Origin of the sequence: Pseudomonas sp. Pseu.R1 (assembly GCF_045764065.1) — a bacterium.
Lineage (GTDB): Bacteria > Pseudomonadota > Gammaproteobacteria > Pseudomonadales > Pseudomonadaceae > Aquipseudomonas.
Genome location: NZ_JBJGEE020000001.1, coordinates 2512067 through 2569737, shown reverse-complemented (window position 1 = coordinate 2569737; position 57671 = coordinate 2512067). Strand labels below are relative to the sequence as shown.

General features: G+C 59.5%; 49 protein-coding genes and 2 pseudogenes. 27 read left to right on the top strand and 24 right to left on the bottom strand.

The features are described from left to right. Window positions 1-767: 767 nt before the first annotated feature. Window positions 768-1547 carry a peroxide stress protein YaaA gene (gene yaaA, locus ACI5GA_RS11825; RefSeq protein WP_404633747.1) on the bottom strand — a complete coding sequence of 260 codons (780 nt, stop codon included), beginning with the start codon at window positions 1545-1547 and terminating at the stop codon, window positions 768-770. A 290-nt stretch (window positions 1548-1837) separates the two neighbouring features. On the opposite strand from yaaA, the pseudogene ACI5GA_RS11820 reads away from it, so the two are divergent. The 5 genes and pseudogenes from ACI5GA_RS11820 to moaE form a co-directional block, all read left to right on the top strand. Then, window positions 1838-2944, top strand: a pseudogene (locus tag ACI5GA_RS11820) (polysaccharide deacetylase family protein); the annotation flags it as partial. 469 nt (window positions 2945-3413) lie between these two features. Then, window positions 3414-4808 (top strand): PhoH family protein, encoded by a 1395-nt coding sequence (locus ACI5GA_RS11815; RefSeq protein ID WP_404633745.1) that lies wholly within the window; start codon window positions 3414-3416, stop codon window positions 4806-4808. Between the two features lie 183 nt (window positions 4809-4991). Further along, the gene (moaC, locus tag ACI5GA_RS11810) at window positions 4992-5474 is read left to right on the top strand and encodes a cyclic pyranopterin monophosphate synthase MoaC (protein ID WP_421422841.1); all 483 of its coding nucleotides are present in this window, start codon (window positions 4992-4994) and stop codon (window positions 5472-5474) included. 5 nt (window positions 5475-5479) lie between these two features. Next, on the top strand, window positions 5480-5725 hold the full coding sequence (locus tag ACI5GA_RS11805) for a MoaD/ThiS family protein (RefSeq protein ID WP_404634343.1): 246 nt from the start codon (window positions 5480-5482) through the stop codon (window positions 5723-5725). Between the two features lie 2 nt (window positions 5726-5727). Beyond that, window positions 5728-6177 (top strand): molybdopterin synthase catalytic subunit MoaE, encoded by a 450-nt coding sequence (gene moaE, locus ACI5GA_RS11800; RefSeq protein WP_404633741.1) that lies wholly within the window; start codon window positions 5728-5730, stop codon window positions 6175-6177. Window positions 6178-6314: 137 nt separating this feature from the next. Here moaE and rhlB read toward each other — a convergent pair whose 3' ends face one another. Further along, window positions 6315-7784, bottom strand: coding sequence for an ATP-dependent RNA helicase RhlB (gene rhlB / locus ACI5GA_RS11795; protein ID WP_421422840.1), 1470 nt, complete (start codon window positions 7782-7784; stop codon window positions 6315-6317). Between the two features lie 108 nt (window positions 7785-7892). Next, window positions 7893-8549 carry an alpha/beta hydrolase gene (locus ACI5GA_RS11790; RefSeq protein WP_404633737.1) on the bottom strand — a complete coding sequence of 219 codons (657 nt, stop codon included), beginning with the start codon at window positions 8547-8549 and terminating at the stop codon, window positions 7893-7895. 486 nt (window positions 8550-9035) lie between these two features. On the opposite strand from ACI5GA_RS11790, the gene ACI5GA_RS11785 reads away from it, so the two are divergent. The 8 genes from ACI5GA_RS11785 to ACI5GA_RS11750 all read left to right on the top strand — a co-directional run bounded on the left by ACI5GA_RS11785 (window position 9036) and on the right by ACI5GA_RS11750 (window position 16715). Then, on the top strand, window positions 9036-10067 hold the full coding sequence (locus tag ACI5GA_RS11785; RefSeq protein ID WP_404633735.1) for an amino acid ABC transporter substrate-binding protein: 1032 nt from the start codon (window positions 9036-9038) through the stop codon (window positions 10065-10067). Window positions 10068-10133: 66 nt separating this feature from the next. Next, the gene (locus ACI5GA_RS11780) at window positions 10134-11315 is read left to right on the top strand and encodes an amino acid ABC transporter permease (RefSeq protein ID WP_404633733.1); all 1182 of its coding nucleotides are present in this window, start codon (window positions 10134-10136) and stop codon (window positions 11313-11315) included. 10 nt (window positions 11316-11325) lie between these two features. After that, a complete protein-coding gene (locus tag ACI5GA_RS11775; protein WP_421422839.1) occupies window positions 11326-12423 on the top strand; it encodes an amino acid ABC transporter permease in 1098 nt (365 codons plus the stop codon). 10 nt (window positions 12424-12433) lie between these two features. Further along, window positions 12434-13198 (top strand): amino acid ABC transporter ATP-binding protein, encoded by a 765-nt coding sequence (locus ACI5GA_RS11770; RefSeq protein ID WP_404633729.1) that lies wholly within the window; start codon window positions 12434-12436, stop codon window positions 13196-13198. A 271-nt stretch (window positions 13199-13469) separates the two neighbouring features. Then, complete coding sequence (locus tag ACI5GA_RS11765; RefSeq protein WP_421422838.1) at window positions 13470-14777, top strand: CynX/NimT family MFS transporter; 1308 nt, start codon at window positions 13470-13472, stop codon at window positions 14775-14777. Between the two features lie 87 nt (window positions 14778-14864). After that, window positions 14865-15350, top strand: a complete 486-nt coding sequence (locus ACI5GA_RS11760; RefSeq protein ID WP_421422837.1) for a nuclear transport factor 2 family protein — start codon at window positions 14865-14867, stop codon at window positions 15348-15350. Between the two features lie 47 nt (window positions 15351-15397). Then, the gene (locus ACI5GA_RS11755; RefSeq protein ID WP_404633723.1) at window positions 15398-15718 is read left to right on the top strand and encodes a GIY-YIG nuclease family protein; all 321 of its coding nucleotides are present in this window, start codon (window positions 15398-15400) and stop codon (window positions 15716-15718) included. 64 nt (window positions 15719-15782) lie between these two features. Continuing rightward, window positions 15783-16715, top strand: a complete 933-nt coding sequence (locus ACI5GA_RS11750; RefSeq protein ID WP_421422836.1) for a glutathione S-transferase N-terminal domain-containing protein — start codon at window positions 15783-15785, stop codon at window positions 16713-16715. A gap of 1 nt (window position 16716) precedes the next feature. Here the strand turns inward: ACI5GA_RS11750 and ACI5GA_RS11745 are convergent, their stop codons facing one another. After that, window positions 16717-17067, bottom strand: a complete 351-nt coding sequence (locus ACI5GA_RS11745) for a glutaredoxin family protein (RefSeq protein WP_404633719.1) — start codon at window positions 17065-17067, stop codon at window positions 16717-16719. A 5-nt stretch (window positions 17068-17072) separates the two neighbouring features. Beyond that, a complete protein-coding gene (gene yejK / locus ACI5GA_RS11740; RefSeq protein WP_404633717.1) occupies window positions 17073-18074 on the bottom strand; it encodes a nucleoid-associated protein YejK in 1002 nt (333 codons plus the stop codon). Window positions 18075-18428: 354 nt separating this feature from the next. Here yejK and ACI5GA_RS11735 point away from each other — a divergent pair, with 354 nt between their 5' ends. Beyond that, a complete protein-coding gene (locus ACI5GA_RS11735) occupies window positions 18429-18710 on the top strand; it encodes an HU family DNA-binding protein (protein ID WP_404633715.1) in 282 nt (93 codons plus the stop codon). A gap of 208 nt (window positions 18711-18918) precedes the next feature. Here the strand turns inward: ACI5GA_RS11735 and rlmF are convergent, their stop codons facing one another. The 5 genes from rlmF to ACI5GA_RS11710 all read right to left on the bottom strand — a co-directional run bounded on the left by rlmF (window position 18919) and on the right by ACI5GA_RS11710 (window position 25633). After that, complete coding sequence (gene rlmF / locus ACI5GA_RS11730) at window positions 18919-19941, bottom strand: 23S rRNA (adenine(1618)-N(6))-methyltransferase RlmF (protein WP_421422835.1); 1023 nt, start codon at window positions 19939-19941, stop codon at window positions 18919-18921. Between the two features lie 170 nt (window positions 19942-20111). Next, a complete protein-coding gene (locus tag ACI5GA_RS11725) occupies window positions 20112-22958 on the bottom strand; it encodes a valine--tRNA ligase (RefSeq protein ID WP_421422834.1) in 2847 nt (948 codons plus the stop codon). 235 nt (window positions 22959-23193) lie between these two features. Beyond that, window positions 23194-23637, bottom strand: coding sequence for a DNA polymerase III subunit chi (locus ACI5GA_RS11720; RefSeq protein ID WP_404633709.1), 444 nt, complete (start codon window positions 23635-23637; stop codon window positions 23194-23196). A 7-nt stretch (window positions 23638-23644) separates the two neighbouring features. Then, window positions 23645-24073: a DNA polymerase III subunit chi gene (locus ACI5GA_RS11715; protein WP_404633707.1), complete on the bottom strand. Its 429-nt coding sequence runs from the start codon at window positions 24071-24073 to the stop codon at window positions 23645-23647. A 69-nt stretch (window positions 24074-24142) separates the two neighbouring features. After that, complete coding sequence (locus ACI5GA_RS11710) at window positions 24143-25633, bottom strand: leucyl aminopeptidase (protein ID WP_404633705.1); 1491 nt, start codon at window positions 25631-25633, stop codon at window positions 24143-24145. 307 nt (window positions 25634-25940) lie between these two features. Here ACI5GA_RS11710 and lptF point away from each other — a divergent pair, with 307 nt between their 5' ends. Then, the gene (gene lptF, locus ACI5GA_RS11705; protein WP_404634341.1) at window positions 25941-27059 is read left to right on the top strand and encodes an LPS export ABC transporter permease LptF; all 1119 of its coding nucleotides are present in this window, start codon (window positions 25941-25943) and stop codon (window positions 27057-27059) included. Then, complete coding sequence (gene lptG / locus ACI5GA_RS11700; protein WP_404633703.1) at window positions 27052-28113, top strand: LPS export ABC transporter permease LptG; 1062 nt, start codon at window positions 27052-27054, stop codon at window positions 28111-28113. The genes lptF and lptG overlap by 8 nt, the downstream gene beginning before the upstream one ends. 170 nt (window positions 28114-28283) lie before the next feature. On the opposite strand, the gene ACI5GA_RS11695 is transcribed toward lptG, so the two are convergent. The 14 genes from ACI5GA_RS11695 to gap form a co-directional block, all read right to left on the bottom strand. Beyond that, window positions 28284-28775 carry an RDD family protein gene (locus tag ACI5GA_RS11695; RefSeq protein ID WP_421422833.1) on the bottom strand — a complete coding sequence of 164 codons (492 nt, stop codon included), beginning with the start codon at window positions 28773-28775 and terminating at the stop codon, window positions 28284-28286. A 97-nt stretch (window positions 28776-28872) separates the two neighbouring features. Beyond that, window positions 28873-29085 (bottom strand): cold-shock protein, encoded by a 213-nt coding sequence (locus ACI5GA_RS11690; RefSeq protein ID WP_010220199.1) that lies wholly within the window; start codon window positions 29083-29085, stop codon window positions 28873-28875. 392 nt (window positions 29086-29477) lie between these two features. Beyond that, window positions 29478-30599, bottom strand: coding sequence for a glycine cleavage system aminomethyltransferase GcvT (gcvT, locus tag ACI5GA_RS11685; RefSeq protein ID WP_421422831.1), 1122 nt, complete (start codon window positions 30597-30599; stop codon window positions 29478-29480). A 64-nt stretch (window positions 30600-30663) separates the two neighbouring features. Beyond that, window positions 30664-32040 carry an L-serine ammonia-lyase gene (locus tag ACI5GA_RS11680; protein WP_421422830.1) on the bottom strand — a complete coding sequence of 459 codons (1377 nt, stop codon included), beginning with the start codon at window positions 32038-32040 and terminating at the stop codon, window positions 30664-30666. A gap of 121 nt (window positions 32041-32161) precedes the next feature. Then, window positions 32162-35020, bottom strand: coding sequence for an aminomethyl-transferring glycine dehydrogenase (gene gcvP, locus ACI5GA_RS11675; RefSeq protein WP_421422829.1), 2859 nt, complete (start codon window positions 35018-35020; stop codon window positions 32162-32164). A gap of 10 nt (window positions 35021-35030) precedes the next feature. Then, a complete protein-coding gene (gcvH, locus tag ACI5GA_RS11670) occupies window positions 35031-35414 on the bottom strand; it encodes a glycine cleavage system protein GcvH (RefSeq protein WP_404633693.1) in 384 nt (127 codons plus the stop codon). A gap of 499 nt (window positions 35415-35913) precedes the next feature. After that, window positions 35914-37422: a sigma-54-dependent transcriptional regulator gene (locus ACI5GA_RS11665; protein WP_421422828.1), complete on the bottom strand. Its 1509-nt coding sequence runs from the start codon at window positions 37420-37422 to the stop codon at window positions 35914-35916. A 191-nt stretch (window positions 37423-37613) separates the two neighbouring features. Beyond that, the gene (locus tag ACI5GA_RS11660) at window positions 37614-37964 is read right to left on the bottom strand and encodes a DUF5064 family protein (protein WP_421422827.1); all 351 of its coding nucleotides are present in this window, start codon (window positions 37962-37964) and stop codon (window positions 37614-37616) included. Window positions 37965-38038: 74 nt separating this feature from the next. Continuing rightward, entirely contained in the window at window positions 38039-38464 is a 426-nt protein-coding gene (locus tag ACI5GA_RS11655; RefSeq protein WP_404633687.1) for a YbaN family protein, read from the bottom strand. 92 nt (window positions 38465-38556) lie between these two features. Further along, window positions 38557-39156 (bottom strand): biliverdin-producing heme oxygenase, encoded by a 600-nt coding sequence (locus ACI5GA_RS11650; RefSeq protein ID WP_421422826.1) that lies wholly within the window; start codon window positions 39154-39156, stop codon window positions 38557-38559. A gap of 195 nt (window positions 39157-39351) precedes the next feature. Then, window positions 39352-41940 carry a TonB-dependent receptor gene (locus ACI5GA_RS11645; protein ID WP_421422825.1) on the bottom strand — a complete coding sequence of 863 codons (2589 nt, stop codon included), beginning with the start codon at window positions 41938-41940 and terminating at the stop codon, window positions 39352-39354. Between the two features lie 121 nt (window positions 41941-42061). Then, window positions 42062-42967, bottom strand: coding sequence for a FecR family protein (locus tag ACI5GA_RS11640; protein ID WP_404634339.1), 906 nt, complete (start codon window positions 42965-42967; stop codon window positions 42062-42064). A gap of 158 nt (window positions 42968-43125) precedes the next feature. Further along, window positions 43126-43641, bottom strand: coding sequence for an RNA polymerase sigma factor (locus ACI5GA_RS11635; RefSeq protein ID WP_421422824.1), 516 nt, complete (start codon window positions 43639-43641; stop codon window positions 43126-43128). A 226-nt stretch (window positions 43642-43867) separates the two neighbouring features. Next, window positions 43868-44869: a type I glyceraldehyde-3-phosphate dehydrogenase gene (gap, locus tag ACI5GA_RS11630; RefSeq protein WP_404633679.1), complete on the bottom strand. Its 1002-nt coding sequence runs from the start codon at window positions 44867-44869 to the stop codon at window positions 43868-43870. Between the two features lie 236 nt (window positions 44870-45105). Between gap and edd the strand changes: the two genes are divergently transcribed. The 11 genes and pseudogenes from edd (at window position 45106) to ACI5GA_RS11575 (ending at window position 57433) form a co-directional block, all read left to right on the top strand. Continuing rightward, the gene (gene edd, locus ACI5GA_RS11625; protein ID WP_404633677.1) at window positions 45106-46932 is read left to right on the top strand and encodes a phosphogluconate dehydratase; all 1827 of its coding nucleotides are present in this window, start codon (window positions 45106-45108) and stop codon (window positions 46930-46932) included. A gap of 8 nt (window positions 46933-46940) precedes the next feature. Further along, complete coding sequence (locus ACI5GA_RS11620) at window positions 46941-47894, top strand: glucokinase (RefSeq protein ID WP_404634338.1); 954 nt, start codon at window positions 46941-46943, stop codon at window positions 47892-47894. A 166-nt stretch (window positions 47895-48060) separates the two neighbouring features. Then, the gene (locus ACI5GA_RS11615; RefSeq protein WP_421422823.1) at window positions 48061-48798 is read left to right on the top strand and encodes a response regulator; all 738 of its coding nucleotides are present in this window, start codon (window positions 48061-48063) and stop codon (window positions 48796-48798) included. Window positions 48799-48804: 6 nt separating this feature from the next. Then, a pseudogene (locus ACI5GA_RS11610) lies at window positions 48805-49725 on the top strand (HAMP domain-containing protein); the annotation flags it as partial. Window positions 49726-49923: 198 nt separating this feature from the next. Continuing rightward, complete coding sequence (locus ACI5GA_RS11605) at window positions 49924-50265, top strand: sensor histidine kinase (RefSeq protein WP_421425471.1); 342 nt, start codon at window positions 49924-49926, stop codon at window positions 50263-50265. 236 nt (window positions 50266-50501) lie between these two features. Then, window positions 50502-51788 carry an ABC transporter substrate-binding protein gene (locus tag ACI5GA_RS11600; protein WP_404633671.1) on the top strand — a complete coding sequence of 429 codons (1287 nt, stop codon included), beginning with the start codon at window positions 50502-50504 and terminating at the stop codon, window positions 51786-51788. Between the two features lie 153 nt (window positions 51789-51941). Further along, a complete protein-coding gene (locus ACI5GA_RS11595; RefSeq protein WP_274135696.1) occupies window positions 51942-52850 on the top strand; it encodes a carbohydrate ABC transporter permease in 909 nt (302 codons plus the stop codon). Beyond that, a complete protein-coding gene (locus ACI5GA_RS11590) occupies window positions 52843-53688 on the top strand; it encodes a carbohydrate ABC transporter permease (RefSeq protein WP_404633667.1) in 846 nt (281 codons plus the stop codon). The genes ACI5GA_RS11595 and ACI5GA_RS11590 overlap by 8 nt, the downstream gene beginning before the upstream one ends. Window positions 53689-53690: 2 nt before the next feature. Further along, window positions 53691-54851: an ABC transporter ATP-binding protein gene (locus ACI5GA_RS11585; RefSeq protein ID WP_421422822.1), complete on the top strand. Its 1161-nt coding sequence runs from the start codon at window positions 53691-53693 to the stop codon at window positions 54849-54851. Between the two features lie 148 nt (window positions 54852-54999). Beyond that, a complete protein-coding gene (locus ACI5GA_RS11580; protein WP_404633663.1) occupies window positions 55000-56355 on the top strand; it encodes a carbohydrate porin in 1356 nt (451 codons plus the stop codon). A 298-nt stretch (window positions 56356-56653) separates the two neighbouring features. Beyond that, a complete protein-coding gene (locus ACI5GA_RS11575; RefSeq protein WP_404633661.1) occupies window positions 56654-57433 on the top strand; it encodes a D-hexose-6-phosphate mutarotase in 780 nt (259 codons plus the stop codon). Window positions 57434-57671 lie beyond the last annotated feature (238 nt).

The following is a 57671-nucleotide window of genomic DNA, read 5'->3' as shown; positions in this document are numbered from 1 at the left end:
TTACACGCGTCGGGTAACCCATACATATTTGTATACGTTCCCGATCTGGGATATGGCATAACACTCCCGCGGGTGGTTGCGAGTCGCTGCCGCGCCTCTGGCTCAAGGCTTGTGGCCATGATTCAGTGCTGTCCTGCTCGTCAGTGGCTGTAGGCACCCGTTTGGTGCTTGCTCATTCAACTCAACTAGTTTGGTGCGTTCTCTCCTTGCACGTACCACTCAGACCGAGGGGCCTAACTACGTTGAAGCGTAACTTCCAGATCTATCGTTATTCCTTGTAAGAGATGTCTCACAAGGTGGACGAGAATTGTTACGGGATGTAGGAGCGTGAGGTTTCCCCAGAAGTTCCTGGCCGCCTGTCCTCTTTTTGAGATTTTTTGAAATATTCTTCATCTTCGTAGTGGTTGCACTATGATGGCACTTTTCGTTTTGCCCTTTGTATTAAGGGGTTTGGCGCTAGTTCATGTAACTGTGCCACTAGTGAAAAAAGGTGAAGTGCCACCACTCAAAAATCTTGTTAATTTTTTGAGAAAAAAGCGCGGAACTTTTTGGTCGACTAATTATTGGCGTCATTCATTTGTCAGTTGCGCCGTTCGTCTGCCGAAATCGCCGAAACGGAACTTCAGTGCGGTGTGATTCTGATGAGTGAAGGGGGGATTTTTGAGGGCGAGTAGGTCCGCTCGGTAGCGTCGACCGGGTGACATTAGAAAGAAAAAAAGAGAGCAAGAGGTGCGTTCAGTGGGCTTGAATGCACCTCTCGGGGGCGATCACGCGTCGACTTCATCCCGCAAAAACACCAGCTTGTCGGCCTTCGACAGCTCTTTGGCGAACCGATAACCCTGCACAGCGAACTGCTTGAGGTGCTCCGGGTTGTCGATGCGCTCGGAAATCACGAACCGGCTCATCATGCCCCGCGCCTTTTTGGCGTAGAAGCTGATGATTTTGTACTGGCCGTGCTTCTGGTCGCGGAATTCGGTGTCGATGACACGGGCCTTGAGGGCTGGGCGTTTGACAGCCGAGAAGTATTCATTTGATGCCAGGTTCAGCAGTACGTCGTCGCCTTGCTCGGCCAGGGCTTCGTTCAACCATTCACTGATACGGTTGCCCCAAAACGCGTAGAGGTCTTTGCCGCGGGCGTTGGCCAGTTTGGTGCCCATTTCCAGACGATAAGGCTGCATCAGGTCGAGCGGGCGCAACAGGCCATAAAGACCAGACAGCATGCGCAGGTGCTGCTGCGCGTAGTCCAGGTCGTTTTCGCTGAGGGTTTCAGCGTTCAGGCCGGTGTACACGTCGCCCTTGAAGGCCAGCAGCGCCTGTTTGGCGTTTTCCGGGGTGAACGCGGGCGTCCAACTGCCGAAGCGCGCAGCATTGAGGCCGGAAAGTTTGTCGGACAGGTGCATCAGTTCGCCGATCTGCGCCGGGCTCAGTTCGCGCAATTGGGTGATCAGCTCTTGAGAGTGATCCAAGTATTGCGGCTGGGTAAAACGTTCGGTGGTCGGCGGTGTATCGAAATCGAGGGTTTTGGCTGGGGAAATCACCATCAGCATGCGGTCGTCTCCTTTAATCGTGGGGGCGATTCTAGGGGTTGTGGGTGGCTGACTCCAGCTATGGTGGTGATAGAGCGACGGCTGCGTGATGTTTGGGTACATACCAGATCCTGTGGGAGTGAGCTTGCTCACGATGGCGTTGTCTCAGTCACCGTTGTTGTGACGGTTGCTCTGCATTCGTGAGCAAGCTCACTCCCACAGTGGGGCCTGCCGCTGGGCATGCGTAAATCCGCTATAGTGCCTCGCCGGTCTTTTTCGGCCTCTTCATTCAAGGATTGGGAGCACGTCGTTTGCGCAAGCTGTTATTGATCGGTGCCTGTCTGCTGGGCTTCAACGCTCACGCCGCGACCGGCGATATCGCGACCATTGATCGCGGTGTCTGGCCGGAGGTGCTGGAAACCCCGCAACTGTTCGACGTGGCCTCTCGCGCCGAAATCATGAGCTTTGCCCATCAACTGCTGGAAAGCGAAGGACTGAGTGATGTCCAGCTCGCTGATCGGCTGGGACTGCGACAAATCAATATCCAGACCATCAACCTGATCCGCACCCGGCTGTGGACCCGTCTGTTTGAAAACTGGAAGGCCGCCGAGCGCTCCTGCGAAGCGGATGCGTCATTTTGCGTGCTGGTGGATGACGTGCCGATGCTGCGTCAGCGGGCGAGCGAATACAAAATCGCAGACGACTCCTTTTATGCGCGCTGGGCGGCACCTGCCGATGCCTTCAACCAGCGTTATCTGAATGAGTTGCTGCGCATGGCGGCCCTGTTTCCGCAAACCAGCAGTGAAATCGAGCGCTACAACTCGGATGAATTGAGCGGCGAAGAGATGCCGGATCGCACCTTCCTGCTCAATTTCGAGAGCGGTCCTACCGTCGCTGATGGTGCAACGGATTGGCTGGCCGACTTCATGCGCCAGCAGAAGATCAACGCTACTTTTTTCGTGCTTGGCAAGAATCTGCAGAGCCGCGTGGAAGGCAGCACGCCAGAAGCGCTGAAAACGCTGTATCGCCAACAATGCGTGGGTTTGCAGGGCTGGGAATACCGCTCTCATGCTCACTGGAATGACTGGCAGGACTCCATCGGGCGCAGCGCCGCGCTGGTGCAACAGATGCTGCCGGACAACTTCGTGCCGTTGTTTCGCCCCCCTTATGGCCATCGTCGGGCCGACAGTGCGCCGTTTTTCCGCGAGCAGGAATTGCGTGTGTCACTGTGGAACATCGATTCTCAAGACGCCACCGGGCGCATCACCGCCGAGCAAGCGGCGCATCGCGTGTTGACCCTGATGTTGCTCTGGCGTCGTGGCAACATCGTTTTCCATGACAGCACCGACAAGGCACAGCAGGCCGTGCCGTGGCTGATGGCGAACACTGCCCAAAGCGGAATCCAGTGGGAAGACTGTCATATTTATCCACAGCAGTTGTCGGATGAGGCTGATCAGGATGAGCCAGACGACGAAGATGCGGATGAGCCCGCAGATGAACAGCCGGAGGATGAGGCGCCCGCCGCCGATGACCAGGCTGAAAAGCCCGTAAATAAAGGGGACTAGGGGGGATTGAGAGAGAAACGGTCGAAATTTTGCGGGTATTTCCTGTCGACCGGACTTCCGACTGTAAACGCGTGGGAGGGATCCGCCAAGGGCTATTCGTCATGCTGTGAAATAAACTTCAAAATCCTCTCAAAACGCTTTTTTATGTCATCGGTTTTGCGGTATTACGACAACAGACCGCCGAACCCTGCAACACAGGTGGCGTCACCCAGACCCCACTTTGCGCATTTCTCACCTGCCTTAAGGTGAGAGCCTCGGCGGCCTTCAGGCGCAGCAGCACATCGTGTACTGCGTTATCTGGCGACTACAAAGGTGAGCGAGTATGGATGACCACGGACGCACCCCTTCCTCTAACCAGCCGATCCTCTATGTGCTCGATACCAATGTATTGATTCACGATCCAAACGCACTGCTGAACTTCGAAGAACACCACGTTGCACTCCCGATGACTGTCCTCGAAGAACTGGACAAGCTCAAGGCGGGCAAGCACTCGGTCGCCGCTGAATGCCGTCAGGCGATTCGGTTGATCGACAAGACACTGGGCGAAGCGACCCCGGAGGAGGTCGAACGAGGCGTACCGATCGATCGCGGTACAGGCGTTTTCAAGGGTTACCTGTCCATCCTGATGAGCAAGCGTGAAGAGCCCAACAGCCTTCTGCCTGAACACCTGAACGACAACATCATCATCAACCAGTTGATCGACCTGCATGCGCGCAAAAAGGACATGCGCATCGTTCTGGTCACCAAAGACATCAACATGCGTCTCAAGGCGCGCGCCTGCGGGATTGCGGCGGAGGACTACAGCACCGACCAACTGGTCGACGATGTATCCTTGCTGTCCCGTGGCTACCACACTTTGACCGGCTCCTTTTGGGACCGTGTGAGCAAAGTCGATACCCGTCAGGATCATGGCCGCACCTGGCACAAAGTGCAGATGAACGAGCAGATTCCGGCTGTGCACATCAATGAGTTCATCATCGATGAGCAAGGTTTCGTGGGTTGGGTCAAAGGCGTCAAGGCCGATGAAATCGTGTTGCTGGACATGCACCAGGAGCCGCTGCTGCACCAGGAGGCCTGGGGCCTGAAACCTCGTGACATCTATCAGGGCCTGGCGTTGTTCGCCTTGCTGGACCCGGACATTCACCTGGTCAACCTGTCCGGCGCAGCAGGCTCGGGCAAGACCATTCTGGCGCTGGCCGCTGCCATCGAGCAGACCATGGTCAGCAAGCGTTATCGTCGCATCATCGCGACCCGCAGTGTGCAGGGTCTTGATCAGGAAATCGGCTTCTTGCCAGGCACCGAAGCGGAAAAAATGGAGCCGTGGCTGGGGGCGATTACCGATAACCTGGAAGCGCTGCACATGGATGACGAAAACACCCATGGCAGTGTCGATTACATCCTGAGCAAAGTGCCGTTGCAGTTCAAATCCCTCAACTACATTCGAGGTCGTAGTTTCCAGCAAAGCCTGATTCTGATCGACGAATGCCAGAACCTGACTCCGCACCAGATGAAAACCATCATCACCCGTGCGGGCGCCGGTTCCAAAGTGGTCTGCCTGGGGAACCTGGCGCAGATCGACACCCCCTACCTGTCGGCCACCAGTTCCGGTCTGACCTACCTGACGGAGCGCTTCAAGGATTTCCCCAACGGCGTGCACATCACCCTGCAAGGGGTGCCACGCTCCATTCTGGCTGAGTATGCGGAGAGTCATTTGTAACGCTTGGCCGTCAGAGGCGCCGATCTCTCGGCGCCTCTCGCTTACACCTGTAGCAGTCCGGCTTGTCGACGTCAGCGTCTTTGAAACCGCCACCGCCGGCAAACCGGACTGCTACAGATTATGGTGTCCGCTCACTACTGCATTCATTGTGTACAATTGCCGCTCCTGTCCAGGAGTCATCCCGTGCTTACTCATCTCGATTCACAAGGTCGCGCCAACATGGTCGACGTCACTGAAAAAGCCGTGACATCCCGTGAGGCCGTGGCCGAAGCGCGCGTGCGCATGTTGCCCGAAACTCTGCAAATGATCGTCGATGGCGACCACCCCAAAGGGGACGTGTTCGCTGTGGCGCGTATCGCGGGTATTCAGGCGGCCAAGAAAACCAGCGATCTGATTCCGTTGTGCCACCCGTTGATGCTCACCAGCGTCAAGGTGGAGCTGAATGCTGAGGGTGCCGACACCGTTCATATCGTCGCCCGCTGCAAGCTGTCCGGCCAGACCGGCGTGGAAATGGAGGCGCTGACCGCTGCCAGTGTTGCGGCATTAACGATCTATGACATGTGCAAGGCGGTGGATCGCGGCATGGTCATCGAGCATGTCCGTTTGTTGGAAAAGCTGGGCGGAAAAAGTGGCCATTTCGTGGCCGATGAAACGGTGGGGGCGTGATGAGTATTCATGTTCAGGTTCAATACTTCGCCCGCTTTCGTGAAACCCTGGGCGTTGAAAGCGAAACCCTGGAAGGTGTTTTTACGACCGTGGACGCAGTGCGTCAGCATTTGCTGCAACGCGGCGGGGTGTGGGAAGTCTTGAGCGAGCAAAGCATCATGTGCGCGCGCAATCAGGAACTGTGCTCGCTGAACGAACCGGTCGAGCAGGGCGATGAGGTGGCGTTCTTTCCGACCGTGACCGGAGGTTGATCATGGCCATTCGTGTACAGGCCACAGCATTCGATCCGGGCGCTGAAGTCAATGCGATGCATGACGCCAATGTTGGCGTCGGTGCAGTGGTCAGCTTTGTCGGTTACGTGCGGGATTTCAACGATGGTCGGGAAGTGGCGGGGATGTTTCTTGAACACTATCCGGGCATGACCGAAAAAGCCCTGGCCAAGATCGCCGATGAGGCTCAGCAGCGCTGGCCGCTGTTGAAAATCGAGGTATTACATCGCGTGGGCGCGCTTGAGCCGGGAGAGCCGATCGTGTTCGTCGGCGTGGCGAGCGCTCATCGCCAGGCCGCGTTCGAGGCCTGTGATTTCGTGATGGATTACCTGAAAACCCGCGCGCCGTTCTGGAAGAAGGAGAACACCTCAGAAGGCCCGCGCTGGGTGGAAGGGCGGGACAGCGATCACCAAGCGGCGCAGCGCTGGAAATAAGTCTGAGCCCACATTGGGGTTGCACCACGCGCCTTGTGGGAGTCGGCTTGCTGGCGAATGCGTCGTTTCAGTCGCAATAATATTGGCTGATATGACGCCTTCGCCAGCAAGCCGGCTCCCACAGGTTTAGCCCCGCGCTATTCCGCTGTCGGAGCAGCCTTCTGCTTACGCACCACCGCTCGGAGCAACTCCGTCGGCGGCATTTCGCAGCTGATCTTGCGACCGAGTTTTTCCTCGATGGCGGGCAACTGATACGAGTCGTCTTCACCGGCAAAACTGATCGACACCCCTTCGGCGCCCGCCCGACCGGTTCGGCCAATGCGGTGCACGTAGTCGTCCGGCACTTCCGGCAGGGTGAAGTTGATCACGTGGCTGATGCCGTCAATGTGAATCCCGCGTCCTGCGACGTCGGTGGCCACCAGTACGCGAATCTTGCCTTCGCGGAAGCCTTCCAGGGTCTTGATGCGCTTGTGCTGCGGGACATCGCCTGACAGTTGCGCTGCATTCACGCCATCACGCACCAGCCGTTCTTCGATGCGCCGCACTTCGTCCTTGCGGTTGGCGAAGACCATCACCCGCTCCCAGCCGTTGTCGTTGACCAGGTTGTACAGCAGCTTGTACTTGTCCGCTGCCGCCACGGCATAGACGTGCTGTTCAACGTTATCGCTGGCAACGTTTTCGGCTTCGATTTCGACGATGGCCGGATTCGTGGTCCATTGCTTGGCCAGGTTCATGACGTCGTCAGTGAACGTGGCGGAGAACAGCAAGGTCTGGCGTTCGCTTTTCGGTGGGGTCTGGCGAATGATCTGACGCACCTGCGGGATGAAACCCATGTCCAGCATGCGATCGGCTTCGTCCAGTACCATCACTTCGACCATGTCCAGGTGCACTTCACCGCGCTGGTTGAAGTCCAGCAGACGGCCGGGAGTGGCCACCAGAATGTCGCAATGTCGGGCTTCAAGCTGCTTGAGTTGTTTGTCGAAGTCCATGCCACCGACGAACGTCATGACGTTCAGCCTGGTGTATTTGGTCAGCGCGGCGGCGTCCTTGGCGATCTGTACAACCAATTCGCGGGTCGGCGCGATGATCAGTGCACGGGGTTCTCCCATATAGCGCTCTTTGGGCGGCGGCGTCTGGATCAACTGGGTGATGATCGACACCAGGAACGCGGCGGTTTTGCCGGTGCCGGTTTGCGCCCGGCCGATAGCGTCCTGGCCCTTGAGGGTAAAGCCCAGCACGCCCGCCTGAATCGGCGTGCAGTACGGGAAGCCCAGATCCTGAATGGCATGCATCAGTTCGGGGGCGAGGGGGAAGTCATGGAAGCGGGTCTTGCCTTCCTGTGGCTCCACCACGAAGTCTTCGAGTTTCCACGGTTCGACGACGGGCTTGGGCGCGCGTTCACGGCGTGGTCGTTCGGCCTTCTGGCGTGAACGGGCTGGCTCGGCAGGCGCTTCGGATTTCGCAGGCTGGGTGACGGGTGTCGCGGTTTCCCGATAAGCGGCTTCAGTCGGAATTGGCGCGGCGGATACGGGGGTGGGCGCTGCGGGCGCGAGCGGCTCAGCCTCGCTTTTGCCGAACATTTTTTTAAGTGCTTTGAGCACGGTCATCTCGTCGATTGGTTAAGGAGTGTACGCCGGGCAGTGTAAAGCAAGAACCCGGCGCGGCGTAGTGCCATACCAAATCCGCACGGCAAAAGAAAGTGAAAACTCAGTCTTTCAGCGCAGCCGATCCGCGAGCCAGACGCCTATATCGTTGATTTCCTGCGGTAACACTTCATGGCCCATTGGGTATTCCTGCCATGTTGCGGTGACGCCTTGAGCCTTCAATTGCTCGTAGGCGGTCCGGCCCATCGCGTTTTGAACCACTTCATCGTAATGCCCATGCAAGCAATACACCGGAATCCGCTGCTGGCTTGCCGACAGGCTCATGTCGTCGCTGAAGGTCGGTGCGTAGGTAGACAGCGCAAGCACGCCGCCCAGCGGGCCTTCCCAGCGCAGAAATGCGGTGTGCAGCACTACGGCGCCGCCTTGCGAGAAGCCTGCGAGGAAAATCCGCGCCGGGTCGATGCCGCTGTCCCGTTGCTGTTCGATCAGGGAAAGAATGCGCTGGGCCGAGCCTTCCAGTTGATCGCGGTCGATGGCGCGGGCCGGACTCATGGCCTTGATGTCATACCAGCTCGGCATTTCATAGCCGCCGTTGACGGTAACAGCGCGGGTGGGCGCTTGAGGCAGCACGAAGCGGGTCGTGAGCAGCGACTGCTGCAACGCTTCGGCCACGGGCATGAAGTCGTAACGATCGGCCCCCAGGCCGTGCAGCCAGATAACACAGGCGTCAGCGGGTTTTTCAGGCTCGATAATCAGGGGTTCGCTCATGCGTGCTCCATTTGTGTGCGATGGCTCTGGCGCGATGCTTTAAGGCAGTGCGCAGGCTGAAATATAAATGACAGAAGATGTCGCAAGGTTACAAGTTTTGATCTTGACCTGTCGCTAATTTGACTTTGCCACCATGGTGGTACGGGCTTTGCTATAAAACCGTTGGAGTGAAGGCGCTCACCTCGGGCGGTAACACTACTAGGCTATACCTCGTGCAGCCTAGTGTTACGACGGGGCAGCATGGAGTCCATCAACAGGATTCCCGGCACGATTCGCCCGCAACCCTCGGGTTTCGGGACATCAGGGGGCTTCAGTCCGTTTGACCACATCGAATCTGACCAGCACTGAGCACGATGCCAGTGGCATGAGCGGATCCGGGTCTTACGTCGCATGACCCAAAAACAAGCCAGCACGGGTCATTAATGCCTCACAAGGGTGCGACGGGGCTAAAGCTCCTACACAACAAAGGGCAAACTGGAGGTTTGAATGAAGATGTTGAAATCCACCCTGGCTGTAGTGGCCGCCGCAGCAGCACTTGGTGTCAGCAGTTTCGCTCAGGCGGGTGCGACACTGGACGCCATTCAAAAGAAAGGCTTCATTCAGTGCGGCGTGAGCGATGGTCTGCCGGGTTTCTCGGTGCCTGACAAGAGTGGCACCATCGTTGGTATCGACGCCGACGTTTGCCGTGCTGTAGCTGCTGCCGTGTTTGGCGATGCCAAGAAAGTCAAATTCAGCCAATTGAACGCCAAAGAGCGTTTCACCGCGCTGCAATCCGGCGAGATCGACATCCTGTCCCGTAACACCACCTGGACCAGCTCCCGCGATGCGAGCATGGGTCTGGTATTCCCAGGCTTCGTGACCTACTACGACGGCGTTGGCTTCCTGGCCAACAGCAAGCTGGGCGTGAAGAGCGCGAAGGAGCTGGACGGTGCGACCATCTGTATTCAAGCCGGTACCACTACCGAGCTGAACGTGTCGGACTACTTCCGTTCCAACGGCTTGAAATACACCCCGATCACCTTCGACACCTCCGACGAAAGCGCCAAGTCGCTGGAATCCGGTCGTTGCGACGTGCTGACCTCCGACAAATCGCAGCTGTACGCACAACGCTCCAAGCTGGCTTCTCCGAAAGACTACGTCGTTCTGCCTGAAACCATCTCCAAGGAACCTCTGGCCCCTGTGGTTCGCCGCGGCGACGAAGAGTGGACCGAGATCGTTCGCTGGGTTGGCTACGCACTGCTGAACACTGAAGAAGCAGGCGTGACCTCCAAGAACGTCGAAGCCGAAGCCAAATCGACCAAGAACCCTGACGTTGCTCGCCTGCTGGGTGCTGACGGCGAATACGGTCCTCAGTTGAAACTGCCGAAGGACTGGGTCGTCAAGGTCGTTTCGCAAGTCGGTAACTACGGCGAAATCTTCGAGAAGAACCTGGGTAAAACCACTCCTCTGGAAATCGACCGTGGCATGAACGCTCTGTGGACCAACGGCGGCATTCAATACGCGCCACCAGTGCGTTGATTGACCTGCGCCCGGCTACGCGAACCGTAGCCGGGCGCTTCGTTGCATTTCTTCCGGGGCACTCCCATGCAAAATCAGATCAGCGCACCCAAGCAGAGGCTATCCCTCAGCGACCCCAAAGTGCGTGCGTGGCTATTCCAGATAATCACGGTTATCGCGGTAGTCGCGATGGGTTGGTATCTGTTCGATAACACCCAGACCAACCTGCAACACCGGGGCATCACCTCCGGTTTCGGTTTCCTTGAAAACAGTGCCGGTTTCGGCATCGCGCAGCACCTGATTCCCTTCAAGGAGTCGGACTCGTACGCGCGGGTTTTCCTCATCGGTTTGCTCAACACGCTGTTGGTGACGTTCATCGGCGTGATCCTCGCGACCCTGCTCGGCTTTGTCGTCGGCGTGGCGCGACTGTCCAACAACTGGATCATCAACAAGCTGGCGACGGTTTACGTCGAAGTCTTCCGTAACATCCCGCCACTTTTGCAGATCCTGTTCTGGTACTTCGCCGTGTTCCTGACACTGCCAGGACCGCGCGCAGCGCACGGCTTTTTCGGTTCGTTCTTCGTCAGCAGCCGTGGCCTGAACATGCCCGCTGCAATCACTAACGACGCCACTTGGCCGTTCGTGATCAGCATTGTGCTGGCCATCGTCGCCATCGTGTTCATGGCGAAGTGGGCGAACAAGCGCTTCGACGAAACCGGCGTGCCGTTCCATAAGTTCTGGGCGGGCCTGGCCCTGTTCATCGTGATCCCTGCGCTGTGCGCGCTGATCTTCGGTGCGCCGGTGCATTGGGAAGTCCCCGAACTCAAAGGCTTCAACTTCGTTGGCGGCTGGGTACTGATCCCTGAACTGCTGGCGCTGACCCTGGCCCTGACCGTGTACACCGCAGCGTTCATCGCTGAAATCGTGCGTTCCGGTATCAAGTCCGTCAGCCACGGCCAGACTGAAGCTGCCCGCTCGCTGGGGCTGCGCCCAGGTCCGACGCTGCGCAAGGTCATCATCCCGCAAGCCCTGCGGGTGATCATTCCGCCGCTGACCAGCCAATACCTGAACCTGGCGAAAAACTCTTCGCTGGCGGCCGGCATCGGTTACCCGGAAATGGTTTCGCTGTTCGCTGGTACCGTTCTTAACCAGACCGGTCAGGCCATCGAAGTCATTGCCATCACCATGAGTGTTTACCTGGCGATCAGCATCAGCATTTCCCTGCTGATGAACTGGTACAACAAGCGCATTGCGCTGATCGAGCGGTGAGGACTCGCGCATGACATCCCATACTTTCAAACCTGACATGCCGCCGCCGAGCAAAGTCTTCGGCCCGGTGGCATGGATGCGCCAGAATCTGTTCTCGAACTGGATCAACACCCTGTTGACCCTGTTCGCGATCTACCTGATCTGGCTCGTCGTTCCTCCGCTGCTGAGCTGGGCGATTTTCGACGCCAACTGGGTCGGCAGCACCCGCGCCGACTGCACCAAGGCGGGCGCCTGTTGGGTGTTCATCGAACAGCGCTTCGGCCAGTTCATGTACGGCTACTACCCTCAGGAATTGCGCTGGAGGGTCGATCTGACCGTGTGGCTTGCGATCATCGGCGCTGCGCCGCTGTTCATCAAAGCCACGCCGCGCAAGGCGATTTATGGCCTGAGCTTCCTGGTGATCTACCCGATCATCGCGTACTTCCTGCTGCATGGCGGCCTGTTCGGCATGGCCGAAGTGGCGACCAGCCAGTGGGGCGGCCTGATGCTGACGCTGGTGATCGCCACGGTCGGTATCGCCGGTGCGCTGCCGTTGGGCGTGATCCTGGCCCTTGGCCGTCGCTCCGATCTTCCGGCGATTCGCGTGATTTGCGTGACGTTTATCGAGTTCTGGCGCGGCGTTCCGCTGATCACCGTGCTGTTCATGTCGTCGGTGATGTTGCCGCTGTTCCTGCCGGAAGGCATGAACTTCGACAAACTGCTCCGCGCTCTGATCGGCGTGATCATGTTCCAGTCGGCTTATGTGGCCGAGGTGGTGCGTGGTGGCATGCAGGCCATCCCGAAGGGCCAGTACGAAGCTGCTGCGGCCATGGGCCTGGGCTATTGGCGTCGCATGGGCCTGGTGATTCTGCCGCAAGCCCTGAAGCTGGTAATTCCGGGTCTGGTGAACACCGTGATCGCGCTGTTCAAGGACACCAGTCTGGTGATCATCATCGGCCTGTTCGACCTGCTCAACAGCGTCAAGCAGGCTGCCGCCGACCCGAACTGGCTCGGCATGGCGACCGAGGGCTACGTGTTCGCAGCCCTGGTGTTCTGGATCTTCTGTTTCGGTATGTCCCGCTACTCCATGCACTTGGAGCGTAAGTTGGACACAGGCCACAAGCGTTAGGAGTCAAATGATGAGCGAAGTTATCAAAAAGCCTCTGGGCGCCGAAGGCATGATCCGTATGGAAGGCGTACACAAATGGTACGGCCAGTTCCATGTACTCAAAGACATCAACCTGAACGTGCGTCAGGGCGAGCGTATCGTTTTGTGCGGCCCTTCGGGTTCGGGCAAGTCGACCACCATTCGCTGCCTGAACCGTCTGGAAGAACACCAGCAAGGCCGCATCATCGTGGACGGCACCGAGCTGACGTCTGACCTGAAGCAGATCGAAACCATCCGCCGCGAAGTCGGCATGGTGTTCCAGCACTTCAACCTCTTCCCGCACCTGACCATCCTGCAGAACTGCACGCTGGCACCGATGTGGGTGCGCAAGATGCCGAAGAAAAAAGCCGAAGAAATCGCCATGCACTACCTGGAGCGCGTGCGCATTCCAGAGCAGGCGCACAAGTACCCGGGCCAACTCTCCGGCGGTCAGCAACAGCGCGTGGCCATCGCTCGTGCGTTGTGCATGAAGCCGAAAATCATGCTGTTCGACGAGCCAACCTCGGCCCTCGACCCGGAAATGGTGAAAGAGGTGCTGGACACCATGGTCGGCCTGGCGGAAGAAGGCATGACCATGCTCTGCGTAACCCACGAAATGGGCTTCGCCCGCACCGTGGCCAACCGCGTGATCTTCATGGACAAAGGCGAAATCGTCGAACAGGCCGCCCCCAACGACTTCTTCGACAACCCCCAAAGCGACCGAACGAAGCTGTTCCTCAGCCAGATTCTTCATTGAGTTAATAGCCGTACCCAAAAACCCGGGCCTTGTGTCCGGGTTTTTGTTTAATCACGCTGAGTTGTGATTGGGTTGAGCTCCTGTAGCAGTCCGGCTTTTCGGCGGCAGCGATTTCAAAGGCGCAACCGCCGGCAAGCCGGGCTGCTACGGGGTGATCAGTACGCCTTTTTTGTATTCAATCCACGCAAAACTTGTGTTCTCTCGTGATCTCCAACAGGATTACGTCTTTGCGCAATGCGCTGTTACACAATCCTGCCCCCACGAGAATCCCATGACGACCAAGGCGCCGACGGCGAGCGACACGCTATCCCATTCCCGAAAACATCATGAACTCAATGAGCTGCTGATCGATGCGGAAGCCGACGATGAGCAGGTTCAGCAGCATCGTCCAGTGTTAAGGCGCCCGTGGTTTTTGCTGTTGGGGCTGGTGTTGGTGGCGCTGAATCTGCGTCCGGCGTTGTCGAGCATGGCGCCGTTGCTCAGCGAAGTGTCGAAGAGCCTCGGGTTGTCCGCTGTCACCGCGGGCCTGCTGACGACGTTGCCTGTGTTGTGCCTGGGCTTGTTCGCACCATTGGCCCCTGTGCTGGCAAGGCGATTTGGCAGCGAGCGAGTCGTGTTCGGGATTCTCCTGACGCTGACCTGCGGGATTTTGCTACGCAGTTCGTTTGGCGTGGCGGGGCTCTTCGCGGGAAGCATTTTGTCGGGTGCGAGCATCGGCATCATCGGCGTATTGCTGCCTGGCATCGTTAAGCGTGATTTCGCCAAACAGGCGGGCACCATGACCGGCGTTTACACCATGGCGCTGTGTCTGGGCGCGGCAGTCGCTGCGGGTTCAACGGTCCCGTTGAGTCAGGCGTTCGGCACTGATAGCGGTGGCAGTTGGACGCTGGGCCTGGGTTTCTGGATCGTTCCGGCGCTGCTCGCGGCGATTTTCTGGTGGCCCCAGACGCGGCAAAGCCATGGCCAGCATCAGGTTGCCTACCGCGTGCGCGGTTTGTTTCGCGACCGGCTGGCGCGGCAAGTGACGCTGTACATGGGCCTGCAATCTTCGCTGGCGTACATCGTTTTTGGATGGCTGCCGTCGATTCTGATCGCCCGCGGCCTCACGCCGACAGAGAGCGGGTTGCTGCTTTCGGGTTCAATCATGGTTCAGTTGCTCAGTTCGTTAGCGGCACCTTGGCTGGCGACGCGAGGCAAGGATCAGCGGTTGGCGATTCTGCTGGTGATGCTGTTGACCCTTGGTGGCCTGTACGGCTGCCTCTACGCGCCGGTCAACCAGTTGTGGTTTTGGGCCGTGGTGCTCGGATTGGGGCAGGGTGGCACGTTCAGTCTGGCGTTGACCTTGATTGTGTTGCGCTCGCGGGATTCGCACGTCGCCGCCAATTTATCGAGCATGGCCCAGGGCGTCGGTTACACGCTCGCATCGCTGGGGCCGTTTGCCGTGGGTGTGGTGCACGACTGGACCGGCAGTTGGAGCGCAGTGGGCTGGATTTTCGGTCTGATTGGCGTCGGCGCGATCCTCGCGGGGATGGGCGCAGGCCGAGCACTGTATGTGGACGTGACCAGCGAGAAAGTCTGAGTCCGGGTATTTGTCGCGCGAATGTCCGTGGCAAAACCCGTCGAGGCCGCTTATCGTGCAGGCATCTTTTTCAGGGATGTCCTGCGCATGAGCGATATCAACCAAAGCGAGCAAAACAGCGCGCTGATCACCCGTTTCTACGAAGCGTTCAACCGACTCGATGCCGAGACCATGGCCGCGTGCTACTCCGACGATGTCCTGTTCAGTGATCCGGTGTTCGGCGAGCTGCGTGGCCGTCAGGCGGGGGACATGTGGCGCATGCTCACCTCGCGGGCCAAAGAATTCTCTGTACGCTTTGACAACGTGCGCGCCGATGAGCGTACCGGCGCTGCGCACTGGGTCGCCACCTACCTGTTCAGCCAGACCGGGCGCACGGTGGTCAACGACATTCAGGCGCGCTTTGTGTTTCGTGATGGCAAGATTTGCGAACATCACGACCAGTTCGACCTTTGGCGCTGGTCCCGTCAGGCGTTGGGCGCGAAAGGCGCTCTGCTGGGCTGGACGCCTCTGGTGCAGAATGCGATTCGCGCTCAGGCGCAAAAGGGGCTGAAGGCGTTTCAGGCGGGACGTTGAGGCTCTGTTAGAATCGGCGCCCCTGCTCCCCAGACCTCACATGCACGATGACCGATGCCCTCGCTGATCCCGCACCTGAACCGGCCACCAGCAAGCCATGGTTTGTCTATCTGGTGCGCGCGGCGAACGGTTCGCTGTATTGCGGTATCAGTGACGATCCCCACAAGCGTTTCGCCAAGCACCAGAGCGGAAAGGGGGCGCGCTTCTTCTACTCCAGCCCCGCTGTTGCGCTGGTGTACATCGAGGCGTGTGCCGACAAGCGCGAAGCGTTGCGTCAGGAGCGATTGATCAAAAAGCTGCGAAAAAGCGCGAAGGAAGCGCTGGCTACCAGCTTCATCCATGAGCGTGATTCGGTGCCATTAACGTGAGCGGGTAGGCTGCCAGGCCGGTCGCCGCTATGCTGGTGCTTCATACCTGCTGATGGGCCGAACCATGTCAGACCTGATCCTGCATCACTACCCCACGTCCCTGTTCTCTGAAAAGGCCCGTTTGATGCTCGGTTTCAAAGGACTGTCATGGCGTTCGGTGATCATTCCGCCGATCATGCCAAAGCCCGATGTGGTCGCGTTGACGGGCGGTTATCGCAAGACGCCGGTGCTGCAGGTGGGCGCGGATATTTACTGTGACACCGCCCTGATGGCCCGTCGCCTCGAAGCGCAAAAGGCTTCACCCACGTTCTATCCTGAGGGGCAGTCGTTCATTGCGGACAGCCTGGCGAGTTGGGCCGACTCGGTGTTGTTCCTGCATTCGGTGAGCCTGGTCTTCCAGCCCGCTTCACTAGCGCTGCGTTTCGCCAAGCTGCCGCCTGAGGCCGTTAAAGCCTTTGTTGCGGACCGGGCTTCGTTCTTCGAAGGAGGAAGTGCGACACGGGTGCCACTGGAACAGGCTCAGCACCAATGGCCCACGTTGATGAGCCGTTTGGAGACTCAGTTGGAGCGCAACGGCGATTTTCTGTTGGGTGATCCGTCGATTGCCGATTTTTCGGTCGCCCATACCCTGTGGTTTTTGAAGCAAACCCCTGTGACCGCACCACTGGTCGATGACTATCCGGCGGTGCTCGCCTGGTATCAGCGCGTGATCGGTTTCGGCCATGGTGCGGCCAGTGAGCTGAACTCGGCGGACGCTGTGGACATCGCGCGTCAGGCGACGCCTGCGCCACTGCCGGACGAGATCCTGGTTGATCCCAATGGCTTCGAAGCCGGGCAGCAGGTGAGCGTCAGTGCGGTGGATTATGGCGTGAACCCGGTTCAAGGCGAGCTGGTGTTCAATGGCCGTGAAGAAATCATCCTGCGCCGGGAGGACGAGCGCGCGGGAGAGGTGCATGTGCATTTCCCCCGGCTCGGATTTCGCATTGAAAAGCGCTGATCTATTTCAGCGCGGCCAGAATCTCTTCCTCGGAAAACCCTCTGATCAGCGTCCCGTTCACGTCGATCAGGGGAATGCCGCGTCCTCCCAGCGCTTCGTACGCCTTGCGCCCTACGGCATCTTTTTCGATGTCGTACTCGGTATAAGGAATGCCCTTGCTGTCGAGAAAGCGTCGGGTCTGTTTGCAGTAGCCGCACCAGTCGGTGGCGTACAGCGTCACCTTCGCGTTCGTCTGGACCTGCGCCGAGATCGCCGGGTCCGGGTGAATGAGGTTCTCGATCTTGCCCCAGTTCTGATAGACGACCACCACTAGCATGATCAGTACGAACTTCTTGAGGGTGCGTATCAGCATGGTGTTCAGCGCCTTTTCAACTGGTCGGTGAGTTGAGTTGGCAGGCCCTTGATGATCAGTGTCCCTTTTTCTTCGTCGTACTCGATCTTGTCGCCCAGCAAGTGCGCCTCGAAGCTGATCGACAGCCCCTCGGCGCGCCCGGTAAAGCGGCGGAACTGGTTGAGTGTGCGCTTATCGGCCGGAATCTCTGGCGACAGGCCATAATCCTTGTTGCGGATGTGTTCGTAGAAGGCACGTGGGCGGTCTTCGTCGATCAGGCCGGACAGTTCTTCCAGTGCGATCGGCTCGCCCATCTTACTCTGGCTGCTCGCGTAGTCGACCAAGGCCTTGGTCTTTTCGCGGGTGGACTCTTCCGGCAAGTCTTCGCTCTCGACGAAGTCGCTGAAGGCCTTGAGCAAGGTGCGGGTCTCACCGGGGCCGTCGACGCCTTCCTGACAGCCGATGAAGTCGCGGAAATATTCAGAGACTTTTTTGCCGTTCTTACCCTTGATGAACGAGATGTACTGCTTGGACGCCTTGTTGTTCTGCCACTCGGAGATGTTGATGCGCGCCGCGAGGTGCAGTTGGCCCAGGTCCAGATGGCGAGAAGGCGTGACGTCCAGCTCGTCGTTCACCGCCACGCCTTCGCTGTGGTGCAGCAGCGCAATCGCCAGGTAGTCGGTCATGCCCTGTTGGTAGTGCGCGAACAGCACGTGGCCGCCCACGGACAGGTTGGATTCCTCCATCAGCTTTTGCAGGTGCTCGACCGCCACGCGACTGAATGCCGTGAAGTCTTTGCCGTCGTCGAGGTACTCCTTCAGCCAGCCGCTGAACGGATGGGCACCGGATTCAGGATGGAACAGACCCCACGCCTTGCCTTGTTTGGCGTTATAGCTCTCGTTGAGATCGGCCAGCATGTTCTCGATGGCCTGGGACTCCGTGAGTTCGGAATCGCGCGCGTGAAGGACTGCGGGTGTGCCGTCGGGTTTCTTGTCGATCAGGTGGACGATGGCATGACGGATCGGCATGGAGTTCTCGGCTGCTGAAAGGGGACTGAACGGGGAAGTGGAAGGCCCGTGCGAAAGTCGCCAAGTGTACCGCAGAGTCGGCGGAACGCGCGCTGGCGAGGTCCGAAACCCGGTTTCAGGGCCGTTAATATGACTTTTTTACCCCTCAATCGCGATAAAGCTGACCAAATGGCTAGTCAGGTGCGGATATTTGCTTGGCTCTGTGCTAGCTTTGCCCGGTCTTGCGCACCCGAAGCGCGCCAAGCATGCAGTTTGTGGGCGTCTGGCCGAACCAAAGACCGATTTCGGTATCTACATTTCGCGTCTGTACACACTCTGCAAACCATATGAATTTGATAGGGAAGGAACACCACCATGGCTCTGACTAAAGACCAATTGATCGCCGATATCGCAGAAGCTATCGACGCGCCAAAAACCACCGCGCGCAATGCTCTGGACCAATTGGGCCAAATCGTCGCTGACCAACTGGAAAACGGCGGTGAAATCACCGTGCCAGGCATTGGCAAACTGAAAGTGACCGAGCGTCCTGCCCGTACTGGCCGTAACCCTTCGACGGGTGCAGCGATCGAAATCCCTGCCAAGAAAGTCATCAAGCTGGTTGTGGCCAAAGGCCTGACTGACGCTGTTAACAAGTAAGCGACAACGCTTCTTGTAAGAGAAACCGTGTGACGGAGTGATCCGGGCACGGTTTTTTTGTGTCCGGGATTTGAGAGCTGAGCGCAATCCTGTGGGAGCCGCCTTGGTGGCGAAAGCGTCGGGTCAGCAACATCTATGTCGATTGACGCACCGCTTTCGCCACCTAGCGGAGCGCCGCCCGGCCGTCTCCCACAAAATCCGTCTTGCGTTATCGGCTGTTCCAGCGCTCTGCTCGCCACGCGGCCTGCTGTGCCTTGTCTTGGAAGGTCCAGGCCACGAAGCGGCTCTGCTTCTGTCCTTGTGACATCTCAACGACGCGGCTTTCAACTGCGCCCACCTTTTTCAGCGTGCTCTGGATCAGCGGCAGATTCGATGCCTTGGACACCAGCGTGCTGAACCACAGCACCTGATCAGGCACTTGTGCACTCTCGGTGATCAATTGTGCGACGAATCTTGCCTCGCCGCCTTCGCACCACAACTCCGCCGCCTGACCACCAAAGTTCAGCACCGGCAGTTTGCGCTTCGGATCGGCTTTGCCCAGTGCTCGCCATTTGCGTCGGCTGCCGCTCAGCGCTTCCTCAGCCGAAGCGTGGAAGGGCGGGTTACACAAGGTGATGTCGAAGCGTTCTTCGGTGTGCAGCAGGCCTTTCAGGATCAGCGAGCGATCGCTTTGCTGACGCAGGCTGATGGCTTTGCCGAGGTTGTTTGCCTTGACGATGGTGGTGGCCGAGGCGAGGGCGATTTTGTCGATGTCTGAACCTACGAAATGCCAGCCGTATTCGCTGTGACCAATCAGCGGGTAGACGCAGTTGGCTCCGGTGCCTACGTCCAGCGCTTTAATCGCTGCGCCGCGAGGGATCACGCCGTCGTTATATTCGGCCAGCAGGTCCGCGAGGAAGTGCAGGTAATCAGCGCGGCCGGGGATGGGCGGGCAGAGGTAATCCGTTGGAATGTCCCAGTGGGCGATGCCGTAGAAGGCCTTGAGTAGCGCACGGTTGAATACCCGCACCGCTGCCGGGTTGGCGAAGTCGATGCTCTCTTTACCGTAAGGATTGATGATCACGAACTGCCCCAGTTCGGGGCTGGCCTTGATCAGCTTGGGAAAGTCGTAACGGCCCTGGTGGCGGTTGCGCGGGTGCAGGCTGGCCTTTTCCCGCGTTTCGGCAGGCTTGGCTGAGGTCGCGGGTTTGGGCTTCTTGCGCGGTGGTTTGAACGGCTCGGGTTTGGTCATCGCATATTGTTCCGGTTAAAACACAAAACCCTGTGGGAACCGGCTTGCTGGCGAAGGCGTCAGGTCAGACAACGTGATGTCGATTGATCCGACGCCTTCGCCAGCAAGCCGGCTCCCACAGGGTCTGTGTGAATCAGCCAGCCCGGTTATTGGGCTGGCTGATTGGGTTGTTACAAGCTCGCAATCCGCGCGTGCTGTTCCGCCAGCTTGCCCAGGGCCTGTTCGGCCTCGGCCAGTTTGGCGCGCTCTTTTGCGATGACGTCTGCCGGGGCCTTGTCGACGAAGGCGGCGTTGGACAGCTTGCCGCCCACACGTTGCACTTCACCTTGCAGACGCTGGATTTCCTTGTCCAGACGCGCCAGTTCAGCGCCTTTGTCGATCAGGCCAGCCATTGGCACCAACACTTCCATCTCGCCGACCAGCGCGGTGGCCGACAGCGGCGCTTCGGCAGCCGCTTCCAGCACGGTGAACGATTCAAGCTTGGCCAGCTTCTTCAGCAAGTGCTCGTTCTCGTTCAGGCGACGCTGGTCTTCGGCGCTGACGTTCTTGAGGAACAGTTGCAGCGGTTTGCCCGGGCCGATGTTCATCTCGCCACGGATGTTACGCACGCCCAGCATCAGGCTCTTGAGCCATTCGATGTCGCCTTCGGCAGCGGCGTCGATGCGCTCTTCGTTCGCCACTGGCCACGGTTGCAGCATGATGGTCTTGCCTTCTGCACCGACCAGCGGCGCCAGGCGCTGCCAGATTTCTTCGGTGATGAACGGCATGAACGGGTGCGCCAGACGCAGCGCCACTTCCAGCACGCGAACCAGCGTACGGCGGGTGCCACGCTGACGCTCGACGGGTGCGTTCTCGTCCCACAGCACCGGCTTGGACAGCTCCAGGTACCAGTCGCAGTACTGGTTCCAGATGAACTCGTACAGCGCTTGTGCGGCGAGGTCGAAGCGGAATTGATCCAGTTGGCGGGTCACTTCGGCTTCGGTGCGTTGCAGTTGCGAGATGATCCAGCGGTCCGGCAGCGACAATTCATACGCTTCGCCGTTCTGGCCGCAGTCTTCGCCTTTGTCGAGCACGTAGCGCGCGGCGTTCCAGATCTTGTTGCAGAAGTTGCGATAGCCTTCGACGCGACCCATGTCGAACTTGATGTCGCGACCGGTGGACGCCAGCGAGCAGAAGGTGAAACGCAGGGCGTCGGTGCCGTAGCTGGCGATGCCGTCGGCGAACTCGTCGCGGGTCTGCTTCTCGATCTTCTTCGCCAGTTTTGGCTGCATCATGCCGCTGGTGCGCTTTTGCACCAGTGCTTCCAGCTCGATACCGTCGATGATGTCTAGCGGGTCCAGGACGTTGCCCTTGGACTTGGACATTTTCTGGCCCTGACCGTCGCGCACCAGACCGTGGACGTACACGGTCTTGAATGGGACCTGTGCTGTGCCGTCTTCGTTTTTCACCAAATGCATGGTGAGCATGATCATCCGGGCGACCCAGAAGAAAATGATGTCGAAGCCGGTGACCAGCACGTCAGTCGGGTGGAAGGTCTTCAGGAAGTCGGTCTGCTCAGGCCAGCCCAGTGTGGAGAAGGTCCACAGGCCGGAACTGAACCAAGTGTCCAGGACGTCGTTGTCCTGTTGCAGCGCAACGTCTGGACCGAGGTTGTGCTTGGCGCGCACTTCGGCTTCGTCGCGGCCAACGTAGACCTTGCCAGACTCGTCGTACCAGGCCGGGATGCGATGGCCCCACCACAGCTGACGGCTGATGCACCAGTCCTGAATGTCGCGCATCCAGGAGAAGTACATGTTTTCGTACTGCTTCGGTACGAAGGCGATGCGGCCGTCTTCCACAGCAGCGATCGCAGGTTCGGCCAGTGGCTTGGTGGAGACGTACCACTGGTCAGTCAGCCATGGTTCGATGACGGTGCCGGAGCGGTCGCCTTTCGGGACCTTCAGCGCGTGGTCGTCAACGCTGACCAAAAGGCCTGCGGCTTCGAATGCGGCAACGATTTGCTTACGCGCTTCAAAGCGGTCCAGACCCGCGTATTCAGCGGGCCAACTGCCGTCGATGGAGTCGTTCAGCGTGCCGTCGAGGTTGAACACCTGAGCGGCAGGCAGCACGGTGGCGTTTTTGTCGAAGATGTTCAGCAACGGCAGGTTGTGGCGCTTGCCGACTTCGTAGTCGTTGAAATCGTGGGCCGGGGTGATCTTCACGCAGCCGGTGCCGAACTCAGGATCGCAGTAGTCGTCAGCGATAATCGGGATGCGGCGGCCTACCAGCGGCAGCTCGACGAACTTGCCGATCAGCGCCTGGTAGCGCTCGTCGTTCGGGTTCACGGCGACGGCGGCATCACCCAGCATGGTTTCCGGGCGGGTGGTGGCGACGATCAGGTAGTCCAGACCTTCGGCGGTCCTGGCGCCGTCGGCCAGCGGGTAGCGCAGGTTCCACAGGCTGCCTTTTTCGTCGTGGTTTTCCACTTCGAGGTCGGAGATGGCGGTGTGCAGCTTGGTGTCCCAGTTGACCAGGCGCTTGCCGCGGTAGATCAGGCCGTCTTCGTGCAGGCGCACGAAGGCTTCTTTAACGGCTTCGGACAGGCCGTCGTCCATGGTGAAGCGCTCACGGCTCCAGTCCACGGACGAGCCCAGGCGGCGGATCTGACGGCTGATGTTGCCGCCGGACTGATCCTTCCATTCCCAGACTTTTTCGAGGAATTTTTCGCGACCCAGGTCGTGACGGTTCTGGCCCAAGGCTTCCAGTTGACGCTCCACCAGCATCTGCGTGGCGATACCGGCGTGGTCGGTGCCCGGCTGCCACAGGGTGTTGCGACCCTGCATGCGGCGGAAACGGATCAAGGCGTCCATGATCGCGTTGTTGAAACCATGGCCCATGTGCAGGCTGCCGGTGACGTTCGGCGGCGGAATCATGATGGTGTACGAGTCGCCCGCGCCTTGCGGAGCGAAATAATTCTCGGACTCCCAGGTCTGGTACCAGGAAGTTTCGATGGCGTGCGGCTGGTAGGTCTTGTCCATGCGCGGCGGGAACCTGATCTGCTTTCAGTCGGAAAAGCCGGGAAGTATAGCTTTTCACGAGGATCAGGTGTAGCGGGGCGGCAGGAACGCATTGAACTCCCTGGCGGGACGCCGTTCTAGTGGGAGCCGGCTTGCTGGCGAAAGCGTCGGGCCCGTTACGAATGAGGTGACCGGCAGGCCGCTTTCGCCAGCAAGCCGCCTCCCACACGAGACGTCAGCGCCGTCCCAGGATTCGTCACTGGCCTGGATATTGGCTCAGCAGTCGCTCCATCCGCGCTTCGAGACGCCGTTTGATCTCGTTCTCGATGTGGGGCGCGAAATCGTCGATCACGTCTTGCATGATCAATTGCGCAGCGGCGCGCAGTTCGCTGTCCAGGTGCAGCAGGTCGTCGGGGTTCGGCGTATGGGGATTCGGTTCTGGCTGGGCAGCGGCAGGCGGCGCAATGGCTGCTACAGGCTCAGGTTGCAGCACAGGAATGTCGGTGGTGTGCGTGTCGGGCTCGTCCGCCGCGACGACCTGACCGCTGACCACATCGAAAAGCAAAGGGATCTGGCCTTCGTGGGGGACCGTTTCGGTCAGCAGCGGCGGGTTGATCGAATCATCGCCGAGCAACTGGCGGATCGACTCCAGGTCGTCCAGCAGATGCGCGGAGTCTTTCAGGGTTTTTGGATTGTCCATCGTGTACTCAAAAACGCTGCAGTCGGTGGTTGTGCAGAGGATAGCCCTGTTCACGGTAGAAGCGGAAACTCTCTCGCGCCGCTTCGCGGATGGGCGGGGCCTCCACGACGATCTCCGCGACACGCGCAAATCGTTTGAAAAAATCGGGGATGCGCAGGTCCAGATTGACCAGCAAATCCTGATGTTGCCCGGGATCGGTACCGATGCCCAATGCCACCGGGGCGTCCTGATCGTCTTCGACCGAGCCGTGGGGCACGAAGGTTTCGCCCTTGAAACGCCACAAACGGGCGTCCAGCTCAGCGCGCTGTTCGGCATCGCTGCAATGCAGGTAGATGCGATGGCCGAGGCGCCAGGCCTTGTCGGTAAGTTTGCAGGCGAAGTCCAGCCGTGCGCGCGGGTCGGCGGTAGGCAGGATGTAAAAGTCGACTTGGGTCATGAACGGTCCAGAGCGTGAAACCTGCCGGGCCGCTCGAAACGAGAAGGCCCGGCGAGTTTCGAGGGCGTTTTACACGCCTGCGCGGTCAAGCAGGTATTGGGTCAGCAGCGGAACCGGACGGCCGGTGGCGCCCTTGTCCTTGCCGCCGCTCAGCCAGGCGGTCCCGGCGATGTCCAGGTGCGCCCACTCGAACGATTTGGCAAAGCGCGACAGGAAGCAGGCCGCAGTGATGGTGCCGGCTTTCGGACCGCCAATGTTGGCGATGTCAGCGAACGGGCTGTCCAGTTGCTCTTGGTACTCATCGAACAGCGGCAGTTGCCAGGCGCGGTCGTCGGCGCGTTTGCCTGCGTCCAGCACTTGTTCGATCAGCGTGTCGCTGTTGCCCAGCAGGCCGGATGTGTGGCCACCCAGAGCAACCACGCAGGCGCCGGTCAGGGTTGCGATGTCGATGACGGCCTTTGGCTTGAAGCGTTCGGCGTAGGTCAGTGCGTCGCACAGCACCAGACGGCCTTCGGCGTCGGTGTTGAGGATTTCGACGGTCTGGCCGCTCATGGTCTTGACGATGTCGCCCGGACGGGTCGCGGTGCCGCTCGGCATGTTTTCCGCTGCGGCGATGATGCACACCAGGTTGATTGGAAGTTGCAGTTGCAGTACGGCATTCAGGGTGCCGAACACGCTGGCGGCGCCGCACATGTCGAATTTCATTTCGTCCATGCCCAGGCCCGGCTTCAGGCTGATGCCGCCCGTGTCGAACGTGATGCCTTTGCCGACCAGCACGTAAGGCTTCTCGCTTTTCTTGCCGTTGTTGTACTGCATGACGATCAGGCGCGGCGGTTGGGCGCTGCCCTGACCTACGGCGTAGAACGAGCCCATACCCAGCTCGGCGATCTTCTTCTCGTCGAAGACTTCGACTTTCAGGCCTTTATTGGCCTTGCCCAGTGCCTTGGCTTGCTCGCCCAGGTAGGTCGGGTGGCAGATGTTCGGTGGCAGGTTGCCCAGCGTGCGGGTCACGGCCATACCGGCGGCGATGGCCTGCGCGTGCTTCGCGGCGCGCTCGACGTCGGCGACGCTGGACTTGGCGGTCAGCAGGGTGACTTTCTTCAGCGCGCGAGGGTCGGCTTTCTGGCTTTTAAACTGGTCGAACACGTACTCGCCATCGGCCAGGGTTTCCACCAGCAGGCGGTTCTTGCCGTAGGTGTCACGGTTCTTGACCTTCAGGTGATCCAGCGCAAAGGCGGCATCGGTGCCACCCAGGCTTTTCAGGGTGTTCAGCACGCCGCTGATGATCTTGCGGAAGGGGCGGTCGCCCAGTTCGGCTTCTTTACCGGTGCCGACCAGTAGCACGCGTTCAGCCTTGACGTTGGGCAGGTTGTGCAGCAACAGGCTCTGGCCCACTTTGCCTGCCAGGTCGCCGCGTTTGAGCACTGCGCTGATGGCGCCGCCGCTCAGAATGTCGATACTTTGTGCAACATCGCTCAGGGTACGGCCTTCACCGACGGCAACCACCAGGGTGGCGGTTTTCAAGGTTTCTGCACTGACGCTCTTAACAACCAATTCCATGTCGGGGTCCCCGAATAAACTGTGGTTTATCGCAATATGATTGCGCGGCCCGGTGAGTGGCGATGACCTGCGACCCCGTGCTCGCGGCAAGGCCCGCAGTTTGACCCCGGCTTATGACCCCTGACAACCCCGAATAGGGACGCTCGTGCCTGCATCGGGCAAATAAAGTATCCGGCGCACGCAGTGACAGACACGATCAATCACAGGATAATGCCGCATATTTTTTCGCGGGTTCGCGTCGCGCGCGTCCTGAGTGACCCATTTCCTTGTCAGGCTGCCTGAGCGTGACGACCCTGGAGTGTCTGGTTTGATTGTCTTCCGTTACCTGTCCCGAGAAGTGCTGGTTACCTTGAGCGCTGTGAGTGCCGTGCTGCTGGTGATCATCATGAGTGGTCGCTTCATCAAATACCTGGCCCAGGCTGCCTCCGGCGCACTCGATCCAGGTGTGCTGTTTCTGATCATGGGCTTTCGTCTGCCAGGCTTCTTGCAACTGATTCTGCCGCTGGGTCTGTTCCTTGGCATCCTGCTGGCGTACGGGCGTTTGTACCTGGAAAGCGAGATGACCGTGTTATCGGCCACTGGCATGAGCCAGCAACGCCTGCTGTGGATGACGCTGGCGCCTGCCGCGCTGATATCACTGTTGGTGGCCTGGCTGAGCTTTAGCCTTGCGCCGCAAGGTGCGACCCAGTTCCAGTTACTGATCAACAAACAGGACGCAATGACCGAGTTCGACACCCTGGTGCCGGGCCGCTTTCAGTTGCTGCGTGACGGCAGCCGTGTGACGTACACCGAAACCATGACCGACGACCGCATCAATCTCGGCGGCGTGTTCATCTCCGAAAAGAAGCTGGACGAGAAGAAAGACCACGGCATCACCGTGCTGGTGGCCGAGAAGGGCAAGCAGGAAATCAAGCCCGATGGCAGCCGTTACCTGATTCTGAACAACGGCTATCGCTATGACGGCAACCCCGGTCAGGCCAACTACCGCTCGATCAAGTACGACACCTACGGTGCACTGTTGCCCAAGCCGGACATCAGCGACGAAATTACCGACCGCGACGCCATACCGAGCTCCGAGTTGTTCACCGGCGAAGACTCGTTGCGCAATCGGGCCGAATTGCAATGGCGCACATCGCTGCCGATTCTTGTCTTCATCGTGACGCTGATGGCCGTTCCGCTGGCGCGCGTCAATCCGCGTCAGGGTCGGTTCCTCAAGTTGCTGCCTGCGATTCTGTTGTACATGGCCTACCTCACCATCCTGATTGCAGCGCGCGGTGCGCTGGAGAAGGGCAAGATTCCAGCAGCGCTGGGCTTGTGGTGGGTGCATGCGATCTTCCTGGCCATTGGTCTGGGACTGCTTTACTGGGAGCCTTTGCGCTTGAAACTGGCGAGTCGCCGCGCAGTGTCGGAGGTGGCTCATGGTTAAGCTGGATCGCTACATCGGAAAAAGCGTGTTCATGGCGATCATCGCCGTGTTGGGGATCATTCTGGGTCTGGCGTCGCTGTTCGCGTTCATCGACGAGATGGCCGACATCAGCGACACCTATACCTTCTGGGATGCGGGCAGTTTCGTGGTCATGACCGCGCCGCGTCGTCTGTACGACATGCTGCCAATGGCGGCATTGATCGGCTGCCTGATTGGCCTGGGTACGCTGGCCAGCAGCAGTGAGCTGACCATCATGCGTGCGGCAGGCGTGTCCATTGGCCGTATCGTCTGGGCGGTCATGAAGCCGATGCTGGTGCTGATGGTGGCCGGCCTGTTGATTGGTGAATACGTTGCGCCGGTCACCGAGGCTTCTGCCCAAGCGGCCCGTTCGCTGGCACAGGGTACTGGCGATGCACAGAGTGCACGTCATGGCCTGTGGCATCGTCAGGGTGAGGAGTTCATCCACATCAACACCGTGCAACCCAACGGCCTGCTGTACGGTGTGACGCGATACCACTTTGACGATCAGCGCCACATGCTCAGTGCCAGCTTCGCCAAACAGGCGAACTACAAGACGGATTACTGGCTGCTCAAGGATGTTTCCACCACGCTGTTCCACGAAGGCCGCACCGAAGTCGTCACGACCCCGGAAGAGCGCTGGAACATTTCCCTGAGCCCGCAGTTGCTGAGCACGGTGGTGCTGCCACCTGAATCGCTGTCGATGACCGGGCTGTACAGTTATGCGCACTACCTGGCCGATCAAGGGTTGGCGAACGGCCGTTACTGGTTGGCGTTCTACACCAAGATTTTGCAACCGTTGGTGACCGTGGCGCTGGTGTTGATGGCGATTTCGTTCATCTTCGGCCCGTTGCGCTCGGTAACGCTGGGGCAGCGTGTGTTCACTGGCGTTCTGGTGGGGTTCACCTTCCGCATCGCGCAGGACCTGCTAGGGCCGTCGAGTCTGGTGTTTGGCTTCTCGCCATTGTTCGCCGTGCTGGTCCCAGCGGGGATTTGTGCGCTGGCTGGCCTCTGGCTGCTGCGTCGGGCGGGTTGATTGCTGGATGTATGACGAAAAGCCGACTTCAGGGTCGGCTTTTTTGTGCCTGACGCCGGGTCCGCTTTCATGTTGGAGATGAACGCTGTGGGAGCCGCGTTGGTCCGGGCGGCGTTTCGACTAAAGCGGTTGACCAGGCAGTATGGAATCTTGCGCAGAGATAGCGGCGATTAGTTTTTTTTCTGCTTCGGAATCCGCACCACCTGCGTCTCTGAGTATATGTCATGCCAGCTGCGTTTCTGCTTGTCGAACAGGCTCCAGAAGAAGCCCAGCCCCACACACAGCCACGACGCAATCGCCACCACAAAGCGCAGCAGTGCCTGCCACAGGCTGATCCCGGTGCCATCCGCGTTTTGAACACGAATACCCCAGACTTGCATGCCCAGCGTCTGCCCGGCATGTGTCCAGAACTTTGCGAAGAAAGCGAACAGGGCGAACACCAGAATCGTCGACAGCAGGGGGTCGCCGTCCAGCGCGCCCGCGTCAGACAGTGCGCGCATTCTGGTTTCACCGATGATGGCGAGCCAGACCAGCTTGTAGAGAAAGGTAGTGACCATCAGCAGCGCCACGCACAGCAGCGCGTCATAGAAAATCGCAGCCAGACGTCTGCCCAGGCCAGCGGGGGGAAATTCGCCCTGGGGGCGTAACACATGTTTGGACATGGACGGTGCCTGTTCGCGAGGATACGGGCAGTGTAGGAAATCGCAGGCATAAAAAAGCCCCTGATGTTGCCATCAGGGGCTTTTCAGCTTTCAGCGATCAAGCTTCAGCGATAACTTCGTCAGCTTGCATGCCTTTCTGGCCTTGCACAGCGATGAAGGTCACTTTCTGGCCTTCTTTCAGGCTCTTGAAGCCGTTGCCCTGAATAGCGCGGAAGTGGACGAACAGATCCGGACCGCTCTCTGGAGTGATAAAACCAAAACCTTTCTCGTCGTTAAACCACTTAACGGTACCGCTCTGACGTTGAGACATTTTCTTATTCCTTGAAGCATAAATTAATGACAGCCCCTTTCACACGAAAGAGTACTGGGCTGGTTGCAGGAAGAAGAAACGTAGAGCGGGATGTAGCATTGCTTTTGGCGCTACTGCCCAGGTCACGATCCCAGCGACCTATGCAAACACAGTTAAGAGACTCTACGCTAACTCTCGCAGAAAAAACAAGCCCCGGATAAGCCCGGTTTCAGGGGCTTTCGGCCACTTTTTGAAAACTTTAACCAAGTGGCGTGAATCGATAGTTTTTGCTATTGGAACCTATCCGAAAGTGCAGTTTTCTGACAATTTCATTGCTGTTTTTCAAGCGCCAGACTGCGGCAGTCGAACAGTGTTTTGCACTGTTGCGGTGCCGCAGTTTTTTGACGTCAAGGTCAGCCGCGGAAGTAACGTGGCGCAACGAAAGGCATTTTGCTGACTTTCATTGGTACTTTCTTGCCCCGCACGATTGCCCAGACCGGCGTCTCAAGTGCCGTGAACGCCGCGTCCACGTAGCCCATTGCTACTGGCGCGCCGAGGGTCGGGCCGAAGCCGCCACTGCACACCGTGCCGATGATTTTGTCATCGGCATCGACGATTTCTGCGCCTTCACGCACCGGGGTGCGCTCCTGTGGCAGCAGGCCAACGCGCTTGCGAGTTGCACCGCTTTGGTGCTGAGCGAACACGTGTTCAGCGCCGGGGAAACCGCCTGCGCGTTCACCATCGGCTCGGCGGACTTTGGAAATCGCCCACAAAAGGCTGGCCTGGATCGGCGTGGTGTCGGTATTCATGTCGTGACCATAGAGGCACAAACCGGCTTCCAGACGCAGCGAGTCGCGAGCGCCGAGGCCAATCGGCGCCACTTCAGGCTCGGCCAGCAGGCGGCGCGCCAGGGATTCGGCCTGATCAACCGGAACCGAAATCTCGTAGCCATCTTCCCCGGTGTAGCCCGAGCGGCTGACGAAGCAGTCGATGCCGTCGATTTGCAGGGTGACGTATTGCATGAAGATCATCTTCGCGACTTCCGGCGCGAGGCGTGCCAACGCGGTTACAGCCTGCGGGCCTTGCAGGGCCAGCAGGGCGCGCTCTTCGAACAGCGGCGTGATGTCGCACTGATCGCCGATGTGTTTGCGCAGATGCGCCAGGTCTTCGTTCTTGCAGGCTGCGTTGACCACCAGCATCAACTGATGGTTGCCCAGATTGGCAACCATCAGGTCATCGAGAATGCCGCCCGTTTCGTTGGTGAACATGGCGTAACGCTGCATGCCGACGGGCAGGTCGATGATGTCCACCGGCACCAGCGTTTCCAGCGCCTTGGCGGCGTTCGGGCCGCTGAGCAGGATCTGGCCCATGTGCGACACGTCGAACAAGCCTGCCTGATCGCGAGTGTGCAGGTGTTCTTTCATCACGCCCGCCGGGTATTGCACGGGCATGTCGTAGCCCGCGAACTCGACCATCTTGGCGCCCAGTTCACGGTGCAGCGCGTTGAGCGGGGTTTTCAACAGTTCAGTGGACATCGATGACTCCTTGAATGGGGCCTGGGCGTTGTGCACCGCAAGCCCGAAAAAAAACGGGCTGAAATCAGCACTCGATAATGTTCACGGCCAGCCCGCCACGGGCTGTTTCCTTGTATTTGCTTTTCATGTCGGCGCCTGTCTGGCGCATGGTGCGGATGACTTTGTCCAGCGACACGAAGTGCTGGCCATCGCCGCGCAAGGCCATGCGTACCGCGTTGATCGCTTTCACCGAACCCATGGCGTTGCGCTCGATGCAGGGCACTTGAACCAGCCCGCCGATGGGATCGCAGGTCAGGCCCAGATTGTGTTCCATGCCGATTTCGGCGGCGTTTTCCACTTGCTGCACATTGCCACCCATGACCTCACACAGTGCCCCGGCGGCCATCGAGCACGCCACACCAACTTCGCCCTGACAGCCGACTTCGGCCCCGGAAATCGAGGCGTTTTCTTTATAGAGAATGCCGATCGCCGCAGCCGTCAGCAGAAAACGCACGACGCCGTCTTCGTTGGCGCTGTTGATAAAGCGCATGTAGTAATGCAGCACGGCAGGGACAATGCCCGCTGCGCCGTTGGTGGGTGCAGTGACCACGCGCCCGCCATTGGCGTTTTCTTCGTTGACGGCCAGTGCGTACAGGTTGACCCAATCCAGCACCGAGAGCGCATCGCGCAACGAGGCTTCCGGGTTTTGGCACAGTTGACGATACAGCCTGGCAGCACGTCGTTTTACCTTGAGGCCGCCTGCCAGAATGCCTTCGTTGCGACACCCTGCTTCGACGCAGTCCTGCATCACCTGCCAGATCTTCAGCAGCCCGGCGCGTGTTTCGGCTTCAGGTCGCCAGGCGGCTTCGTTGGCCAGCATGACCTGACTGATGGACATCCCGGTGTTGGCGCAATGGGCCATCAGTTCCTTGCCGGTCTTGAACGGGTAGGGCAGAACGGTGCTGTCTTCGACGATACGGTCGGCACCCGCGGCGTCTTCATCCACCACGAACCCGCCACCGACCGAGTAATACTCGCGGCTGCGGATCTGCAAACCTGCGTCATCAAAGGCACGAAAAATCATGCCGTTGGGGTGATAGGCCAGCGGTTTGCGGATCATCGCCAAGTGCTGCTTTTCGATGAACTCGATGCTGTGCTCGCCGAGCAGGTTGATGCGGTTGCTGTTGCGGATGCGTTGCAGGCGTTCGTCAACGTGCGCGGTGTCGACGGTATCCGGGTGTTCGCCTTCAAGACCCAGCAGTACGGCCTTGTCGCTGCCGTGACCTTTGCCGGTGGCACCGAGGGAGCCATAAAGCTCGACTTTGACGCGGGTCGTGGCGGAAAGCAGGTCGTCGCGGCGCAAACCTTCGACGAACCGCGCAGCGGCACGCATCGGACCCACGGTATGGGAGCTGGAGGGGCCAATGCCGATCTTGAACAGGTCAAACACGCTCAGGGACATGATTGGGCTCCTGGGGAGATTCTTATTGTGTAGCTAGGACGGGCCTTGTGGGAGCCAGCAAGCCGGCTCCCACAGGTTCAGCGCTCCCATGCAATTACATCGGAGCGCTCCAGATTGCGTGTTACGCGTAGTCTTCGATAGACGGGCAAGCGCACACCAGGTTGCGATCACCGAACACGTTGTCGACGCGACCGACTGGTGGCCAGTACTTGCCTTCGATCAACGACGCCACCGGATACACCGCTTGCTCGCGGCTGTACGGATGGCTCCACTCACCCACCAGCTCGGCCGCCGTGTGTGGCGCGTTTTTCAGTGGGTTGTCGTCTTTGTTCAGATCGCCGCTTTCCACTGCGCGAATTTCTTCGCGGATCTTGATCATGGCGTCGCAGAAGCGATCCAGTTCTTCTTTGGATTCGCTTTCGGTCGGCTCGATCATCAGCGTACCCGCTACCGGGAACGACATCGTCGGGGCGTGGAAGCCGAAGTCGATCAGGCGCTTGGCGACGTCATCGACGCTGATGCCGCTGCTGTCTTTCAATGGGCGCAAATCGAGAATGCATTCGTGAGCGACCAGGCCGCTGGTGCCGGTGTACAGCACCGGATAGTGCTCTTCCAGGCGACGGGAGATGTAGTTGGCGTTGAGAATGGCCAATTGCGACGCGCGCTTCAGACCTTCGCCGCCCATCATGCGGATGTACATCCAGGTGATTGGCAGAATGCTTGCGCTGCCGAATGGTGCGGCGCAGACCGCGCCTTCCTTGCGCTCCATCTTGCCGTGGCCCGGCAGGAATGGCGCCAGGTGCGACTTCACGCCAATCGGGCCGACGCCCGGGCCGCCACCGCCGTGAGGGATGCAGAAGGTTTTGTGCAGGTTCAGGTGGGACACGTCGCCGCCGAACTTGCCCGGTGCACAGAGGCCGACCATCGCGTTCATGTTGGCGCCGTCGATGTACACCTGGCCGCCGTTGTCGTGAATGATGCCGCAGATTTCGCGGATGCCTTCTTCGAACACGCCGTGGGTCGACGGGTAGGTGATCATCAGCGCGGCGAGGTGTTCGCGGTGCTCGATGGCCTTGGCACGCAGGTCTTCGATGTCGACGTTGCCGCGGGCATCGCAGGCGGTCACCACCACGCGCATGCCCGCCATTTGAGCGGTAGCCGGGTTGGTGCCGTGAGCGGACGACGGGATCAGGCAGATGTCGCGACGGTCATCGCCACGGCTTTGATGGTAGGCGCGAATGGCCAAGAGACCCGCGTATTCGCCCTGGGAACCGGCGTTCGGTTGCAGCGAGATAGCGTCGTAACCGGTAGCGGCGCACAGCATCGCTTCCAGTTCGTCGGTCAGTTGCTGATAGCCAGCGCTTTGCTCGGCAGGGGCGAAAGGGTGCAGGTTGCCGAACTCGGCCCAGGTCACCGGAATCATTTCGCTGGCCGCGTTGAGCTTCATGGTGCATGAACCCAGCGGGATCATGGTGCGGTCCAGCGCCAGGTCCTTGTCGGCCAGGCGACGCAGGTAGCGCATCAGCTCGGTTTCGGAGTGGTAGCGGTTGAAGACTGGGTGGCTGAGGATTGGCGACTGGCGCTTCAGTTCGGCAGGCAGGCGCGATTCAACGCTGTTGGCCAGCGCGGCGAAATCCGGCAGTGCTTGACCGTCGGTGGCGAACAGTTTCCACAGCACTTCGATGTCGGCTTGCTGAGTGGTTTCATCCAGCGACAGACCCAGACGCTCGGCGTCCACTTCCCGCAGGTTGATCTGCTGGGCGCGTGCCTTGGCGTGCAGTTCGGCGGTTTTCGCGCCGGTGTTCAGGGTGATGCTGTCGAAGAAGAACGCTTGCTCGACGTTCAGACCCAACTGGCTCAAGCCTTTGGCGAAGATCGCGGTCAGGCGATGCACGCGGTTGGCGATGCGGGTCAGGCCGACCGGGCCGTGGTAAACGGCGTACATGCTGGCGATGTTGGCGAGCAAAACCTGCGCGGTGCAGATATTGCTGGTGGCCTTCTCGCGGCGGATATGCTGTTCGCGGGTCTGCATGGCAAGACGCAGTGCGGTCTTGCCGAAACGGTCGATGGACACACCCACCAGACGGCCCGGCATGTCGCGCTTGTAGGCATCTTTGGTGGAGAAATAAGCAGCGTGCGGACCACCGAAGCCCAGCGGCACGCCGAAGCGTTGCGCGCTGCCGATGGCAACGTCGGCGCCGAATTCGCCTGGTGGGGTCAGCAGCGTCAGGGCCAGCAGGTCAGCGGCCACTGCGACCAGCGCATTGGCGGCGTGGAAGCGCTCGACCAGTTCGCGGTAATCGAACAGATCGCCATTGCTTGCCGGGTATTGCAGCACGGCGCCGAAGAACTCGCTGACATCGCCCAGTTGGCTTTCGTCCGCCACGACCACTTCAATGCCCAATGGCTCGGCACGGGTACGCAGTACGTCGAGGGTTTGCGGGTGGCAATGGGCCGAGGCGAAGAACTTTTGGCTGCCTTTGTTCTTGCTCAGGCGTTTGCAGAAGGTCATGGCTTCGGCGGCGGCGGTGGCTTCGTCCAGCAGCGAGGCGTTGGCGATGGGCAGGCCGGTCAGGTCGCTGATCAGGGTCTGGAAGTTCAGCAACGATTCCAGGCGGCCTTGGGAAATTTCAGGTTGGTACGGGGTGTACGCGGTGTACCAGGCCGGGTTTTCCAGCAGGTTGCGCAGGATCGGCGCCGGGGTGTGAGTGTTGTAGTACCCCTGACCGATGTAGGTCTTGAACAGTTGGTTCTTGGCGGCGATGGCTTTGATGTCAGCCAGTGCGTCGGCTTCGCTTTGCCCGGCAGACAGGCCCAGTACGCTGGTGCCCTTGATCGATTCGGGGATCACGCTCGCGCTTAGGGCTTCCAGCGAGTCGAACCCCAGGGTGGCGAGCATGGCTTGCTCGTCGTCGGCACGCGGGCCGATGTGACGGGCGATGAATTCGTTGGCGGTGCTCAATTCGATGCGATCAGTCATTACGCGTTCCTCAGGCTTCGGCGTTGGCTTTGATCAGACGGTCGTAAGCGTCCTGATCCAGCAGTTGGCCGACAGCGGTAGCGTCGGAAGGAATAAAACGGAAGAACCAGCCTTGGCCCATCGGGTCTTCGTTGACCAGCTCGGGGTTGGCGTCCAGTGCCGGGTTGATCTCGACGACCTCGCCATTCAATGGCATGTAAACGCCGCTGGCCGCTTTGACCGATTCAACGGTAGCGGCTTCGGCGCCTTTGTCGTAGGACTGTAGCTCAGGCAGTTGAACGAAGACCACGTCACCCAGTGCGTCTTGCGCGAAAGCCGTGATGCCGACTGTGACGCTGCCATCCGCTTCGGCCCGCAGCCACTCGTGATCTTCGGTAAAACGCAACTCGCTCATGGAAACTCCCCAAGGTGAAAAACTGCCCGTCGTTGTCGCGAGCATGATGGGCAGGTGCTTAGCAAGTTTGCGGCCAACCTTGTGCCAGGCCTGTAAATCAGGGGTTTCAGGGTGTTTTGGGATTTTTTGAAATCTGTAGTTGTAGCGAAATCGCTACAGTTTCGCGGGGTTTGAAAAGTGCTTCGGTATCAACGCCTTGTCGGCTGGGGAGTTACGCAGGTCGTAACGATATCGTTCCGTCGTATCGATTTCGTTCCGATCGGCGCGAATCTGCAGGAGATTCTATGGTGGCCGATCAACCGCATTCGCCACCAAGGCGGCTCCCACAGGTTCGGCGTCGAACTAAAGATTGGATTCGGCGTAATTACTGTGGGAGCCGCCTTGGTGGCGAAGACGATAGGTCAGTCAGCATCGTCAGCAAGTCGGACACAGAGCCTTTGTACCCAACCGTAGAATCTCCCACAGTTCCGGCGTGAGCAGCGGGGTTGTGTTGGGCCATTCAGTTTTTGCTGGATATCCTGTACTTGCGCAGCCGATGGGCGATGGCTGTGTGGGAGGTTTGCAGTCGGGCAGCCAGTTGCCGGGTCGAGGGGTATTCGCCATACAGCTTTTCCAGCAGCGACTTTTCAAAGTGCTCGACCGCCGCTTCCAGGCTCTCGATTTCGCCGTCGCTTTCCCGAGCGACGGCTGTACCGGCGATGTCCAGATCGCCAATGTCCACCAGCGCACTTTCGCAAATGGCCGCCGCGCGGAAGATCACGTTTTGCAACTGACGCACGTTGCCCGGCCAGCGGTTGCCCAGCAGCGCCGGATAGGTCGCTGGCGCCAATCGGCACACGGGGCGTTGAATCTGGGTGCAGGCCTGTTCCATGAAAAAACGCGCCAGCAGCAGGATGTCCTGACCACGCTCGCGCAGGGGCGGGACCTCCAGATTGAGCACGTTCAGGCGATAGAACAGGTCTTCACGAAACGTGCCCTCGGCGACCATCTTCTCCAGATCGCGGTGGGTTGCGCTGACGATGCGCACGTTGACTTGCACTTCTTTGTCGCCACCGACCCGCCGGAAACTGCCATCGTTCAGGAAACGCAGCAACTTGGCCTGCAGGTAGGGCGACATTTCGCCGATTTCGTCGAGAAACACCGTGCCTTGGTTGGCCAGCTCCATCAAACCCGGTTTGCCACCACGCTGCGCCCCGGTGAACGCGCCGGGGGCGTAACCGAACAGTTCGCTCTCGGCCAGGCTTTCCGGCAGTGCGGCGCAGTTCAATGCCAGAAACGGTGCACCATTGCGGGCGCTCACGGCGTGGCAGGCGCGGGCCACCAGTTCTTTGCCGGTGCCGGTTTCGCCTTGAATCAATAACGGCGCATCCAGTGCTGCGACTCGCTGGGCACGGGCTTTGAGGGTTCGAATGGGCGCGGAGTCGCCGAGCAACGAATCGAACCCTTCGGCGTGGTCGTGATGCAGCGCTGAAAGGCGCTCACCAATGCGACTGGGCAGGTACAGCGTGATCAGGGCGCCTGCGTCCGTGATCGGCGTGGCGTCCAGCAGTAATGCTTCGCCATTGAGCGTGACTTCGCGCAAAGGCAGTCGAAAGCCATTTTCCAGCAGCGCGGTTTGCAGCGCGGCATCGGCAAACAAGTCCCCGACAGCCTCGCCCGCAGGTTCGCGGCCATACAGCGCTACCAGCGCAGGGTTGGCGAGCAGCACATGGCCCGCGCTGTCCAGCGCCAATACTGGGTCGGCCATGGCCGCGAGCAGAGCATCGAGTTGCAAGTGCCGACGCTGGCCGGGAAGGATATCCACGACCTTGATCGCTTCCACCCCGCGTACGCGAAACAATCGGTCTTTCAGTTCTTCCAGCAGTTCATGGCTTAGGGTGGGCGCGTCGATGTAGACGTTGGGCGGCACCATTTCCACGGCGTCGAGGTTCAGATTCCGCGCGCCGAGAATCGCCAGCACTTCCTGAGTGATGCCGACGCGGTCGATGAACGTGACGTGGATGCGCATGGGGAGGTCGGGATGCTCGTGCCGAAGATGGGCGCGATTATGCCAGCAAACGAACATATTCCGTGCCACGGAGCAGCCCCTGTGGGAGCGAATTTATTCGCGATGCGGTTGTGCATCCGACACATCTCTATCGGCCGGACTATTTTCGCGAATGAATTCGCTCCCTCAGGGGAGGATCGACAGACCTGTGATTATTCCAAATGCTCAGGCTTCACCGGATCGCCGGATTTCATGTCCAACTGGTCGCGAATGTCTTCGAACATGGCGTCGTATTGGCCATGCATTTCATGCAGATCGGTGTTTTTGGGCAGGCCATGCTTCTCGGCAAGACGTGAGACGTCGCTGGCGAAGTTGTAGGCGAGGTCTTTGGGCAGGTCGAAGCTTTCGTTGACGGCTGTGCCCTTGATGTCGCCCTTGAGCGTGAAATGCATACCGGGGCCGGAGTCGGTCTGGCTGACTTCATAGCGAATGTGCAGATCGTAACTGACGTCATCCGGCTGCAGGGCAGGGCGAGCGATGTGCAGGTGGCCTGGTTCGAACATGTGACTGCTCCCTCAAGAAACGATGACCGTAAGGAGCAGACCGTGTGCGCTGGCCTGGGTTCAGCGCTGGACGTTCAGCGCTGACCGGAAGACTCCGGGCACTCGGCGGAGCGTGCGCCGGGTTCAGGGCGTGACCAGATCCACAGATTGACCAGCACCATGCCGGTGATCGCGAAGTAGATCCACCAGTGAGGTGTCAGCACGATCAGCATGATGACGGCACAGATGAGCATGGTGACGGTTGCACTGATCTTGGCACTGCGGGCGATGAGTTTGCCGTTGCGCCAGTTGCTCAGCATCGGGCCGAACAGGCGATGGTTTTCCAGCCAGGCACTCAGGCGGGGCGAGCTTTTGGTCGCAGCCCAGGCAGCCAGCAGGATGAATTCGGTGGTGGGCAGCCCCGGAATGAAGATCGCAATGATGCCGATGGCAAGGCTGACGTAGGCCAGAATGCCAAACAGGATGCGGGACAGTTTGCTGCCGGGCGGAGTGTGGGTCATGAGTCCTGGAACAACCGGTGAAGAGATGTTGCACGGGGCAGGCCCGTCGAAGGCCCCCAGCTTAACAAAGCCGGGGCGCCTGCGGGGCGTCATCAGGCAGGTTCAGCTTCGGCAGCCGACGTATAGGCATGTTCCAGCAATACGTTGAAGCGTTCGAAGGCGGCGATGGCGCCTTTGTCGATCTGGCGCTCCTGCTCTTCGCTGAACGGCAGTTCGTCGAGGATCCGGGTGAAACGTTTCCAGCCGTCGGCGCGACCACCGACTGGCTCGCCCAGATGACGGGCGCCGAACGTCTCGCTCAGGTTCAGGGACACAGCGCGTTTGATCAGAAAAGCAGCGCCCAGCTTCGAACCCTCCGACACGAACAGCCAGCCCAAGGCTTCGGCTTGTGAAGGTTTGTCGACGGCGCCCGCCACGGGAGCCGGGATCGGGGTGTCGAGGTCGTTCAGGTCAGCCTTGGCTTGTTCGGCGCGGCAGCGCTCTGGCAGATCGGCGATCAGGTCGACCAGGTGCGGGTCGGTGTACAGCGCTTTCAATTCCTGTTGAAACAGGTATTGGGCGGCCAGAAAACGACTGTAACTGGCCAGGGTTTCGAACGGGGCGTTGGCCTTGACGGCCTTGTCCAGTTTCTCATGCGGGGCATGGGTGATCTGGTTCAGGCGCTGCGAGCGACGAATCGAGTCTTCAGACATGGTGTCTTCCTTGGAAAAAAGAGGCCTTGTAAATAAGACGAGTGAGTCTCGAAGAACAGTAAAAAAATCGATGGGGCAAAGAGAATTCCGTGGGAGCCGCCTTGCTGGCGAATGCGGTGTGTCATTGCCATTGGCGTGGCTGACGCGCCGCTTTCGCCAGCAAGCCGGCTCCCACAAAAGTAGGTGAGTGGCCGGTTAGATATCCCACACCAGATTGATGGCGAAGTTACGGCCCGGCTGAGTCAGGCGATCAAGGTTGGCGGGCGCGGTGACACCTGCCTCACCCACGCCGTCGTAGCCGCGCACGTCATCCCACAGCCAGTATTTCTTGTCGGCCAGGTTGTACACGCCGCCGCTGACGGTCACATCGTCGGTAACTTTGTAGTAACCGGTCAGGTCCAGCAAACCAAAGCCTGGGGTCTTGAACTGGGTCGAAGAGCCGTCCGGCGCGTGGAAGTTGGAGTCGTCCACGCGGGTTTTGCGCTTGACCAACGTCCAACTCAGCAGGCCGCCGTAGTTGTCCTGGTCATAGCCCAGACCGAATACGCCGGTCAGCGGGTTGATGCTGTTGATCGGTTGACCCGTGTCGTCGTTACGGCCGTAGGCATAGGCCAGCGATCCTTGGGTGTAGAGGCCTTGTGGCGCGCCGAAGCTGTCCAGATTCAGACGGCCCTTCAACTCCACACCCTTGATGGTGGCGTGCTTGATGTTGTTGGACTGGAACACCGCTTCGGTAGAGGTCGCCGGTTGAATGGCGTCTTCATTAATGAAGTCACGGTATTTGTTGTAGAACACCGCAACGTCGAACGAGCCCTCATCGAAGCGCCCACGCAGACCCGTTTCGTAGCTCTTGCTCTTTTCCGGTTCCAGGTCCGGGTTAGGCTCCACCACATAACCGGTGTTGAGGTTTTCGAAGCGGCCATACAGCGCCTTGGCGCTCGGCGTGCGGAAGCCTTCGGCGTACTGGCCGTACCAGGTGTAGGCGTCGTCGATGGTGTACGTCACACCCAGTTTCGGCGACAGGCGATGCCATTTCTTCTCTTTGTCATTGAACTGGTCGGCGCTGGTCAGGCTGACGGCACGCAGGAACTCTGGCGTGACGTGCGGATTGAGCGTGGTGTAGTCGTAACGCGCGCCTGGCATGAAGGTCCAGTCACCCCATTTGATCTGGTCTTGGGCGAACAGGGCATAGGTATTGATGGTTGGATCCGGGAAGTCGCTGTTTGGCGCCAGGCTGTCGGAGGCGGTAGGGCTGGTGGCGCCAATGGTGCGGCAAGTGCCCAGAACGGCGGCGCAGGTCGCGGTTCCGCTGCGTTCGCCAGTCACTTTCTGCTGCTTGAGGGTCGTGCCGTAGGTCAGCAGGTGCTCGGTATCGCCGATGTTGAAGGCCTTGTCCAACTGGGCGTCAAAGATCCACTGGCGTTCTTTGTAGGTGGTGTCGCGGGTCCGCCAGACATCTCGGCTGCCTGGCACGTAGCGCTCGATGGTGTTTTGGTCGGTCTTGGCGATTTGATAGTTCAGGCTCCACTTGACGTTGTCGACCAGCAGGCTGTCCAGTGCGAAGGTGTTTTCCAGACCGAAACGCTCGCGGGTGATGACGTCGTTACCTTCGCGCCCCTGATAGAAGCCGAAACCACGCCCCCCCGTGAAGGGGCCGCCCACCGCGCTTTTCTGGTTGGTGTGGGTGTCATCCTTGTACTTTTCATAGGTGAACGCCAAGCGGTCGCCGTCGCCATAGTTCCACCCCAGTTTGGCCAGCACGTTGGTAGCGCGGTTGTCTTCCGGGTTGGCGGCAGTGCGATTCAGCCCGGTGCCGCCGTGTTCACCGTAAGACTCGGTTTCGCGACCGTTGCGCTGGCTGACATGCAGCAACGCGTCGAAATCACCTTCGCGACCGGCCACGGTGGCCGAGTTCAGCCAGCTATTGTCCGCCGAGCTGTAACCGGTTTTCAGGCGGGCGCCGACGTCCTTGCCTTCTTTGATGATGTCGTCCGGGTCCAGCGTGTAGTAGCTCACTGCGCCGCCGATGGCGCTGCTGCCGTACAGGGCCGACGCCGGGCCGCGCAGGACCTCCACGCGTTTGACGATTTCCGGGTCGATGTAATTGCGATGGGTGTTGGCGTACGGGCCGGAGAAATAGTTGTCCGGCACTTCGACGCCGTCGACCTGCGTCAATATGCGATCACCGTCGATACCGCGAATGTTGTAGCCGCTGGTGCCTGCACGCTGGCCGGCGCCGCCTACCGAAACGCCCGGTTCATAGCGCACCAGATCGCGAATGTTGTTGACGTTCTGGCGATCCAGCTCGGCGCGGTCGTGCACGGTGACGGTGCTGGGGACCGAATCCACCGATTGCGCCTGACGGGTGGCGCTGACAGTCACCTGATCCAGTGCCAGGGCGCCCGCGGTGTTGCGTTTTTCCAGCACGACGTTGTTGTTGCCCAGGTTGCGGTAGCTCAGATTGCTGCCTGCCAGCAGACGATCGAGGGCTTTCTCTGCCGACATCGAGCCTGTGACGCCTGGCGAGGTCACATTTTGTGCCAGATCTGACGACATCCCCACCTGCCAGCCGGTGATTTTGCTGAACTCGTTCAGTGCCGACACCAGTGGCTGCTGTTTGATCGAGAACTGATAGCTGCCCGCCACACGGGCCGGTTGTTCAGCGGCTGCAACGGGGGCGCTGTGCAGACCGGCGGTCAACACCGCGACGGTCAGCAAAGAAGGGGCGAAGGTGCGGGTGGCTCTTGGCGAGTCGGAAGTGGCGGGGGTGAACGTGGACGGCATCGATAGCGCTCCCTGTCGTGCGGGTCGTTACAGTGTTGGCAAGTGCTGTATTAATAGGAATCACTTGCATTGGCTATAACGAGACGAACGACCCTCGGCTATCGCGTAAAAATAATTATTCTCAATTCAAAATCACCAGCGCAGGCAGTTCGTGCAGGCGTGCGGAGGTGATTTGCGCCAGTGAGCGGACCACGTCGATAGGGTTGTCGAGGCGATAGTTTCCAGTCACGGCAACCTGATCCAGCTTGGTATTGGCGTTGACGATCCAGCCTGGGTAGTAACGGCGCAGCTCCGTCAGGACTTCGCTCAACGGGCAATTATCGAAAATCAGGCGGCCCTGGACCCAGGCCAGATCCTTGTTCTGGTCGAGTTTCTCTCGGTGCCCGAAGCCATCGGGGCCGACGCGCAAACTGTCGCCTGCATTCAGGCTCATCTGGGAATTGCCTTTGGCGGAATGGACATTGACCGCGCCACGTTCGACCTGAATCTGCGCGACGCCGTCCAGATAACGCACGGCAAATGAGGTGCTACTGGCGCTCATGCGCACCGGACCGGCCTCGACCTCTAGTGGCAAACCCTTCGCGCCGGGCACTTCGAAGAAGGCCTCGCCCTCGTAAAGCCGGGCGATGCGTTGCCGATCATCCAACTCGCTGGAGAACGCGGATCGGGTATTGAGTAACACCTTCGAACCGTCCCCCAACTCAAGGCGCTGGCGCTCTCCGGCGACCGTCAGGTGGTCGGCTTTCAATCGCAAGGGCAGGTCGCTGAAGTTGAACAGGCCCAGCAGCAGAACGGCGGCAGTGGCCAGTGGTAGCCAGTGCGGACGCAGACGGCGCAGCATCGACGGTTTTTTCGGCGCGGCAAGACTCATCGCGGCATCGAATACCGGTTGGGAATTCCAGATGGCCTCGGCCTTGGCAAAGGCTTCGCCATGGACTGGGTCGGCGGCGAGCCATTCCTGAAAGCGTGCGCGCTGCTGCGCGTCAGCGCCTTCCAGTTCGATCAGCCAGTTCAGGGCTTGATCCATGGCGCTGCCGTTCAGCGGCTGGGCTGCCTGACTGGGGCCAGGTGAGTGAGAGTCCGTCAAGGGGCGTCCTCGGCTACACGGTGTGGGGCGGGAGTTTAGCGCTACGGTCGCTGACCTTCCGCAAGATTTCTTATGAAGTATGGATCAGGCTGCTCTCATCAACGTTCGAGCCGGGCTGCAACCCCGACGCAAATCGCCATGATCAGCTTGAGTTCCTTTTGTACGGTGCTGGCGGAAACACCCAGTTGCTCGGCGATTTCCAGATAGCTGCAACCGTTTAACCGACTCAGCGTGAAAATCTTCTGCTGGCGCGGCGTGAGCTTCTCCAGGCTGGCGTTCAGGTTGTGCAGCAGGCGATCCGCGTGGGCGGCATCTTCGAGCGTGGCATCGGGCGCGACGACATTGTGAACGTCAGCCAGTGGCACGTCGTCAACGATGGTGCGCGCGTGAATGCGTTTGGCGCGCAGATGGTCCAGCGCCAGGTTGCGAGCGGTCTGGAATACGAAGGGTTCGAGATGATCGATGGCGCGTTCGCCCAGTGCACGGGTCACCCGCAGGTAGGTTTCCTGCAAGAGATCTTCGGCGGTGCTGGGGTTGCGAACCATGCGTTGCAGGGTGCGCAGCAGAATCGTTCGCCTTGCCAGGAAAACGTCGTTGAAGTGCGACTGACTCACGGGGATACCCGACCAGAAAATCAGCGAATGATAATGATTGTCATCTGCTGTATGGGTCAAGGGTCAAAATTGCAAAGAATGTGTAAACGCCAGTATCGGTCGGCGCTTATAGACATTGTGGGAGCCGCCTTGGTGGCGAAAGCGGTGTGTCAGTTGAAGAGGTGTTCACTGACTCACCGCTTTCGCCACCAAGGCGGCTCCCACAGGGGCGTGTTGCCTTAGGCTTTTACTCCGCCTTCATCAGCGCCAGGCAGTTATCCAGCATGCGGTTGGAGAAGCCCCATTCGTTGTCGTACCAGGCCAACACTTTCAACAGACGGCCGCTGACTTTGGTGTGGTTGGCGTCGAAGATCGACGACAGCGGGTTGTGGTTGAAGTCGTGGGACACCAGCGGCAGGGAGTTGTAGCCGAGAATCTTCGAGTGTTTGGCGGCTTCTTTCATGATCGCGTTGACTTCTTCGGCAGTCGCATCGCGCTTCAACTGAATGGTCAGGTCCACCAGCGAGACGTTGATCACCGGTACGCGCACCGCCATGCCGGTCAGTTTGCCCGCCAGTTCCGGCAGCACCAGGCCAACGGCCTCAGCGGCGCCGGTTTTGCTCGGGATCATTGATTGCGTAGCCGAGCGGGCGCGGTACGGGTCGGTGTGGTAGACGTCGATCAGGTTCTGGTCGTTGGTGTAGGCGTGAACGGTGGTCATCAGGCCGCTTTCAATGCCCAGCTCGCGGTTCAGCACCTGGGCGACCGGCGCCAGGCAGTTGGTGGTGCACGACGCGTTGGAGATGACCTGATGGGACTGACGCAGCACGTCATGGTTGACGCCGAATACCACGGTGGCATCAGCGCCCTTGGCCGGGGCCGAGATGATGACTTTCTTCGCACCGGCGGTGATGTGCGCGGCGGCTTTGGCGCGGTCGGTGAACAGGCCGGTGCACTCAAACACCACGTCGATCTTTTCCGACTTCCATGGCAACTCGGCAGGGTTGCGAATGGCGCTGACCGAAATACGGTCACCATTGACCGTCAGGCTTTCCTTGTCGTGCTCGACAGTGGCGTCGAACGGGCCGTGAACGGTGTCGTATTTGAGGAGGTGGGCGTTGATCTCGCTGTCGCCCAGATCGTTGATGGCGACGACCTGCAGGTCCTGGCGATAGCCTTGGGTATAGAGTGCACGAAGGACGTTGCGGCCGATGCGGCCAAAGCCATTGATTGCGATGCGGAGAGTCATACACCCATCCTCTGTGAATTTGTTGTTGGAATTACAAGATTATTCTCATAAAAATAGAAAACAAGCCTTTTTAGTGGCAGTATTTTGTTTTATCTACAAATAGAAGCCCGTCGGGCCAGCACAATTTCCTGAAAATCAATGCGTTGCTGAAGCGTTTCTTCAGGGCCATCATGATTGTCAGATTTTGTAAGCGCCTGAAACGGGTGACCCCATCCGTTAGCCTGGAGTTCATGACAATGCATCCCCGCGTCCTTGAGGTAACCGAACGGCTGATCGCTCGCAGCCGTGACACCCGTCAGCGCTATCTGCAACTGATCCGGGGCGCGGCGAGCGACGGGCCGATGCGCGGCAAGCTGCAATGCGCCAACTTTGCCCATGGCGTCGCGGCCTGTGGCAGCGAAGACAAGCACAGCCTGCGCATGATGAACGCGGCCAACGTCGCCATCGTGTCGGCGTACAACGACATGCTCTCTGCGCACCAGCCGTACGAACATTTTCCTGAGCAGATCAAAAAGGCCTTGCGTGAGATTGGCTCTGTCGGCCAATTTGCGGGCGGTGTGCCTGCCATGTGCGATGGCGTCACTCAGGGTGAGCCGGGCATGGAATTGAGTATCGCCAGCCGTGAGGTCATCGCGATGGCCACGGCGGTGGCGCTGTCCCACAACATGTTCGATGCCGCTCTGATGCTGGGCATCTGCGACAAGATCGTGCCGGGCCTGATGATGGGGGCGTTGCGTTTTGGTCACCTGCCGATGATCTTCGTGCCGGGTGGGCCGATGGTGTCGGGTATTTCCAACAAGGAAAAAGCCGACGTGCGGCAACGCTACGCCGAAGGCAAGGCGACCCGCGAACAGCTGCTGGACTCGGAAATGAAGTCCTACCACGGTCCGGGTACTTGCACCTTCTATGGCACCGCCAACACCAACCAGTTGCTGATGGAAGTCATGGGACTGCACTTGCCGGGCGCCTCCTTCGTCAATCCCTACACACCGCTGCGCGATGCCCTGACCCGCGAAGCGGCGTTTCAGGTCACGCGCCTGACTAAGCAGAGCGGCGATTTCATCCCTCTGGGAGAGATTGTGGACGAGCGTGCGCTGGTCAACTCGATCGTTGCATTAAACGCGACGGGCGGTTCCACCAACCACACGCTGCACATGCCCGCCATCGCTCAGTGCGCAGGCATTCAACTGACCTGGCAGGACATGGCTGATCTGTCGGAAGTCGTGCCGACCCTGACCCACGTCTATCCAAACGGCAAGGCCGACATCAACCATTTCCAGGCGGCGGGCGGCATGTCGTTCCTCATTCGCGAGCTGCTGGACGCCGGTTTGTTGCATGAAGACGTGAACACCGTGATGGGCCGTGGCCTGCGTCGCTATACCCAGGAGCCGTTCCTTGAAGATGGCAAGCTGGTTTGGCGCGATGGCCCGATTGAAAGCCTGGACGAGAACATTCTGCGTCCGGTGGCTCGCCCGTTCTCGCCGGAAGGCGGCTTGAGAGTGATGGAAGGCAATTTGGGCCGTGGTGTGATGAAGGTTTCGGCGGTGGCGCTGGAGCATCAGATCGTCGAAGCCCCGGCGCGTGTGTTCGAAGATCAGCAGGACCTGGCCGACGCCTTCAAGGCGGGCGAGCTGGAGCGGGACTTCGTCGCCGTGATGCGTTTTCAGGGGCCGCGCTCCAACGGCATGCCTGAGTTGCACAAAATGACGCCGTTCCTGGGCGTGCTGCAGGATCGTGGCTTCAAAGTGGCGTTGATCACCGACGGGCGCATGTCTGGAGCTTCGGGGAAAATTCCGGCGGCGATCCATGTGTGCCCGGAAGCCAGCGATGGTGGTCCTTTGGCGCTGGTGCGTGATGGGGATCTCATCCGTGTGGATGGGGTCAAAGGAACGTTGCAAGTTCTGGTCGAACCGGCAGAATTGGCGTCCAGAGAACCGGCAATCGGACGTTTGTCCCACAACGTGGGCACCGGCCGTGAGCTGTTCGGTTTCATGCGCATGGCCTTCAGCTCGGCAGAGAAGGGCGCCAGCGCCTTCACGGCTAATCTGGAGACGCTCAAGTGACATTGGCGATGGTGGGTGATATCGGCGGCACGAATGCGCGTTTCGCCATTTGGGAAGACGATCAGTTGCATTCGATCCGGGTCTTCCCGACGGTCGATTACGCCAGCCCCGAAAAGGCCCTGCTGGTCTATCTACAGGATCTGGAGCTGCAGCTGGGCGACGTCGGTTCCATCTGTCTGGCGGTCGCAGGCCCTGTGACCGGCGATGATTTTCACTTCACCAACAGCCACTGGAAAATCAATCGTCAGGCGTTCTGCGCGGCGCTAAAGATCGACAACCTGATCATGGTCAACGATTTCACCGCCATGGCGCTTGGCATGACCCGCCTGCGCGATGACGAATACCTGACCGTGCGTCACGGCAAGGGCGATCCCAAAGCCGCTCGCGTGGTGATCGGTCCGGGCACCGGGTTGGGTGTCGGTACGCTGATTCGCTCTGGCGAGAGCCACTGGACGGCGGTGCCAGGCGAAGGTGGGCATGTTGATTTGCCTATTGGCAGCCCGCGCGAGGCGCTGTTGTGGATGCGCCTGATGGCCAGCCACGAACATGTCAGCGCCGAGACCATTCTCAGTGGTGCCGGTCTGTTGCTGTTGTATCAAGTGAGTTGTGCGCTGGACGAGATTGAGCCAGAGCTGAAATCTCCGGCAGCGATTACCTCGGCCGCGCTCAAAGGCGACCCGGTAGCCTGCGCGGTGCTTGAGCAGTTTTGTGTATTTCTGGGACGCGTGGCGGGCAACAACGTGTTGACCGTCGGTGGCCGGGGCGGTGTATACATCGCTGGTGGGGTGATCCCGCGTTTCGTCGACTTCTTCACGCAGAGCGGCTTCAGCAGGGCGTTTGCGGAAAAAGGGCTGATGAAGGACTACTTCAAGGACGTGCCGGTGTGGCTGGTGACGGCTGAGTACCCAGGGCTGATGGGCGCTGGTGTGGCCCTCGATCAGGCGCTGATTGCCCAGGGCTGATGCCGAACGCAATACCTGTGGTAGCTGGCTTGCTGGCGAATGCGGAGTGTCAGACAACACAGTGTCGAATGAAACACCGCTTTCGCCAGCAAGCCGGCTCTCACAAGAAATGTGTCACCCGCTAGACCCCATAACAACAATTTCAGTGCTTACAAGGACGACCCAATTGAACGCTGTCAGTAAATCGATTCTGGTGGTCGATGACGACCAGGAGATTCGGGAATTGCTGCAGGCCTACCTGAGCCGTTCCGGCTTTCAGGTGCGTACCGTCGGTGACGGCGCCGAGTTTCGTCAGGCGTTCAACGACGAGCCCAGCGACCTGCTGATTCTTGATGTCATGTTGCCCGACGAAGACGGCTTCAGCCTCTGTCGCTGGGTTCGCCAGCATCCGCGCCAGCCCCATGTTCCTATCATCATGCTCACGGCCAGCTCCGATGAGGCGGATCGCGTGATCGGTCTGGAGCTAGGCGCCGACGACTATATGGCCAAGCCGTTTTCCCCCCGCGAACTTCAGGCTCGTATCAAGGCCCTCTTGCGTCGTGCCCAATTCGGGCAGGAGCGCGTCGGTGGTGAAGTGCTGGTGTTCGATGAGTGGCGTCTGGACATGGTCAGCCATCGCCTCTTTCACAACGATGGGGAAGAAGTGATCCTGTCCGGTGCCGATTTCGCGCTGCTCAAACTGTTTCTCGACAACCCGCAACAGATCCTCGACCGCGACACCATCGGCAACGCCACCCGAGGGCGCGAATTGATGCCGCTGGAGCGCATCGTCGACATGGCCGTGAGCCGTTTGCGTCAGCGTTTGCGTGATACCGGCAAGGCGCCAAGGCTGATTCGAACCGTGCGCGGCAGTGGTTACCTGCTGGCGGCCAACGTGCTGCCGCAAGCCAGCAACGGCTACTGATCGCCGATGGGCAACGAGAAAAAGCGTCGCGTCCCGGTGCCGCGTTCATTGCTGGGGCGCATGCTGTTGCTGACCCTGCTCGCGGTGTTGCTGGCGCAAACGCTGTCCAGCCTTATCTGGCTCTCGCAACTGCGTGCCACGCAGATGGAGGGCCTGATCACTAGCGCGCGTAGCCTTGGATTTTCCATGGCCGCAAGCGTGAGTTACTTCCGTTCGTTACCCGTGGCGTTTCGCCCGCTGGTCCTTGATCAATTGCGGAGCATGGGCGGTACGCGCTTTTTCGTGTCCCTCAACGATCGTCCGCTGGACATGCAGGTGCTGGAGCCGACGGTGCGCAAAACGGCGGTGATCGACGTCGTCGGTCAGGTGCTGCGGCAGAATCTCGGCGCCGACCCAGACATCCTCGTGCGCTTTGTGCGCCCCGAAGACCTGCGCATCTTCAACAGTGGCCTGAAACTCGACGAACTGCCGCGCTCCTGGGCGCATTACGCGCTGACACTCGAGCCGGTAAACCCTCCGGTGCTGGTGACGCAAATCGAGCTGTCACCCGGCGAATGGCTGTACATCGCCTCGCTCTTGCCCGAGCCGTACACCATGCTCGAAGAGGAAGGTTTGCCTTCGCAACAAGTCTGGTTCATCGCGTTGACTAGTATGTTTCTGCTGGTGTTCATCGGCCTGCTGGTGCACTGGCAGAGCGGCCCGCTCAAGCGTCTGGCCCGGGCGGCGCGGGACCTGTCGCTGGGGGCGGACGTAGAACCGGTGGTCGAAGGCGGCGGCAGTGAGGTGGTCGAGGTGATGCGCGCGTTCAACACCATGCGCGACCGCATCAGCCGTTACCTGACCGAGCGCGGGCAGTTGTTCAGCGCCATCTCCCACGACCTGCGCACGCCCATCACCCGCCTTCGGCTGCGCGTCGAGTTGCTGGAAGATGAAGCGATGCAGACCAAATTCACCCGCGACCTCGACGAGCTGGAGCTGCTGGTCAAAGGCGCGCTGCAATGCGTGAAGGACACCGACATCCACGAGAACATCGAACCGGTGGATTTGAACCATGCGCTGGATTGCCTGATCGAGCCGTATCTGGGCGCCAACGGCGACGGTCGTGTCACGCTCAAGGGCAAGGCGATGTCGATGTTTTACGGCAAGCCGCTGGCGTTGCGGCGCTGCATGGGCAACTTGATCGACAATGCGATCAAGTATGGCGACAAGGCGCATTTGATCGTCAAGGACGATGCTGAGGCCTTTGTTCTACACGTCGAAGATGAAGGGCCTGGCGTACCCGAGCAGCGGCTTGAGCAAGTATTCGAGCCACATTTTCGCTTGGCGGGCAAACAGCAACAGGGCTACGGCCTGGGGCTGGGCATCGCCCGCAACATCGCCCACAGCCATGGCGGCGAGGTGAGCTTGCAGAACCTGCGTGAAGGTGGGTTGCGGGTGACGCTGTATTTGCCGCGTAGCCCAAACTGAACGCGGCCACTGTAGGAGCGCGCTTGCCCGCGACCGCGGTGGGTCAGCCATCTCACTCGGTGCTGACCCACCGCGGTCACGGGCAAGCGCGCTTCTACAACGGAATACAGCGAATGTCACCATCCTGTGACACTCGCGCATCCCTTCGTTACCGTCCGCTCTAGCCCGTTGTTTAGAATCCATGCAGCGCAAGCACTACGACTTGCTCATGCATAACAACAATAAAGGTCAAATAGATGAATTCGATCTCCCGTCTCGCAGCACTCATTTCTCTCGCCTCGTTGTTCCCTCTGAGCGCCATGGCCGCTGATTCCAAAGGCACCGTCGAAGTTGTCCACTGGTGGACCTCTGGCGGTGAAAAAGCGGCTGTCGATGTGCTTAAAGCACAAGTCGAAAAAGACGGTTTCACCTGGAAGGACGGCGCCGTCGCCGGTGGTGGTGGTTCTACCGCCATGACCGTTCTGAAGAGCCGCGCCGTGGCCGGTAACCCGCCAGGCGTCGCCCAGATCAAAGGCCCGGACATTCAGGAGTGGGCATCCACCGGCCTGCTCGACACCGATGTCTTGAAAGACACGGCCAAAGAAGAAAAGTGGGACAGCGTCCTCGACAAGAAAGTCTCCGATACCGTGAAGTACGACGGCGATTACGTGGCCGTGCCGGTGAACATTCACCGCGTGAACTGGCTGTGGATCAACCCGGAAGTCTTCAAGAAAGCCGGTATCGATAAAGCGCCTACCACCCTCGAAGAATTCTACGCTGCAGGCGACAAGCTGAAGAAAGCCGGTTTCATCCCGCTGGCCCACGGTGGCCAGCCTTGGCAGGACAGCACCGTATTTGAAGCCGTCGTGCTCTCCGTCATGGGCGCTGATGGTTACAAGAAGGCCCTGGTCGATCTGGACAACGGCGCGTTGACCGGCCCTGACATGGTCAAGGCACTCACCGAGCTGAAGAAAGTCGCGACCTACATGGACCCGGACGGCAAAGGTCAGGACTGGAACCTGGAAGCCGCCAAGGTCATCAACGGCAAGGCCGGCATGCAGATCATGGGTGACTGGGCCAAGTCCGAATGGACCGCGGCCAAGAAGATCGCCGGCAAGGACTACGAGTGCGTAGCTTTCCCAGGTACTGACAAGGCGTTCACCTACAACATCGACTCCCTCGCTGTGTTCAAGCAGAAAGACAAAGGCACTGCTGCCGGTCAACAGGACATCGCCAAGGTCGTATTGGGTGAAAACTTCCAGAAGGTCTTCAGCATCAACAAGGGTTCGATCCCGGTGCGCAACGACATGCTGGCCGACATGAACAAGTACGGCTTTGACTCCTGCGCCCAGACCGCCGCCAAGGACTTCCTGGCGGACGCCAAGAACGGCGGCCTGCAACCGAGCATGGCGCACAACATGGCCACCACGCTGGCGGTTCAAGGTGCGTTCTTTGACGTCGTGACCAACTACATCAACGACCCGAAAGCCGATCCGGCTGATGCGGCGAAGAAGTTGGGTGCTGCGATCAAGGCGGCTAAATAAGCCACAGCTTTGTAGGAGCGCGCTTGCCCGCGATGCGTCAGATCAGGCCCTGATCGTTTAATGACACACCGCAATCGTCCGGGTGCGGCCCAGACCAAGCGCGCTCCTACAGAAACTGACTTCGCATTTCATTTTTCTGTACTGGATTTCACCATGAGTTCTGTTGCTGTGTTCAGCAAAGCCTCGCCGTTCGATGCACTGCAGCGCTGGCTACCCAAACTGGTGCTGGCGCCCAGCATGTTCATCGTTCTGGTGGGCTTCTACGGCTACATCCTGTGGACGTTCGTTCTGTCGTTCACCAATTCCACATTCCTGCCGTCCTACAAGTTCGTAGGGCTGGCGCAATACGCCCGGTTGTTCGACAACGACCGTTGGTGGGTTGCGAGCAAGAACCTGGCCGTTTTCGGTGGCATGTTCATCGGCATCAGTCTGGTGGTCGGCGTGCTGCTGGCGGTGTTCCTCGACCAGCGCATTCGCCGCGAAGGGTTCATCCGCACGATTTACCTGTACCCGATGGCGCTCTCGATGATCGTCACCGGTACGGCCTGGAAATGGCTGCTCAACCCTGGCATGGGCCTGGACAAGCTGCTGCGTGACTGGGGCTGGGAAGGCTTCCGTCTGGACTGGCTGATCGACCCGGATCGCGTCGTCTACTGCCTGGTCATCGCCGCTGTGTGGCAGGCCTCAGGCTTCATCATGGCGATGTTTCTGGCGGGTCTGCGGGGCGTCGATCAATCGATCATCCGTGCTGCGCAAATCGACGGCGCGAGCATGCCGAAGATCTACTGGAAAGTGGTGCTGCCGAGCCTGCGTCCGGTGTTCTTCAGCTCGGTGATGATCCTGGCGCACATCGCGATCAAGAGCTTCGACCTTGTGGCCGCGATGACCGCCGGTGGTCCGGGTTATTCGTCTGACTTGCCTGCGATGTTCATGTACTCGTTCACCTTCAGCCGTGGCCAGATGGGCATGGGCTCGGCCAGTGCGATTCTGATGCTCGGTGCGATTCTCGCGATCCTCGTGCCCTACCTGTATTCCGAGCTGAGGACCAAGCGCAATGACTAGTCTGGCCGACAAACCTTCACTGAGCCTGAGCCGCATCGCGATCTACGCGGTGCTGATCGGTGCCGTGCTGATCTACCTGATCCCGCTGGTGGTCATGCTGCTGACCAGTTTCAAAACCCCGGAAGACATCGGCACCGGCAACCTGCTGAGCTGGCCTGCCGAAGTCACCGCCATTGGCTGGGTCAAGGCCTGGGCGACGGTCAAGGGCTACTTCTGGAACTCGATCATGATCACCGTTCCGGCGGTGCTGATCTCTACCGCCATCGGTGCGTTGAACGGCTACGTGCTGTCGATGTGGCGCTTCCGCGGTTCGCAGATGTTCTTCGGTCTGTTGTTGTTCGGTTGCTTCCTGCCGTTCCAGACCGTGCTGCTGCCCGCGTCGTTCACGCTCGGCAAGATGGGCCTGGCCAGCACGACCACGGGTTTGGTGTTCGTCCATGTGGTTTACGGCTTGGCCTTTACCACGCTGTTTTTCCGTAACTACTACGTGAGCATCCCGGATGCGCTGGTGAAAGCCGCGCGTCTGGATGGCGCCGGATTTTTCACGATTTTTCGTCGGATCATTCTGCCGATGTCGACCCCGATCATCATGGTCTGCCTGATCTGGCAGTTCACTCAGATCTGGAACGACTTCCTGTTCGGCGTGGTGTTTTCCAGCGGTGATTCCCAGCCCATTACCGTGGCGCTGAACAACCTGGTCAACACCAGCACCGGGGTCAAGGAATACAACGTGGACATGGCAGCGGCGATGATCGCCGGGCTGCCGACGCTGCTGGTCTATGTGCTGGCAGGCAAGTATTTCGTGCGCGGGCTGACGGCCGGCGCAGTCAAGGGGTAATCATGGCAACGCTCGAACTTCGCAATGTAAACAAGACTTACGGGGCCGGTCTGCCAGACACCCTGAAGAACATCGAACTGTCGATCAAGGATGGCGAATTCCTGATTCTGGTGGGCCCTTCCGGCTGCGGTAAGTCGACCCTTATGAACTGCATCGCCGGTCTGGAAAACATCACCGGTGGCGCGATCATGATCGGCGATCAGGACGTCAGTGGCATGAGCCCGAAGGACCGTGACATCGCCATGGTGTTCCAGTCCTACGCGCTGTACCCGACCATGAGCGTGCGCGAGAACATCGAATTCGGTCTGAAGATTCGCAAGATGAATCAGTCGGACATCGACGCGGAAGTGGCGCGGGTCGCCAAGCTCCTGCAGATCGAGCACCTGCTCAATCGCAAACCGGGCCAGCTTTCCGGTGGTCAGCAACAGCGTGTGGCCATGGGCCGTGCGTTGGCCCGTCGGCCGAAGATTTATCTGTTCGACGAACCGCTGTCCAACCTCGACGCCAAGCTGCGGGTCGAAATGCGCACCGAAATGAAACTGATGCACCAGCGCCTGAAAACCACCACGGTCTACGTGACCCATGACCAGATCGAAGCGATGACCCTGGGGGACAAAGTGGCGGTCATGAAGGACGGCATCATTCAACAGTTCGGCACCCCCAAAGAAATCTACAACGACCCGGCCAACCAGTTCGTCGCCAGCTTCATTGGTTCACCGCCGATGAACTTCATTCCGCTGCGCCTGCAACGTAAGGATGGTCGTCTGGTGGCCTTGCTGGACAGCGGTCAGGCGCGCTGTGAATTGCCGATGAGCATGAGCGACGCCGGCCTTGAAGACCGTGAGGTGATTCTGGGCCTTCGCCCTGAGCAGATCATGTTAGCGTCCGGTGAAGGTGCGGGTCTGCCGACCATTCGCGTCGAGGTGCAAGTCACCGAACCGACCGGTCCCGATACGCTGGTTTTCGTCACCCTCAACGAGAGCAAGGTGTGCTGCCGTCTGGCACCGGATGTCGCACCTGCCGTGGGCGAGACCCTGACCCTGCAATTCGATCCGTCCAAGGTGTTGTTGTTCGATGCTGCCACCGGGGAGCGTCTGGGCGTGCTGGGAAAGGCAAAACCGAATGAGGGCATGAGTAACGTTACGCGGCTCAACCGAAACTGAGCCGCAACTGACTTCACACGCAGGAGCACTGCGTCAACGAGCACACTGGCAAGGCACTTTCTGCCGTAAAAAGCGCCCTGTCAGGCACACGAGGCAAGTGGTTACAACGCTGTTCAAAGCTAATAACAATAAAACGAGGATTTAAGGGATGAAGAAGGTAAAAGGCAAATCGCTTAACCAGTTTCAGCTTATCGGTGGCTTGTCGGTCTTGGGCGCTTTGTCGCTGTCCGGAACGGCCTCCGCGATGGAACCGTTCAAAGCGAGTGAACACCTGACCGGTGACTGGGGCGGTCTGCGCCAGGAACTGTACGACAAAGGCTACGATTTCCCGATCGAGTACGTGGGCGAGGCAGGCTCCAACCTGGCTGGCGGCTACAACCACGACACGACAGGCCGTTACAGCGACCAGTTCGCATTCGGCGTGCAGATGGACCTGCAGAAAATCCTCGGTTGGCATGATGCGGAATTCAAGCTGGCGATCACCGAGCGTAGCGGAAACAACATTTCCAACGACCGTATCAGCGATCCGCGCGCGGGCACCCTCAGCTCCTCGCAAGAAGTCTGGGGCCGTGGTCAGACCTGGCGTCTGACGCAGATGTGGGTCAAGCAGAAGTATTTCGACGGCGCGCTGGATATCAAGGTCGGTCGCTTCGGTGAAGGCGAGGACTTCAACAGCTTCCCGTGCGACTTCCAGAACCTGTCTTTCTGCGGCTCGCAAGTGGGTAACTACGTGAACACTTGGTACAACTGGCCAGTCAGCCAGTGGGCCTTGCGCGTGAAGTACAACATCACGCCGGAAGTCTTCGCCCAGATCGGTGTGTACGAGCAGAACCCGTCCTATCTGGAAACCGGCAACAGCTTCAAACTCAGCGGCAGCGGCGCGAAAGGCACCGTGGTCCCGGTCGAACTGGTTTGGTCGCCTAACGTGAACTCCTTGCCAGGCGAGTACCGCGTCGGTTACTACCTCAGCTCGCCAAGCGCTGATGACGTTGCTGAAAACGTCGATGGCCAGAACCAGCGTATCTTTGGCGGTGACTTCAAGTCCCACAAAGACAAGCACGGCTGGTGGATCGTAGCGCAGCAACAACTGACCACTCACAACGGCGACGCTTCCCGCGGCTTGAGCATTTTTGCCAACGCCACGGTGCATGACAAGGCGACCAACTTCGTCGACAACTATCAGCAGATCGGCTTTGTGTACAAAGGCCCGTTCGATGCGCGTCCGAAGGATGACATCGGTATTGGCATCGCGCGCATTCACGTGAACGACGACGTCCGTGACGCTCAGCGTGAACTCAATGCCTTCAACGGCGTGAGCGATTACGACAATCCTCTGTTCCAGCCGGTGCAGACCAGCGAGTACAACTCGGAAATCTACTACGGCTTCCACGTGACCGACTGGCTGACCGTGCGTCCGAACCTGCAATACGTGAAGAGCCCAGGTGGTGTGACCGACGCGGACAACGCGCTGGTTGCGGGTCTGAAGATTCAGTCCAAGTTCTAAATCGCTTCATCGCCGCGCGGACCCGCTCCTCCGCGTGGCGCTCTCTGATGTGCTTCACAAACGATCAAGGGTCGTGTGTGCTTTGCGGGCAGCTTGGCTGCCCGTTTTTTTATGGATGACAGCTCCGTTTCCAGGAGCATTTTTTGTACGGTCAAACAACGCCATTTCTGGGATTTTCGCCGAACCTGTAAGAGTGAGCTTGCTCGTCATTGCAGTGGGTCAGCCGACTACATGCAGTTTGATACACCGCCATCGCGAGCAAGCGAAGGCCTACAAGGTGGATTCGTAGTGGGAAACAATGTCCAGTAAAGAAGCCGGTTCGCTTGAACATCCTCTGCAACGCTTCTTCACCAGCGTAAGACCTCAACCCACCTTCCAATGGGAGCGCCATCAGCAGCGCGACGTCTTGGTGATCACTCATCCGCAATGCCAAGCGGTTTTCAGTCGCCAAGGTGCGCAGCTCGTGCATTTCCAGCCAGCCGGTCAGAAACCTTGGTTGTGGTGCTCCTCACATTGGCCGCAAGTCGGTGCGATTCGCGGTGGCGTACCGGTGTGCTGGCCTTGGGTGGGCCGTCACCCGGAAGAGGGCGGCTGGCCTGCCAATGGTTGGGGGCGGCTGCTCGACTGGAAGCTGATCGACAGCCATGAGCATGACGAAGGCGTGTCGTTGCACTGGCGCCTGAGTCTGTGGGATTGGCAGGCTGATCTTTATGCGGAGCTTGGGCACGGCATGGACTTGCGTCTGGAAACCCGGCATGAGGACAGCGAGCCCTGTCAATTCGGCCACGCCCTGCATGCGTACTGGCGAATCAGCGACATCGCCGACATCGCGTTGGAAGGTCTGGAAGGGGGGCTGGAGCTTCATGACGATAACTGGCAGCGCCGTTTGAACATCGACACCCGCGACAGTGCCAGCACCGCTGTGTGGCATCCCGGCAGTCGACCGCTGCTGGGTGTCACAGGTCATGAGGCTGCGGGTTTTGTGCGAGTCGAAGCGGCTTCAGGTGCTGATGATTGCCTGAGCCTGGCGCCCGGTCAGCAAGTCCGGTTGAGCCTGCAAGCGAGTTTGGCGGGTTGATCTGTGGTTGGGGGGAATCCTGTGGGAGATTCTATGGTGGCTGGTCAACCGCATTCGCCACCAAGGCGGATCTCACAGAATCCGCGTCGAGCACCAACCCTTGATTCGATACGCAACCTGTGGGAGCCGCCTTGGTGGCGAATGCGTCGGGTCAGAAAATATTGACTGACACCGCATCGTCGGAATGCCGCCCAGAATGAATTCGCTCCCACGGGTTCTGCGCTCTGTCCGGAAACGC

Bases quoted from the DNA above. Each gene is read 5' to 3' on its own strand.
- yaaA (WP_404633747.1), bottom strand. From the start codon at position 1,547: ATGCTGATGGTGATTTCCCCAGCCAAAACCCTCGATTTCGATACACCG.
- ACI5GA_RS11815 (WP_404633745.1), top strand. From the start codon at position 3,414: ATGGATGACCACGGACGCACCCCTTCCTCTAACCAGCCGATCCTCTAT.
- moaE (WP_404633741.1), top strand. From the start codon at position 5,728: ATGGCCATTCGTGTACAGGCCACAGCATTCGATCCGGGCGCTGAAGTC.
- rhlB (WP_421422840.1), bottom strand. From the start codon at position 7,784: ATGACCGTGCTCAAAGCACTTAAAAAAATGTTCGGCAAAAGCGAGGCT.
- ACI5GA_RS11790 (WP_404633737.1), bottom strand. From the start codon at position 8,549: ATGAGCGAACCCCTGATTATCGAGCCTGAAAAACCCGCTGACGCCTGT.
- ACI5GA_RS11785 (WP_404633735.1), top strand. From the start codon at position 9,036: ATGAAGATGTTGAAATCCACCCTGGCTGTAGTGGCCGCCGCAGCAGCA.
- ACI5GA_RS11780 (WP_404633733.1), top strand. From the start codon at position 10,134: ATGCAAAATCAGATCAGCGCACCCAAGCAGAGGCTATCCCTCAGCGAC.
- ACI5GA_RS11775 (WP_421422839.1), top strand. From the start codon at position 11,326: ATGACATCCCATACTTTCAAACCTGACATGCCGCCGCCGAGCAAAGTC.
- ACI5GA_RS11770 (WP_404633729.1), top strand. From the start codon at position 12,434: ATGAGCGAAGTTATCAAAAAGCCTCTGGGCGCCGAAGGCATGATCCGT.
- ACI5GA_RS11765 (WP_421422838.1), top strand. From the start codon at position 13,470: ATGACGACCAAGGCGCCGACGGCGAGCGACACGCTATCCCATTCCCGA.
- ACI5GA_RS11760 (WP_421422837.1), top strand. From the start codon at position 14,865: ATGAGCGATATCAACCAAAGCGAGCAAAACAGCGCGCTGATCACCCGT.
- ACI5GA_RS11755 (WP_404633723.1), top strand. From the start codon at position 15,398: ATGACCGATGCCCTCGCTGATCCCGCACCTGAACCGGCCACCAGCAAG.
- ACI5GA_RS11750 (WP_421422836.1), top strand. From the start codon at position 15,783: ATGTCAGACCTGATCCTGCATCACTACCCCACGTCCCTGTTCTCTGAA.
- ACI5GA_RS11745 (WP_404633719.1), bottom strand. From the start codon at position 17,067: ATGCTGATACGCACCCTCAAGAAGTTCGTACTGATCATGCTAGTGGTG.
- yejK (WP_404633717.1), bottom strand. From the start codon at position 18,074: ATGCCGATCCGTCATGCCATCGTCCACCTGATCGACAAGAAACCCGAC.
- ACI5GA_RS11735 (WP_404633715.1), top strand. From the start codon at position 18,429: ATGGCTCTGACTAAAGACCAATTGATCGCCGATATCGCAGAAGCTATC.
- rlmF (WP_421422835.1), bottom strand. From the start codon at position 19,941: ATGACCAAACCCGAGCCGTTCAAACCACCGCGCAAGAAGCCCAAACCC.
- ACI5GA_RS11725 (WP_421422834.1), bottom strand. From the start codon at position 22,958: ATGGACAAGACCTACCAGCCGCACGCCATCGAAACTTCCTGGTACCAG.
- ACI5GA_RS11720 (WP_404633709.1), bottom strand. From the start codon at position 23,637: ATGGACAATCCAAAAACCCTGAAAGACTCCGCGCATCTGCTGGACGAC.
- ACI5GA_RS11715 (WP_404633707.1), bottom strand. From the start codon at position 24,073: ATGACCCAAGTCGACTTTTACATCCTGCCTACCGCCGACCCGCGCGCA.
- ACI5GA_RS11710 (WP_404633705.1), bottom strand. From the start codon at position 25,633: ATGGAATTGGTTGTTAAGAGCGTCAGTGCAGAAACCTTGAAAACCGCC.
- lptG (WP_404633703.1), top strand. From the start codon at position 27,052: ATGGTTAAGCTGGATCGCTACATCGGAAAAAGCGTGTTCATGGCGATC.
- ACI5GA_RS11695 (WP_421422833.1), bottom strand. From the start codon at position 28,775: ATGTCCAAACATGTGTTACGCCCCCAGGGCGAATTTCCCCCCGCTGGC.
- ACI5GA_RS11690 (WP_010220199.1), bottom strand. From the start codon at position 29,085: ATGTCTCAACGTCAGAGCGGTACCGTTAAGTGGTTTAACGACGAGAAA.
- gcvT (WP_421422831.1), bottom strand. From the start codon at position 30,599: ATGTCCACTGAACTGTTGAAAACCCCGCTCAACGCGCTGCACCGTGAA.
- ACI5GA_RS11680 (WP_421422830.1), bottom strand. From the start codon at position 32,040: ATGTCCCTGAGCGTGTTTGACCTGTTCAAGATCGGCATTGGCCCCTCC.
- gcvP (WP_421422829.1), bottom strand. From the start codon at position 35,020: ATGACTGATCGCATCGAATTGAGCACCGCCAACGAATTCATCGCCCGT.
- gcvH (WP_404633693.1), bottom strand. From the start codon at position 35,414: ATGAGCGAGTTGCGTTTTACCGAAGATCACGAGTGGCTGCGGGCCGAA.
- ACI5GA_RS11665 (WP_421422828.1), bottom strand. From the start codon at position 37,422: ATGCGCATCCACGTCACGTTCATCGACCGCGTCGGCATCACTCAGGAA.
- ACI5GA_RS11660 (WP_421422827.1), bottom strand. From the start codon at position 37,964: ATGTTCGAACCAGGCCACCTGCACATCGCTCGCCCTGCCCTGCAGCCG.
- ACI5GA_RS11655 (WP_404633687.1), bottom strand. From the start codon at position 38,464: ATGACCCACACTCCGCCCGGCAGCAAACTGTCCCGCATCCTGTTTGGC.
- ACI5GA_RS11650 (WP_421422826.1), bottom strand. From the start codon at position 39,156: ATGTCTGAAGACTCGATTCGTCGCTCGCAGCGCCTGAACCAGATCACC.
- ACI5GA_RS11645 (WP_421422825.1), bottom strand. From the start codon at position 41,940: ATGCCGTCCACGTTCACCCCCGCCACTTCCGACTCGCCAAGAGCCACC.
- ACI5GA_RS11640 (WP_404634339.1), bottom strand. From the start codon at position 42,967: ATGGATCAAGCCCTGAACTGGCTGATCGAACTGGAAGGCGCTGACGCG.
- gap (WP_404633679.1), bottom strand. From the start codon at position 44,869: ATGACTCTCCGCATCGCAATCAATGGCTTTGGCCGCATCGGCCGCAAC.
- edd (WP_404633677.1), top strand. From the start codon at position 45,106: ATGCATCCCCGCGTCCTTGAGGTAACCGAACGGCTGATCGCTCGCAGC.
- ACI5GA_RS11620 (WP_404634338.1), top strand. From the start codon at position 46,941: ATGGTGGGTGATATCGGCGGCACGAATGCGCGTTTCGCCATTTGGGAA.
- ACI5GA_RS11605 (WP_421425471.1), top strand. From the start codon at position 49,924: ATGTCGATGTTTTACGGCAAGCCGCTGGCGTTGCGGCGCTGCATGGGC.
- ACI5GA_RS11600 (WP_404633671.1), top strand. From the start codon at position 50,502: ATGAATTCGATCTCCCGTCTCGCAGCACTCATTTCTCTCGCCTCGTTG.
- ACI5GA_RS11595 (WP_274135696.1), top strand. From the start codon at position 51,942: ATGAGTTCTGTTGCTGTGTTCAGCAAAGCCTCGCCGTTCGATGCACTG.
- ACI5GA_RS11590 (WP_404633667.1), top strand. From the start codon at position 52,843: ATGACTAGTCTGGCCGACAAACCTTCACTGAGCCTGAGCCGCATCGCG.
- ACI5GA_RS11585 (WP_421422822.1), top strand. From the start codon at position 53,691: ATGGCAACGCTCGAACTTCGCAATGTAAACAAGACTTACGGGGCCGGT.
- ACI5GA_RS11580 (WP_404633663.1), top strand. From the start codon at position 55,000: ATGAAGAAGGTAAAAGGCAAATCGCTTAACCAGTTTCAGCTTATCGGT.
- ACI5GA_RS11575 (WP_404633661.1), top strand. From the start codon at position 56,654: ATGTCCAGTAAAGAAGCCGGTTCGCTTGAACATCCTCTGCAACGCTTC.